Source organism: Acinetobacter higginsii (genome assembly GCF_000369845.1).
GTDB lineage: Bacteria > Pseudomonadota > Gammaproteobacteria > Pseudomonadales > Moraxellaceae > Acinetobacter > Acinetobacter higginsii.
In genome coordinates this window covers 480,010-537,680 of the sequence record NZ_KB850223.1, presented here as the reverse complement: position 1 = coordinate 537,680, position 57,671 = coordinate 480,010, and the positions used below count along the sequence as shown (strand labels likewise).

The window sequence follows — 57,671 nt, the reverse complement described above, 5'->3', positions numbered from 1 at the left end:
AATTTGCGCTTTCAGTAATTCTAGATAAGACTTCTGCGAAATCACACCACTACGCAATAAAATCAAATCATCGTAATAAGACGTAAAACCTTCAAAAATCCAAAGTAAGCTGGTATAGGCTTCTTTATGCAAATCATAATTGGCAAAATTTTCAGGACGAATAAATTTCACTAACCATGAATGAAAATACTCATGGCTGCAAAGACCTAAGAAGCGTTGATAATCTTTAGAAGGTTCTTCTGTTTCATCTTCCTTCGGTAAATCATCACGTGGTGTAATTAAGCTGGTACTGTTGCAGTGCTCCAAACCACCATAACTATTGCCTGTGGCCATGGTCATAAAGGTATAGTTTTGGAATGGTGCTGAACCAAACATGTTGATTTCAGTCTGGCAGATCTTTTGAATGTCTGCCTCTAAACGCGACAAATTGGTCGTGTGCTTCCCTGAGATTACAAACTCATGTGGAATACCGTTGGCTTCAAAACTAAAACGGCTTTGATCTGCCAACTCAAATGGGCTATCAATCAGTTGATCATAATTTTCCGCTTTTAAGGTGAAACGCCCCTTTACCAAGCTTTTTGATGGCAAACCTGTTGCGATTTGAAAATGTTTTAATTCATCAGGTAAGAATAGTTCAAGCTCACATGCTGCTTGTTCTTGATCTATCAGCCCTAAACAAACACATGCAGGATTAACATATAATCGTGTTTGATCGACATAGGCGCCACGTACAGACAAATCATAGGCATAGACATCGTATTCAACCGTAATCAGTTCGTGATCGGTATTGAATAAACGCCAACGATTTTTTTCTGTTTTTTTAATGCTTAACAAACGCCCTGCTTCATCAGACGCTTTAACCGATTCAATATGTTTTGAGAATTCTCGAATCAAATAACTACCAGGAATCCAAGTCGGTAGCCAAAGTTCTTGATTGGGATTTGCAAGAAAACGAAGTGTGACATGAATCAGGTGCTGGCGATAATCGTCGAACTCAATTTGGTAGTGCAACATAATTTTTAATCATGAAAATAGGAACAATTTCACACAGCTTAGCATTTTTTTACAAAGTCATGCGTAGATGTCGTAATTGTCAGCAAAAGTTTAGGGGCTATTGTCACTTTATCTATGGTTGCGACAGTGGAGATTTTTTAGGCGATACAAGGCATGTCTTGTGAAATTTAGTCATTCTAAATGAACAAGGCATAACGTAGTAGCGACAAAAAATGTTCCTGTCCCAAAGGGTTGTGGCTAAAATATCCTCATACTTCGTTATGAAACTTGGCAAGGGAATAGCCATTCCCTGCGTTTCATGCCTTGCCTGATGATTTTTTAGCCTACAACGCAATTCATATATAAATTGTCAATAGCCCCTAGATTCTTCAACAAAAAAGTCATAGCATTCTTGTCTCGCATTCTGGGCCATCGGATCGGCAATACAAGGTATTCACGTGAAATTTCTCCTCTCCCTCTTTACGTTGTTTAGTCTCGTCTGTGCAAACCTTGCACATGCAAATTTACTGAACATCGCCCCTGAAACAGTTGAAGCACAAGCATGGTCGGTGATTGATGCTCAATCAGGGCAAATCATCGCTGAACATAATAGCCACGTTCAACGTGCGCCAGCGTCTTTAACCAAAATGATGGTTGCCTATATCGCATTAAAAGAGATCGAAGCGGGTAAATTACGTAAAGAAGAAGTGCTGACGGCTACACCTGTGGTCAGTACAGTGATGTGGGATGAGTCACAGATGTACCTGAAAGCTGGCGAACAGATTTCGGTGGATCAGCTTTTGGCAGGTTTAATTGTGATGTCTGCCAATGATGCAGCAGTCACCCTTGCTGAAAAAATTTCAGGCAGTGTGCCGCAGTTCGTTGCTCGTATGAATCAAGAAGCACAAGCATTGGGCATGAAAGATACACATTTCAGCAATCCTGCTGGGATTACCATGACCGATCATTATTCAACAGCGGCGGATTTAAGCCTACTTGCAAAAGCGATTGTGAAACAAACACCTGAATATTTATATTATTCAAAAATGCCAAGTTTTAGTTATAACCAACGCTTCCATCATGCAACCAATCTTGCTTTGAAAATGGATCCAACTGCAGATGGCTTAAAAACAGGTTTTACCAAAGCGGCGGGTTACAACTTAGCCCTCACTGCTGAGCGTCCGACCTTTAATCCACAAGTTGAAAAACGTCGTTTGATTGTTGTGGTATTAGGTACACCTAGCGCAGTAAAACGTGCTGAAGTGGCACATAAGTTAATGAACTTGGCCTATACCTATACCCGCGATGAAGAAATAATTCCAAAGCAAAGGTTGATTGCCGAATTGCCTGTGATTAAATCAACTTTGAAGATATTTAAAGTTGAAACACAGCAACCGACCATTGTGACCACTTCTTTATATGGTCAAACCGCACCCATTGATTTAAACACTTTTGACTTACTCACCCAACGTATTCATTTGACAGATGCCAACCAGCAAGTCACGACCGTTGAACCGCTTCAAACCACCAATACACATATCAATATTGAGCTCAATGAACAGCATTTAACTGCCCCTTTGACTCAAGTCATGAACTTGGCAACGGTATCGATTTATCAAAACAATCAATTGATACGTAGCTTACAAATTGAGAATGATGTACAGATTGAAGAAGCCAATATTTTTCAGAAAATTATGATCTGGTTTTCGAATTTGTTCAGTTTTTTCTCAACAAATGACACTAAAAACCCAAAACTTTACCCTTTAAACCAAGGTTAAAAAAAACCTACTATTTCTATCAAGATTACCAATACAATATAAAAAAAAGGATGGCATAATCCTGCCATCCTTTCACAAAAAAAATTAGGTTAATCATGAGTAAAACCTTACATCATATCGTGATTGTAGGCGGTGGCGCAGGTGGTTTAGAGCTTGCGACACAACTAGGAGAACGTTTTGGTCGACGCAAGAAAGCCCGAATTACCCTAGTTGACCAAAACCTCACTCACATATGGAAACCTCTCCTTCACGAAATCGCAGCAGGTTCACTTAATCCTCACGAAGAACAAACCAATTATTTTGCTCACGCAGAAAAACATCATTTTGAGTTCGTGCTTGGAACCTTAATCGATGTCAATAAAGATCAAAAACAAATTACACTTTCTCCCCCACAGCTTTCTAAAGAACATACTCCCCTGACTCAAAGTCTCAGTTACGATACGCTGATACTTGCAGTTGGTTCTGTATCCAATGACTTCGGTACCGAAGGTGTGCGTGAACATTGCCACTTCTTAGATAGTCGAAAACAGGCTGATATCTTCCAACAAGATTTGTTTCATCTATATATCGAAGCACAAAACCAACCAACTGAACGTGCTTTAAATATTGGCATTGTTGGTGCAGGTGCAACGGGGGTTGAACTTGCAGCGGAACTAATTGAAACCACGAAAAACTTTTATCGATATGGTTTAAAGAAAATTGATCCAAAGCAGGTTAAGATTACCCTAATTGAAGCCTCTGATCGCATTCTCCCTGCACTGACTGAAAAAACGGCTGCACACAGTGCCAAGCAACTGAAAAAAATGGGTATTGAAATTCTGACCCAACATAAAGTGCAAAAAGTCGATGAATCAAATGTCTATTTTAGTAATGGCAGTGTCTTGCACTCCGATATTACGGTTTGGGCAGCAGGCGTCAAAGCACCGAAAGTTCTAGAATCATTTACTGATTTTAAACGTGACAAGATTAATCGTTTAATGGTGTATGCAACACTACAGACTTATTCTGACCCAAATGTATTTGCCTTTGGTGATTGCGCCAACTGTCAATTAGATGCGCGTCAACCGCCATTAGGCCCACGTGCGCAAGTGGCAAGTCAGCAAGCAACATTCTTGGTCGATGCAATGGCCGCACGTTTGTCGGGTTCTCCGCAACCAATGTTTAGCTTTAATGAGAAAGGATCTCTGGTGTCATTAAGCCATAATCAAGCTGTAGGCGAGTTGTTAGGCGATGTCAGCGTACAGGGCTTTATTGCAAAAACCATGTATGTATCGTTATACCGATTGCATCAAGCCAATATTCATGGCTATACCCAAGCAGGTATGCTGACCATGAAGGATTTTCTAACGCGTCGTGTACGTCCAAAAATTAAGCTGTATTGAGTTGAAATTTGATATTTCGTCTCAATATTTAACTAAATCGTTTCAAAAAGTGGAAAATAGTCAACAAAATCTATTTTTCACTTTATGATATACAGCTAAAACTATTGATGACATGGATTCAAAACATGACTGCTATTGCACTTAACCACGTGGTTTCATTCCACTACACTTTAACAAACGCTGAGGGTGAAACACTTGATCAATCTCAAGGTGAACCACTTGCATATTTGCACGGCGCAGGCAACATCATTCCTGGTTTAGAAAATGCACTTACAGGTAAAACTGTAGGCGAAAAATTCACTGTAAACGTTCCAGCTGCTGAAGGTTATGGCGAATATAACCCAGACCTCGTTCAAGAAGTTCCAGCTCAAATGTTCCAAGGTGTGGACAACATCCAACCTGGTATGCAATTCCAAGCTCAAACTGATGATGGCGTTCAAATCGTAACTGTTAAAGCGATTGAAGGCGACAACATCATCGTTGATGCGAACTTCCCACTTGCTGGCCAAGATCTTACTTTTGAAGTAGAAATCGTTGAAATCCGTGATGCTTCTCAAGAAGAATTAGATCATGGTCACGTTCACGGTGCAGGTGGTCACCACCACTAATTCATTTTTGAATTAGATGGAAAAAGCAAAGCTTCGGCTTTGCTTTTTTATTGCCAAGCACTTTTCCAAAATCGAAAAATCGCTTAACGTTATTCAACTTTCGATTACAATCCACAGCTATGTCTCAGACCTATCAACTGATTTGGTTTCGCCAAGATTTAAGAATCCATGATCATGCAGCACTTTGGCATGCGACTCAGGCAGGCCCTACAATTGCACTTATCATTTTGTCCCCTGCGCAGTGGCAGCAACATGACGATGCAGCGATTAAAATCGAATTTTATCTACGTCAATTACAACAACTCAAACAGCAACTTGCAGACCTGAATATTCCCCTGCTGGTTCAAACAATTCCATTTTGGAAAGATATCCCTGATTTTTTCTCACGTTTAATGCAAAAACTTAATATTGAAAATATATATGCCAATATCGAACTTGGGATCAATGAACTCAAACGAGATCAGACTGTACAGCATCAAATCAATCAATATAAAAAAGAATTGATCCTTTTCCATGATCGAACTCTATTTCCAGTGGCCTCTATCCGCAATCAATCTAACTCACCCTATCAGGTTTTTGGTGCATTTAAGAAAACCTGCTATCAACGTTTACAGCACGGTTTACCCCAATGTTATCCCTCCCCAACGGAGCAGCAACCGCTGTCTCTGGATATATCCGCCTTTCAACAAGATGACATCCAAACATTACAACGCGACTATATAAAACAAATCCAAGATACCAACTTTAGCAAATGGCAAGTTGGAGAAGCACATACACTCATACTCTTAGATCAATTTATTGATGAGCACTTAGCAGCTTATAAAACTGCACGTGATTTACCGGCTGTTTCAGGCACCAGTCAGTTATCAGCCTATTTAAATATTGGGATTATTTCGATTCGGCAATGCCTGCAAGCCCTGTTTAGACAGCAACACGGTCATTTTGAGATTCAATCTGAAGGCCAACAAACATGGTTAGATGAATTACTTTGGCGTGAGTTCTACCAACATATCTTGTTTGATTTTCCCAATGTCTCCAAACATCAGCCCTTTCAATCCCAGACCCAAAAGATCAACTGGCGAGATGATCCTATTGCTTTAGAAAAATGGCAACAAGGACAAACAGGGATTCCAATTATTGATGCAGGTATGCGGCAAATGTTAGCCACGGGTTGGATGCATAATCGAGTCCGTATGATCTGCGCCATGTTCTTAAGCAAAAACCTCCTCATCGACTGGCGTAAAGGTGAACAATGGTTTATGCAGCACCTGATTGATGGTGACTTGGCTGCCAATAATGGGGGATGGCAATGGTGTGCTTCGACAGGCACGGATGCTGTTCCTTATTTCCGTGTGTTTAATCCAACGACGCAATCACAAAAGTTTGATCCTGAAGGCGAATATATCCGTCAATGGATTCCAGAACTTGCCCATCTTGATAACAAAATGATTCATGAACCTTATGCAAAAAATCAGGCTTTAATACTGGATTATCCTAAGCCGATAGTGGATTTAAAGGCCAGTCGACTACGTGCAATCGATGCATTCAAATCACATTAACAGAGCTTACATAAGTTAAATAAACTTCTAAAATAGGATACTTTTTATTATTTTGAAATACAGACTATACTGTATGTTACTGTTTATAAAATTATTTTACAAAGCTAACAACAGAAAAACTGTCGTCAGAACTGTAAAATAATGCTAACTTCTTCACAAAAGACATTTATTAAAACTAAAATTATTATGCAAAAAAATCCGGCTCCAGCACTCGTCTTGTGGATTATCTCAGCTCAAATTTTTATGGGCATCGTTGCGTACGAGTGGCTGCCAGCAAGTTATCGCGGAAGCTGGGTGTTTTTACTTATTTTGTTAATTTCAGGGGCTTTTTTAAATGTTGGTATGGCCTTAGTTCTCGGGCTCGTCACATTTGTTGGTGTTGCTGTCTATTTTTTCCTTGACCTCGCCAATCAAACTTATGTCGAACGTCAACTGCTATTATTGTTTGTGCTACCAATTACACCGATCTTTTTAAGTGCGATACGTCATAATATTCAAAATGCGCTAAAGAGCTTCCGCGACATTCAGAGTTATGATCGAAATTATCAACACGATATTTTGCCGCTCACTGCATTGAAACATTTCCAAGGCGAATTAAAAAAGCTATTGCAGCTCACGCATAAAGATCACTATAAAATTATTACCACTCATATCAATAATACCGTACTAATTCGTGAAATGCTGGGCGAAGACATCTGGAAAGAAACCCAGAATAAAATTATGGCGATTCTTTCAAATGAAAGAGAGAGTGTGATTTACCATTTCATTAATGAAGAACTCAGTGAAATTAAAAGTATTGTCATTCACGAGCCGAGCATTGATGAACATCACATCTATCCACACTTCATTCAAGACCTTCAGGAACTGACTGTACTCAAACTGCATATTGAGCAACATACTGAATACTTAGCACCTTCCAGTCGAGAGGTGCGCTGATGTCAGTATTACTCAATATCTGTGGTGTACTGGTTGCAACCAGCCATTTCCCAGATACAACCTTGCAGCAATTTTATCAGCAGTACTATCACTGTCAGATCGAAGCAGCAAAAACGGATCTAAGTACTCAAATTCAAACACCGCAAACGGTTGCTGAATTCTTTCCTCAGCCTGCGACATGGTGGCCTGTGTTCACATCTGATCAGTTGGACTCCGAAAGCTTTAAACAATTGGTTGAACAAGGCGTTAAACCAGGTGTGATTTTACCCAATGAATATTTTAGCGCGGTTAAATATTATAAAATTAAAAAAGCCGTCAATGAAGGTGCTATTCCTGTTGCCTTCTATCAAATGGCTCATGCAAAGTATTTTGCAGCTAAAGCAACTTTCTCAACTGCCATTGGCCTACGTCCCTTAGCGGCATTGATTGAAACGGGTTGGGATGAAAACCTGATTGCTCAACCCGCTGGTAGTTATATTATTCAATCAGACCTCCCTGATGAATTACGTATTCCAGCGCGAAAAATTCAACATCATCAGCACTATTTTTATCAAGCGATTACCGATCCTGCACAAAGCTCAGGTTATCAAGTGGTAATTAATCCACCACTTGGAATGCCCGTAAATACTATTGAGTATCCAAAACTGGGGATCTCATGGGATCTGAATCGCACACAATTTAGCAGCAGTACGGATGGAGTTGAAACCAGTTTATTTGGCTATATTTTGATTGGGCTAAGTACAGTGGTTATTCCACTGGATTATATCTATTCGGCACATTATCCGAGTTTACTCAGCACATTTGGGAGTTCTATCTCCTGGATTTCTTTATTACTTGGCGGCGGATTACTCCTGATCTTGATTATTTCTATCATTCGTAGGAGAAGAATAAATGCCCGCAATTGATATTCTTTTCTTATTTGGCTTTTTAGGCATTTGGATTCCACAAGCCTTTTGGGCATGGTTGAGCTTTCAGGCATGGAAATATTCTAAAAATGCAGCAAAAGAACTGGAAAATCTGCCTATTCCTGAACGATGGCCCGTATTAAGTGTCTTGATTCCAGCCTATAACGAAGGTGTGGTCATCGAAGACACTTTACATGCGATTGCACAACAGGATTATCCTGCACATGCCTATGAAGTACTACTGATTAATGATGGTTCAAAAGACAATACGCTAGAAATTGCGGAAAGAATGGCGGCCATTTATCCTTGCATTAAAATTGTTAATGTACCGAAAGGGATGGGAGGAAAAGGCAAATCACGCACGTTGAACAATGGTTTACCCCATGCTACCGGTGAGCTCATTGTGGTCTATGATGCCGATAGTACGCCTGAACCTGACTGTGTGCGCCTATTAGCCCAGACCTTACTGGCCGATAAAAAATTAGTGGCGGTAAACGGTAAAGTCCGTACCCGTAATTGGCGTGACAGTATTTTGACCCGTTTTATTGCGATTGAATTTATTTTCTTCCAATGGATTTTCCAAGGTGGCCGTTGGCAGCGTTTTGAACTGTCGACCTTAATGGGCACCAATTACGTAATCTGGCGCGATGCTCTAGAAACGCTAGGTGGTTTTGATGAAAAATCTTTGGTCGATGATACCGAGATGAGCTTTAGAATTTTCCTCGGGCAAAGACGGATTAAATGGGTACCCTACGCGGTTGGTTGGCAACAAGACCCTCCTTCTCTAAGTGTATTTGTAAAACAACGCTCACGCTGGACGCAAGGGAATTTCTACGTTACCAGTAAATATTTACCGATCGCACTTCGAAAACCATTCCCTATCGGCATCGAAATTTTTAACAACATCATGTGCTATGTGCTATTTGTACCTGCGCTGATCTGGAGTCACATCACTTTAACGTTAGGCTTATTGGGTATTGCAGGGATTACCGTTCCTGGTCCATTTACGTTACTTTGGGGCCTATCCTTCTGTTTATATGTCGCACAAATGTGGTTCACCCTATCTTTAGAAAGAGCCAAACCTCAACTATATTTCTTCGCGGTTTTATCTTATGTCACGTATTCACAAGTATTCTTATTTATCGTGTTTAAAGCGGCTTATGACATGCTTAAAAATAAGATTCAGGGAAACTCGTTACAGTGGTATAAAACTGAGCGTAGCAAGGAGAAAAAATAAATGAAAAATAAAACCTTACATCATCCATTTTTAAAAGCTATGCTTGCAAGTGTAGTCCTCTCCTTGCCCGTATTCACATCTGCGGATACATTAAATACATGGACCTTTGACAACATCAACACGTCCAATAAATATACCATTGAACCGCACTTCTTTTATGTGGGCAAAGGCTCTGAATGGCAGAACATCCGTTTTACTAGCGATTACTCCACAGAGCATTTCACCACTTTACTCGTCAAATTTGATGACAAGCTGATCTACAACAACACCTTAAATGGCGACGGTACATTAAGCTTCGACATTCCTGCAACTCAAAACGGTTTTCATCGTTTAGATTTTATTTTACAGCAGTATTCACCAAATACCTCGCCTGCTGCTGACCGGACTACCTTCTGTAGTGAGGATGTCGATCAGGTAACTTATTTAAGTAATTCTAAAATTGAATATACACGCCACCGCCCCGTTTATCGCTTAAAAGATTTGCCTGATGCTTTATTTAACCCACAGGTTGTCCGTCCAACGCCATTTGTTGGAGTCTTGAAATATAATCCCGCAAATGTCAATGAAGCTTCAATGCTAGGACGTTTGATCAGTGCATGGGGTTCAGTCACGCCTATCCAATGGTATGAACAAAACGCACCAACGGAGCAGACACCCAACTTTTATATTGAAATTGTAAAATCAGCCAGTCCGTTACCTAAAGGGACTTTAGTGCAAATTAGCACTGCCAATGATATTCCAACCTTACAAATTCAATATGACCAACCAGAAAAACTGACCTCTGCAATTAACGGCTTACTCAATTCAGAATATTTACAACAACTGAATACCTCAGCAACCTTTCTTCCCAATAAGCTTGCAGCACCAAACTGGGCTAAAATCAAACAAATTCACACCCTTGCCGATTTAGGTATTAGTGATTTCCGCTTGAACCAAGCTGAAAAAAATCTCTTCCTCAACTTCCCCGCAGTTTGGCAGCCAACGGATATTTTACAAGGTCAAATTGCATTGCGTGTGCAGAGTGGTTTATTGGAAGGCTCTAACATTACCACTTGGATTGATGGCGGTTTTGCGGGGAGTTTGAAAACAGCCAATTTAGATTCGGACCCAGTAAATCGACAATTTAACTATTTTGCCAAAACTATTTCGAACAATACGACCTTTAACTTAAAGCTTGAAAATTCGGTGATTGTAAATTCACAATGTTTACCAACCGCAAAAGGTTCTCTCTGGATTGATACACAAAAATCGACGGTAAAACTCCCGCATAAACTCAAAAATGGGGTTGCATCCTTATCAATGACTTTTGCAACCCATCCAACCATTGCGATTGATAGCAATGCGGGAAGCTTGGAAATCGCGATGATCGTCAGCCAAGTGGCTAAAAAAATGCTGATGACCAATGATCCAATCCCACTCAATCTAGTCAAACTTGATCCAGCAAAACCCGAACTTCTCAACGTACAGGTCAACCCCAATATCTATCGCCAACAGGTATTAATGCATCAAAGCACACTTTACCCTCCTGCAACTGTGAATGGCTTCTTGGTCAGTTTCCATGATCAACGCTTTGATATTATTACTGACTCGATGCAAGGCGCTCAAAACTTCACCAAGCTTTGGGAAAAGGTTCAACAAAATATCCCCAATAATGCCAGCAAGATATTGGTGACTGAAAGTGGTCAGGTCTTCATTTTACAAAAGATTATGGTCGGTAACCAGAAAGCCCCTCTTGTTAAGCAATCATCATTCTTTATCTTGGTCGTTATAATCTCTGCTATCATGGTTCTTGCAATTTTGCTCTGGTACTGGCGAAAAAGACCAAATGCTAAAAATAAGGCTGACTAAATCCACAACGTTAATCACGCTTGCTTTATCAGCCCTGTTATTCTTAGGAGGTTGTATTCATCATCTCAAAACAGATGTACAACCTCCACAAATTGAAGGTATGTTCTGGCAACCTGACTTGGCTACAACGCCACCGTCAGGCAATTGGGACTTACTGGGTGTTTCTACTTTCGTGCCACAATGGTCGGTGGTGCAATCTAAATCATGGTTTGATCATGACATGGGTTTAGAAAAATGGGATAAAAATATTAATCTGAAACAGCTCCAGCAAAAAGCATGGGCTCAGCATATTTTACTTGGATTAGCAGGAGAATATGATGAGAAGCTAGCTCGCTCCAATGTATTACAACTTGCTGAAAATTCTAAAAAAATAATAGAGAATACCAAGTTCATTCCTCTTAAAGGTTATTACTTTCCTGTAGAAGCAGACCCAACTTGGATTTGTGTAGATGATCTTGCCAAAGCCATTCGAACTTTGCCCAAACCACTTTGGATCAGTATCTATAGTGGCGAACAAGCACCTGAACATTTAGATTCCTGGTTAAAAAGCTGGTTACCAAGCCATACAGGTGTATTCTTCCAAGATGGTGTTGGCGTTGGAACGCGTTCACCTCAACAAGCCCGAGTCGTGCTAGAAGACCTTCAAAAAGAATTTGGTAAGGATAATATTGTGATTGTATTAGAAGCTTTTCGTCCCGTGAAAGGCGGAAAGTTTCGCTCCGCCTACCCATGGGAAATCATGCAACAACTGAAAGCCTACGAAGGACAAAAAGTGTATATTTTTGACGGTCCACATTATATGAACCGTATGACAGTTTATGCAGTCGCATTGTGGTATAGGCTAAAGTATCGAGCTCGTAGCACAGAGATCAATCCTTAAAAACTCTTATAAAAAACCAGTTCAGTACGTGTGTTGTTATAGTTTTCAGTGCCATCAGCTAAAGCATCTTTAAAGTAATGTCCATACAGTCGTTCAACTCTTAGTTTTACTGGAACATAGTTAAACGGCTGCCAAGCAACGCCTGCACCATATTCAAATAAATTATTGTAATTTTCGCCTTTAGAATCTGCCAAAGTATGCAGTTTGCCATAGGCTTGTACGGTACCTACTTCACCGCGATATACATTGAAGCCTGAACGCAAGCGTAAATCAGCAATTACATTATAGTCCTCGCGAGAGTAACTCGCGACATTGCCATACAGATCCGTAAAATAATCATTCCAAATCGTACGCTGCTCAATCGCTGGGTTTGCATACCACTCTTGATAGCCAGTGACCCCACCCACCACACTTTCCCGGAATTTATCCCGATTACGGTCAATCAGATCATAGCTGCCACCCACTTCTAAATAAGCACGGATCGGAATTGATTGCCACGGTTGATAGTTCGCTCCTACACCAATCGTCACTGCATTCTCATCAATAATTTCTGGACGTACGCCGCCTTTAGATTTGGTGTCACGGTTTAGATTCACAAAGCCATACACTTGCGCCCGTCCATTATCAAGATTCTTCCCATAACGCATTTTTAAGGGAAAAATGAAATCGTCATAACGTGACTCATAAGACGGGGCAAAATACACATCTTTAAACGTCGAGGGAACAGATGCCCCGCTCAGGTTTTGCACTGCTTGCTGCGCTTTTGCAGCAATTTCAGCGTCGGATGAGGTCGATAAATTCTTAAAAATCACTAAGGCTTCTTTGTTCCTTTTTTGCTGATTCAACAAATACGCTTCTTGTAATTTCAGTTGATCATCTTCGGGTGCAAGCTGTTCAGCCTTACGCACACTTTGAATAGCATCATTTTGTTTATTTAAGCGAATCTGCAAATAAGTCAGACTTTTCCAAACCTTGATATCTTGTGGCGTGATTTGTCCTAATTCAAGCAAGATTTTCTCAGCTTCTACTGGCTGGCTTTGTTCAATTTTATAAAACTTGTCCCAACGATCATAAATTGGGTTACCTGGTTTATATGCTGCATCCCCTTCTTTGACAAAATCAGAATCAGCACTGAATGCATATTGAACTGGTAAGATAAGACCTAAAATTAATAGTGTATGACTCAGCAGCTTATTTTTGGAATTGTTCATCGCAGATCTCAACTAAAAATACTCAGAATATAGACAATAAAAAGTCAATGTAATCTAAAGTTAAAGTGTTAAATTATTCACATATTATAACCAAATCATGGTTATGCTATCGTTAAAATAAGTTATTTTATAATAGATTAAGTTTATGAATCATCAATAGAATTTTACAAATATTCGCTACATTCACTTTTATAAATAATGAAATTCACTCAATCTAAAAGAGCAAGATTATGTCCTATTCCCAACATGCAGAACCGCATGTGATACAACGTTCTGGCTGGCTGAGAGCCGCTGTTTTAGGTGCCAATGATGGCATTATTTCCGTCACCAGTTTAATTATGGGTATGGCTGCGAGCGGCGCAAGTTCTCATACCTTATTGATTACCTGTATCGCAGGACTGATTTCTGGTGCTACCTCAATGGCAGCTGGCGAATACATTTCGGTCAAATCTCAAGAAGACATTGAAAAATCTGATCTGCGATTTGAGGCTAGAGAACTAGAAAAAAACCCACATGCTGAATTAAAAGAACTGACTCAGATTTATATTTCACGGGGTTTGAATCCTGAGCTTGCCCACGAGGTTGCCAAGCAACTGACTGAACACGATGCTCTCGGTGCACATGCACGAGATGAAATTGGGATTCATGAAAATACTGCTGCCAACCCAGTTCAAGCGGCTTTGTCCTCAGCAGCGTCTTTCTCTTGTGGTGCGGCCCTCCCCATGCTCGCGATTTTACTCAGTCCAAGCACGTGGGTCGCACGCTCAGTCCTCATCACAGGTGTTATTTCATTGGCCTTATTAGGTGCTTTATCCAGTTACTTCGCCCGTACCTCTATGTTAAAAGGCAGTATACGTATTACGTTATGGGGCATCTTGGCAATGGCATTTTCTAGTTGGGTCGGCTCTCTGTTTAATGTCACACCTATATAGAAAGCTAATTTTTTAATATAAAAATAACCTCTATATTCAACAAGTAAATAGCGATTATTATTTGCAAGCCTTTTTGTTTTTACGTTAAGGTGGTTAAAAATGGAATGAGTAAAGCATCATGTCAATTTTACAATTATTAGAAATAAAACATCCGATTTTACTAGCACCGATGGCAGGTGTTTCGACTCCAGAACTTGCCGCAGAAGTTTCTAATCAAGGTGCATTAGGTTCCTTAGGTCTTGGTGCAAATACGCCAGAAGCAGCTAAAGCCCAGATTTTAAAAACTCAAGCGTTAACAGATCAGCCCTTTCAGGTGAATTTCTTTTGTCATCAATCAGAACCTTTGAATCCTGAAACTGCACAACATTGGATTGATTATCTTCGTCCTCAATTTGAGAAGTTTAAAGCAGAACCACCCACACACCTGAATTGTATTTATCCCAGCTTTTTAGACAATGATGACTATCTACATGTAGTACTTGAAACTAGCCCCAAAGCGGTGAGTTTTCATTTTGGGATTCCACACCCCCATCAAATTCAAGCACTAAAAGATGCCGGGATTATCACGATGGTCTCTGCAACCAATTTGCTTGAAGCCCAAGCGATTGAGGCTGCTGGCATCGATATCATTATCGCACAAGGAATTGAGGCAGGAGGTCATCGTGGTATTTTCAATCAACAGTTTGATGCAGCCATCAAGACGTCTGATTTAGTATCCTTGATCACTCAACATTGTACGATCCCCGTGATTGCCGCAGGTGGGATTATGAATGGCGAACAAGCTAGAACTATGCTGAAACTAGGAGCTGCTGCGGTGCAATTAGGTACAGCATTTGTACAATGTAAAAGTTCAAGCGCAAATGCAGCCTATCGTAAAGCTCTATTTAGCCAGAACATTACTCAAATCAGTGCCAGTCTGTCTGGCCGACCTGCACGGGGCTTACTCGGGACTTGGCATACACAGATTGATTCACCCAATCGCCCCAAAGTCCCTGCTTATCCATATACCTATGATTTAGCTAAACAGTTAATGAGTGTTGCTGGCGGACAGCATGATTTTAGTTATGGTGCCTTTTGGGCAGGCAGCAATGTTGGACAAATCAGAGAATTGGAAGCAGCTGATCTGATCAATCAACTGGTCTTAGAAATGAAAACCAACTAAGCCTGTAAATAGAGAAAACCCACTCAAAATGAATGGGTTTTCCTTTAAGACTGCTTAAATTATTTTACCAACCAAAGCCAACACCGACACCTCCAGAGCTCTCTTCTTTGGTGAATGCACCGCCGATAGTAAGTGAGGTGTTTTCGTTAATTATGCGTTGATAACCAATCGAAACGGCCTGTTCCTGTCCCTGAAAACCAGCCCCAACACCCACTCGATTTAGCCCTTTCACACTGGAAGCACTGCTTGCCATATTCATCATTGCAGCAGTCATAGCACCTTGACGATTGAAACGTTCATCCACTTTTTGGAAACGTTGTTCCGTCTCTACTCTATAATCTTGGAATGCACTATTTAGGGCATTGACCCGTTCATTGGTATAGCTATTGGCTGATTTTTCTGATGCTTTTAATTGTTGGTAATTTACAGCATCTGTGTCTTCTGTTGCATTTGCAACATGAATTACCTGACGTTCTTTACCTTTAGCTCCCACTGAAACCGTATTGTCACGATTTGACTCCGAATCATTACCTAATACAACGGCATTTTTTGCCTCAGTATTCACATTATTACCTAACACAAAGGTTTTATCGCCTTTAATGGTATTGTCATTACCAACAGCATAACTCGCATTCCCAGATACAGTATTAGGGTCACCAAAAGCCCCAGAACCATTGCCTGAAACTTGATTGCCAACACCTACAGCAGTTGAACGATTACCTGTTACGACAGTATTGGCTCCTATTGCAACCGAGTTGTCGCCTGTCGCCGAAGCAGCTTGAGCATCCTTCATGCCATTCACTTGAATATACTGATTACTGGCTGTTAATTGAGTTTGTACATCTGCAATTTTACTATCGGTATATCCATTTGCTGTCTGAACCGCGGCTGTTGTTTGCTGGTCGGTATAGTCTTTCGCTCCATGCAAAGATGCAGCTGCTTTTTGATCTGTATAGCTTTTTGCATCATTCAGTACAGATGTAGTTTGCTGATCTGTATAGGCTTTACCATCAGCTGCTTTTTGGTCAGCATAGGTTTTGGCACTATTTAGAGCCGATACTGTTTGCTGATCTGTATAAGCTTTACCATCAGCCACTTTTTGATCAGCATAGATTTTTGCATCATTTAAGGTTGTAGTGGTCTGCTGATCGGTATAATTTTTTGCATTATTCAATGCTGTGGTAGTTTGTTGGTCTGTATAATTTTTTGCATCATTTAAGTTAGATACAGCTTGTTGCTCTGTATGTGTTTTTAAATCTGATACCGAGGTTTTAATTGTACCTAACTGTTGATCAACGGCGACAAAGGCATCACTCACGGTATTTTTCACTTGCCCTTGAATGCTAAAAGTTGGCGCTGTGAATACACCATTACTCCATAATGCACTGCCTCCCAATGTCTGGATAAATGCAGTATTGGTTGTGTCAACACGCGTATTTAAACTTGTCACTTCATTGCCAATTCGCGTATTTAAAGTGCTAACCTCATTTGTTATACGACCATCTACTGTATGTAGTTGTCTACCTGTCACAGCATCCGTTGATGTAGCTGATAAAGTTGCATCTTTCAGATTGGTAATTTTCGTCCCAGATGTGCCTTGCAAAGTAACTGTATCTTTAGCAGCACTGTCATAAATCACTGCGCTTGCAGAAACATTACCTAAGCCATTTTGTAAGGCTGCGATATCATTGGTATTGGTTGTGACTCGACCATCAATACTAGCAACTGTTGTATCTACACCATCAATACGCGTATTTAGAGTACCAACTTCAGTTGTAACTCGACTATCCAATGTACTGACTGCTGTAGCATTTTTTCCAATCACCGTCGTATTTTGACCAATCTTACTATCTAGAGCCGCGACTTCTGTACCAATTCGAGTATCCACACCATCAATACGGGTATTTATCGTATTGGTATTGGTAATTATTTTGCCATCTAAACCCGAAACCTCATAACCAATCCGAGTGTTTAATGTATCAACTTCATTTGTTATACGACCATCTACTGTATGTAATTGCTTACCTGTAACAGCATCCGTTGATGTAGCTGATAAAGTTGCATCTTTCAGATTGGTAATTTTCGTCCCAGATGTGCCTTGCAAAGTAACCGTATCTTTAGCGGTACTGTCATAAATCACTGCACTTGCAGAAACATTGCCTAAACCATTTTGTAATGCTGCGATATCATTGGTATTGATTGTGACTCGACCATCTAGAGCACTAATGGCTGAGGCATTTTGACCAATGGCTGTTGTATTGGCTGTGATTTTACCATCTAAAGTCGCAACTTCCGTACCAATGCGAGTATCTACTCCATCAATACGTGTGTTGATGGTATTCGCACTGGTTGTAATCTTTCCATCCAGAATCACGGCTTGTTGATCTGTATAACCTTTCGACGTGGTTAAGGTCGTCGTTGCTTGTTGATCAGCATAAGATTTGGCATCGGTTAATGTATTGGACAAACCCGCGGTTAATGCTGTATTTAGATTCCCCACTTCTGTTGTCACGCGCCCATCTAAAGTGCTAATAGATGTTGTATTGGCTATGATTTTACTGTCTAAAGCCGCAACTTCCGTACCAATGCGAGTATCTACTCCATCAATACGAGTGTTGATGGTATTCGCACTGGTTGTAATCTTTCCGTCTAGAATCACAGCTTGTTGGTCTGTATAACCTTTCGATGTTATTAAGGTCGTCGTCGCTTGCTGATCAGCATAAGATTTAGCATCGGTTAACGTATTGGACAAACCTGTGGTTAATGCTGCATTTAGATTCCCTGCTTCCGTTGTAACTCTTCCATCCAATGCTGTAATGCTATTATTAGTTGCATGTAACTGTTTCCCCGTCACAGCCTCTTTAGAATTTGCATCTAAAGTTGCATCTTTCAGATTGGTAATTTTCGTCCCAGATGTGCCTTGCAAAGTAACAGTATCTTTAGCTGCACTGTCATAAATCACTGCACTTGCAGAAACATGACCTAAACCATTTTGTAAGGCAGCGATATCATTAGTATTGACTGTTACACGTCCATCAATCCCTGCAATTGTGGTATCCACGCCATCAATACGGGTATTTAAAGTTCCCACTTCATTGGTCACACGAGTATTTAATGTACTGACTTCATTGGTTACTCGGGTATTTAATGTACCAACTTCCGTTGTGACACGACCATCAAGTGTCGCAATATCATTAGTATTGGTGCTAACACGTCCGTCAATCCCTGCAATTGTGGTATCTACTCCATCAATACGAGTATTTAAAGTTCCCACGTCATTGCCAATACGCGTATTTAATGTACCTACTTCGGTTGTAACTCTTCCATCCAATGCTGTAATGCTATTATTAGTTGCATGCAATTGTTTACCCGTCACAGCATCTTTAGAGTTTGCGTCTAAAGTTGCATCTTTCAGATTGGTAATTTTCGTCCCAGATGCACCTTGCAAAGTAACAGTATCTTTAGCTGCACTGTCATAAATCACTGCACTTGCAGCAACATTACCTAAACCATTTTGTAAGGCAGCGATATCATTGGTATTGACGGTTACTCGCCCATCAATACCCGCAACAGTCATGTCAATGCCATCAATTCGGGTATTCAGTGTTCCAACTTCATTAGTCACGCGAGTATTTAAAGTACCTACTTCGGTGGTCAATCGACTATCAACACCTGCAATCGTGGTATCCACTCCATCAATACGGGTATTCAGCGTTCCAACTTCATTGGTCACTCGAGTATTTAATGTACCTACTTCGGTTGTGACACGACCATCAAGTGTCGCGATATCATTAGTATTTGTGCTAACGCGTCCATCTATTCCTGCAATCGTTGTATCCACCCCATCAATACGGGTATTCAGTGTTCCAACTTCATTACCTATTCGAGTATTTAACGTCCCGACTTCGGTTGTCACACGACTATCGAGTGTCGCGATATCATTGCTATTGATGCTAACACGTCCATCTATTCCTGCAATTGTGGTATCCACTCCATCAATACGAGTATTCAGCGTTCCGACTTCATTGATCACTCGAGTATTTAATGCACCTACTTCGGTTGTGACACGCCCATCGAGTGTCACGATATCATTACTATTGCTGGTAACACGTCCGTCAATCCCTGCAATTGTGGTATCCACTCCATCAATACGAGTATTCAGCGTTCCGACTTCATTGGTCATTCGGGTATTTAAAGTACCGACTTCGGTTGTCACACGACCATCAAGTGTCGCGATATCATTAGTATTGGCTGTTACTCGTCCATCTATTCCTGCAATCGTTGTATCCACTCCATCAATACGAGTATTCAGCGTTCCGACTTCATTGGTCATTCGAGTATTTAAAGTACCGACTTCGGTTGTCACACGGCCACCAAGTGTCGCAATATCATTAGTATTGACTGTTACTCGTCCATCAATCCCTGCAATTGTGGTATCCACTCCATCAATTCGGGTATTCAGTGTCCCCACTTCATTGGTATTGGTGCTAACGCGTCCATCAATCCCTGCAATTGTGGTATCCACTCCATCAATACGAGTATTCAGTGTTCCCACTTCATTGGTCATTCGGGTATTTAAAGTACCGACTTCGGTGGTGACACGATCGTCTAGGTTTGTCACATTATTATTTGTCGCATGTAGCTGTTTTCCAGTCACTGCATCCGTTGAACTACTATCTAAAGTCGCATCCTTTAGGTTCGTAATTTGGGTACCTGTTGCACCAGCGAGCGTAATTTTTTCTTTGTTGCTGCCCGTATCATAAAAAACAGCATCTGCGACCGTAGCTGTAAGAAGTTGCTTATTGACCGCATCATAATCATTTTGCGCATCTGCTACATTGGTGATACGTTTTTCTGCCCCAGCTTTACCTACAGAGATGGTATTGGCTTCATCAGCAATTGAGCCAGCGCCTAGAGCAACACTATTATCTGCATAAGCTTTACTTTCAGCACCAATTGCTGCCGCTTTATCTCCAAATGCAGTAGATCGAGATCCCGCTGCCAATGCTTGTTCACCAACTGCGATTGCACCACCTTTTTCAACCGCCTGCATCAAGGCATTCATTTCCTCTATCGTGAATGCTCTACCACCTAAAGTCACTGGATGTGTAGGATTACTAGGGTCAAAGGCAAAATCTAAACCATCAATTTTACCTGTCATCGTGGATGAATCCATCTCAATCACTCGACCACTCAAAACAGTTAAAGCTTGAGTAGGATCAAAACTTGATTGATCTTCCAAGGCACCACCCATCACCGAGCTACCATTACCTAAAGCTGCTCCGCCAACACCTGTTGCGCTACTACTTTTGCCAGTCACGCTGTTGTAACTACCAACAGCACTACTTGATTGACCTTTTACCAAGTTATTAGAACCTATGGCGCTGCTCTTAAATCCTAAAGCTTGGTTTGCATTCCCGACCGCATTACTCCCTATTCCGCTTGCTAGGTTATCCGTACCTAAGGCAGCACTCTCCATTGCTTGTGCTTTATTTTCATGACCTAAAGCACTGCTATCCAAACCAGATGCTTCATTTTTATAGCCCAGAGCGCTACTTCGTACCCCCATTGCCGAGTTTTGCAAACCAATAGCTGAACTGTCTACACCTTGCGCGATATTAAAATATCCGACCGCATTACTATTGATACCCAGTGCCTTATTACTTGTACCCACTGCAGTACTATTTTGGTGTGCTGCCTGATTATCAAAGCCTAAGGCATTTGAAAAAATACCCGTTGACTCATTGTCATATCCAATACTGGTACTGTTTACGCCTGATGCCTTATTTGCCTGACCGATTGCCGTACTGGCAATTCCTGTTGCTGTGTTGTTATGCCCCACCGCTGTAGCAATATCTCCAGCAATGTTTCTGACACCTACAGCGGTACTGTGTGTTCCTACCGCAATATTCTGATTACCAACAGCAGTACTGTTTGTACCAAAGGCAACGGACCCGCCCTGATCAATCGAATTAAGGAAGTTTTGTACTTCTTGCTGACTCACCGCTAAGCCATTAATATGCGTAATTGATGCGGTTGAAAAATCCGATGCAGTGACTGGAATACCATTAATCGCTGTAAGCTTAGTTCCATCATTGCTATAGAACGCATAGGTGAAACCTGTTGCGGCACCAATTGCAGTTGATCCTGTTTGTTGGCTTAAGTTATTGCTACCAACAGCAACACTACGCACACCATTTGCAGTATTTTGATATCCAAGCGCATTACTGCCAAAACCCGTTGCAGTATTTTGACGACCCAATGCATTACTGCTTGATGCTGATGCAACATTATAAGAACCGAAAGCATTACTATCCACGCCAGAGGAAGTATTGGCATGCCCAACGGCACTACTATAGCCACCAGAGGCAATATTGGTTCGACCTAATGCATTACTGGTAGAACCTATTGCCTTATTATTGGAACCTATAGCATTACTGTTCACATCCAAAGCAATATTTTCATTACCGATTGCATTACTTGCCGCACCAATTGCAGCATTACTACCATAACGCAGCGAATTTACATAAGCTGATTTCTGTTCTTCACTCAATACCATCCCATTAACAGAAGTCAGTTTTGTTGGGTTATCTCGTAAATCAGCCCAACTTGTTGCTGTACTGACCACAGTTATGCCATCAATAGCATCCACAGTTCCTGCTGTTACAACAACACCAGGAGGAGTTCGGCCTGCTGGACTCGTTGCGCTGCCAATTGCTGTTGAGGATTGCCCCACACTGGTATTCAAATAACCAAGCGCACTACTGTTTGCTCCCCTCGCCGTATTACCATAACCAACAGCGGTCGAGTTAGTACCTAAAGTTATCCCACCAACACCAAGGACACTGCTATTCTCTGCTAATGCTAAATTTCCTCCCCATTGCAATCGCTCTAAAAAGGCTTGTCGTTGCGTATCATTAACAACAGTACCATTCACATGCGTAATCGTTGCTGTTGTATTACCTGTCGCCGTCACAGGAATTCCATTGATTCCTGTAATTATGCCAAGCCCATTTGTTGTTATCTGTGTAGGTCGTAATGAAGAAATATTCGAACCAACGGCAACACTTGATTTATTCTGACTATAATTATTAACCCCAATCGAAGTTCCATAATCATTGACCGCAACATTATCATGACCTATTGCACTACCGCCATGCATCAATGCGGTATTGTTATAACCAATTGCGACACTCGCATTCCCTCTCGCTTCGTTTGAATAACCTATCGCTGTACTCGAAGCACTCGTGACGATATTGGCAACACCAAGCGCACTACTATTTGTACCTACAGCAATATTACCTCCATTTTTCACTGCCTTAATAAAAGCAGCCACTTTATCAGGTGCAGCAGCTTTGGTCGTGGTTATACCGTTTATGGTAAATGAATCAATATCATCGAGGTTGGTACTGGTCGAAGTGACTGAAATCCCTGCAACTTTGGTTAAGGTCGTACCATTATTCTCCGTTGCGTGTGTAATACCAGATGTCGATCCTAATGCTGTATCACTGCTGTTATGGGCATAGTTATCCGATACTCCAATAGCCGAAAACAGGCTTTGCACCTGCCCTAGATTAACAGCATCAGTTCCTTTACTTGCTGCAGCGACATTAGTAATTCGCTTTTCTGCACCACTACGCCCCACTGATACTGTATTGGCTTCATTAGCTAGAGAATTATTACCGATAGCAGTTGCACCATCAGCTATAGCTTGGCTATTGGTACCAAAAACACTACTATTCAATTTGGTCGCATTATTATTAAAGCCTACTGCTGCACTAGACTCTCCCAGAGTGAAGTTTTTTACACCTACTGCACTGCTAAATCGACCTGCAGCTATATTTCCACCAATTTCCAAATTTATAAAAAAACGATCCCTTTCAGCAGCACTAACAGCCTGACCGTTAATATGTGTGATCGTCGATCTAGATGCCCCTGTAGCTGTTACAGCAATATCATTTACACTCACCAATACACCATTTTGTATATTATCTACGAGTGATCGAAAATGTTGAGGATTTAAACCATTCGTTGCTGTTCCAATTGCAGTAGAACCTGGTCCAACACTTGAGTTTAAAAATCCTACTGAGACAGCTCCCTCAGATGAAGAAACAGTATTGTTGCTCCCCAGAGCAGAATTATAGCCTGCGCCACTTACAAAGTTTTCCAATCCAATAGCGTTGGAAGCCACAGATGAGCTCGATATCGTATTATTTATACCACACGCAAAGGCACCAGAACCTGTCGCCGTACTACCTCCTGTTGCACCACTGCCATTTACATCACAGACCTCGGCCCAAACATTACTTCCTGTCACCATAGCAATGCTTAAAACTAGCGTTTGCAGACCAAATCCCCGAGATATCATCGTATCCGTTGTAACAGTATCCGAAATGCTTACCGCCCCAATGGTATTATCTGTCTTACCAGCACTTCTGGCATTTTCAGATACAACAACCATGCTCCCCAGTGATTTATTCCAAATTTTTTTAAAAATGTGATTCATATCCGTACCTATATTTTTTAATCAATCGGTACAATTACAAAACATTACACTAAAGCCTGTATATCACTGAAAACTGGTATTTCGATGAAATCATCACAGTTTTAAAATAAGTAAGCTATTAATTTAAATCATCTTAATAATATTTTTATAATTCTAAAATGCAAAAAATGCCCACATCTGTGAGCATTTTAAAAACTATCAAATTAAGCTAGCTCAACAAGCTCTACAAAGTTTTCTTCTTTTTCTATTAATTTCTCAACATTCCCCAAATTAACGAGATCAGTAATATCCGAAATAATAATTTTAAAATCGAATTGCTGAGAATTATCCATCATTCCTTTATCTTCGATACCACGTACGGTAAACCTTTCACTATCATTTCCAGCTAATTTTTTTGCATTAATTTGTTGAAAGGCATGTCCAATAGAAGAGATCCAATGATAATGGTTATCCACCCGACTTTCGAACCAAGTCCCTGTTGTACCCTTAAAAGCAATTAAAGCAGTGAATGGTATTAATAATCGCTGTTTAGTACAAACCAAAGAAGCTCTGTAGATCTTTCCTGCGGGTACAATGCATTTAATTGTTTGCTTGATGGTTTGAGAGCTGGATTCCGTTGTAGACTCTGTTTTTGAAGTCGCATACTGGTATTCAAAATTCACTTTTATCGTCTCTTCTACATCTACAAAAACAATTCCAGCTTTTGCTTTTACTTCATACCCAAGACCAAACTTGATTGTATGGCTCTTTGTTGTCGTATGGGTTTTTGCCAAAGTACAAGTATCCGATAACTCGGTTGAAAACTCAGTGCCAATATTACTTTTAGAATTGTCAAAATCGCTATGGATAATCGTAACCTGACTTTTTTCAAGTTTTGCCTGATCTTGATGAAAAATAATTTCAACATCATCCGCATCACTCACATCCCCATATAATCCACCATCATTTTGTGCCCCCTTTTCATACCACTTACCATTGGCTGGATCTTTATTGGTATTTAATTCTTTTTTCCAAAAATCTGTTAATATCGAACGTAAATATAATTTATCTAGATGTTTAACTGACATGGTTTTTCTCCATTTATTCAAATAAGTTTTATTGAAACCATATAAGATCACATTAGAATAAATTCAAATATCACTGAAAACTGGTATTTTAAAAACAACTCTTGATTAGATTTATTTAATAGTCATATAAAATTCAAATAATAGTTAAAATAAAATATATGATCTAAAAATAAGTAATAGAAAAGAAAGAGGCCTGAAAAAAATATTGTAGACATAGACCTTACAATACCTAATTTCAGTGATAGTCAAAAAATCAAATCCCCCCTATGATGACAACTGAAAAAAATAATGGTTAAGGATGATTTTTGTGTCTCAGAATGAACTCACTTTACCCGTGCCCGTATTTATTCTGGAAGATGATGCAATCATGCAACAGCGGCTAAAAAGAATCTTACTGGACATTGGTTATACACAAGAGGCTCTCATTTTTGCGCAAAGCCTCTATCAAGCGAAAGAGATACTTAAACAAAGCCCAATTTCATTTGCACTGGTTGATCTCGGATTACCCGATGGCAATGGCATTGATTTTATCGAAAGCCTAAGACAGCTCGATGAAAGCTCGCCCGTTCTGGTTATTTCGGCTTGGAGCACTCAGGAAACAATTTTAAAAGCAATCCAAATGGGTGCAACAGGCTATCTGTTAAAAGAACGAGATGATTTTGAAATTACCTTATCAATTCGGAGTATATTAAGAGGTGGTGCGCCAATAGACCCGTTTATAGCCCAACAGATTCTGTCAAAAATTTCATTTGAACCGACAACAAAAGATATTGTAGCCGTAGAACAAAATCATTTACTTTCAGCGCGAGAATTTGAAATTTTAAAACTGGTTTCTCAAGGAATGAGTAATCGAGAAATCGCTGATTTTCTTCATTTATCAAAATATACAATCGAATGTCATATCAAACATATTTATCGAAAGCTTTCAGTAGGCAGTCGCTCCAAAGCCATCAATACAGCACGTTCATTAGGTCTTTTATAAAGTACCTCATACTGTGCTGGTCGCTTTGCTTAGCACAAGTAGTGCTGGCGAGCTCATTGCCATCTATTGCAAATAGCCACTCAAGCTGTACAGCTCAAATCACCTCAATACAGATTGCAAAAGTAAACCAAGAAAGTCAGACACAACGTCCTCAAGCTGGCTGGCAAACGATAACTTTGCCTGATCATTGGCATCAACGCTGGCCTGACTATACTGGCAGTGCGTGGTATAAAATTGCTTGGGACTATCATTGTCCACCGCATCAATACGAACCGATTACCTTAGTGATTAATAGTATTAACATGGCAGGAGAGATTTATCTAAATGATGAGCGCCTATGGCAAGATAAATCGCTAGTGGAACCACTTTCTCGTAGTTGGAATATGCCACGCTATTGGGATTTACTGCCCTCTACATTAAAACAAGGCTCAAATACTTTATGGATTCGGGTCGTTGGGGTTGCAACCCAAGATCCAGGCTTGGGACATGTCATTTTAGCAACACCAGAAATCGCAATTCCTCAATATGAAACCTTCATATATGAACAACGCGTTTTAAACTTTTTTAATCTTTCCTTCTCACTGATCTTGGGCCTGATTGCTTTTCTGGTCTGGCTCTTTCGTCGACAGGAAAAAGCTTTTGGTTGGTTTGCTCTAACCTCCTTCTGCTGGGTGATCATTATGAGCAACATTGCCATCATCAATCCCCCTTTTGGCTTAAATACCTTACAAATTGCACGCATCAATATCGTCATGATTTTTATGCATGCAATTTGTGGTTGTTTATATGCATGGCGTTTTGCGCATCAACGTTTTCCCCATATCGAAAGAACCTTTTTGATTGGCTTTATTGTTGTAGCTCTATCCGCCATTTTACTCCCAGATACAGCCTTAACATGGTTTTTACTACTCACCTTTATTTGCGCTGTTGTTATTAATATCGCCAACTGTATTTCGTTCCCTTTTATTGCTTATAAAGTAAGACAAATCGAAGCCTATTTATTGGCGAGTGTTTTTATTTTCTTCTTATTTATTGTACTACATGACGCGTATCTGATTCTTAGCAAGTCTTCAACCAGAGCTGCTGCTGTTGCTTATACAGCGCCTTTAATGACCTTATTTATTGCGATTATTCTTGCTTTAAGGCTTGCCAAAAATGTGAAGAAAATTGAAAAATTTAATCAAACCTTGGCACAGAATATTATTGAAGCAAGGGATGAATTGGCTGTTTCACTGAACACCCAACATCAACTTGAATTAGAAAATGCAAAGCTACAAGAACGTTTACAACTTGCACATGATTTACATGATGGCTTAGGCGGTTCTCTGGTTCGTTCCATGGTGACTGTCGATCAAAGCCATGTAAATCTGAGCAATCAACAATTTTTATCCATGTTAAAGTTATTACGAGATGACTTGCGTCAGGTGATTGATAGTGGCTCAAGTACTGGGGCGAAAGTACCAGATACGCCTTTGCTCTGGGGAGCTCCATTGCGTTATCGCTTTAGTCAGTTATTTGATGAACTTGATATTGCATCAAAGTGGTCTTTTCCCGAGTCTTGGCAGGTCCAGCCGAGTCCGCTCATTTGTTTGACCTTACTGCGAGTCGCAGAAGAAGCTTTAACCAATATTTTAAAACATAGCCAAGCAAATTCAGTGCACTTTAGCTTATCTTTTTCAAATGATGCAAAATTAATTTTAGAAATTGAGGACAACGGAATTGGATTTAATGTTGAAGCGGTCCAAACTGCGGGAATGAGTGTCGGCCTGAGAAGTATGCAAACGCGTTTAGAACGTTTGGGAGGAACTTTAGTTATTTACTCCAAGGTTGGGAAAACCACAATAAAAGCGTCTCTCCCGATTTAATTTAAATATGTTCCAACAAGTACTATGCCTTGTTGGAACACTCAGGCATTTATTTAATTGCGTCCAATAAAGTATGCTGTGCATTGTGTGGCTCTTCACCTTCCACAGGTCGTGCACGATCCCATACACCATCACCCTGTAACAACCATGCTTGCTGATTATCTTTGAGATAATTCAATAAACCGAGTTGATAGATACGCTTCTTCAAGGCTGGATCTTCAATCGGGAAACAAGCTTCAACACGGTTGAACAAGTTACGATCCATCCAGTCTGCACTTGAACCATAAATACGTGGGTTACCATTATTGCTGAAATAGTAAACACGGGTATGTTCCAAGAAACGACCTACAATCGAACGAACACGAATGTTTTCAGATAGATTTGGCAGGCCTGGACGTAAGCAGCAAATTGAGCGAATGATCAGGTCAACCTGTACACCTGCTTGCGATGCTTCATACAATTTATTAATCAATTGAACTTCAGTTAAAGCATTCACTTTAATAATAATTTGCGCTGGTTTTCCTTCTTTGGCATTGGCAATTTCATCATCAATATAATTAATGAGTTGCGCATGTAAAGTAAATGGCGCATGCAGTAGCTTTTTCGGCTTCGCCATTTTACCCATACCGGTTAATTCTTGGAAAATACGGTGCACGTCTTCACACAAGTCTTTGTCAGTGGTCATCAAACCATAGTCGGTATAGATACGTGCATTGGTAGCATGGTAGTTACCCGTTCCCAAATGTACATAACGCACTAATTTATTATTTTCACGACGCACGACCAGAATCATTTTGGCATGGGTTTTATAACCTACGATGCCATATACCACCACAGCACCCGCTTCTTGCAGGACGTTGGCCACTTCAATATTGGATTCTTCATCAAAACGGGCACGCAGTTCGATCACCGCTGTGACTTCTTTACCATTTCGCGCTGCTTCGGCAAGCACTTGCACGATTTCTGAATCAGCACCACTACGATAGAGCGTTTGTTTAATTGCCAGCACTTGTGGATCGCGCGCAGCTTCACGCAATAATTGAATCACAGGCGCAAATGATTCAAACGGATGGTGCAATAAAATGTCCTGCTTCTGCATGGCAGCAAAAATACTTTCCGACTTTTTAAATGCTTTTGGAATGACTGGTGTATGTGAGTCATAACGTAAATGCGGGCGCTTAAAGTTCGACAATAAACGCGCCAAATTCACTGGTCCATCAACACGATAGAGCTGTTCTTCGTTTAGATCAAACTCATCCAGTAAATATTCATAAATATGCTTTGGACAGTTATGTGTCACTTCCAAACGAACTGCTCGACCAAAACGGCGTGAACTTAATTCACCTTTGAGCGCTTTGGCTAGATCTTCTACATCTTCATTCAAGGCTAAATCGGCATTCCGCGTGACACGGAATTGATAACAACCGGTTGCCGTCATGCCTGGGAATAAATCAGACACGTGCTCGTGAATGATTGCAGACAACATCACATGATGTTCTTTGCCGTCGGTGAGTTCATCTGGTAAACGTACCACACGCGGCAAGGAACGTGGTGCGGGTACAACGGCAAGATCGATCTGACGGCCAAACGCATCTTTCCCTTCCAAAGTCACAATGAAGTTTAAGCTTTTGTTGACTAAGCGTGGGAATGGATGCGCAGGATCAAGACTAATTGGAGTCAGTACAGGGGCAACTTGCTCTTGGAAATACTTTTTAATCCATGCTGATTGGGCTGGCGTTAATTCACCACGGCGTAAGAAGCAAATATCTTCTTCACGCAGTTTCGGCAAAATTTGTTCGTTTAGAATACGGTATTGACGCTCAATCGCAGCATGCGTGGTTTTTGAAATTTGATCTAAAACTTGTTTAGGTGTCAAGCCATCTGGCGTGCGACTTTCATTGCCTAAAGTCAGTTGCTCCATCACTCCCGCAACGCGAATTTCAAAAAATTCGTCTAAATTGCGTGAAAAAATCAGCAGGAAGTTCATCCGTTCTAAAAGGGGGTGAAGTGGGTCGACAGCCTGTTCAAGTACACGAAGGTGAAAATCGAGAATCGAAATTTCACGATTAATATAACGATCGTTGTAACTGTATTCTATGGGTGCTGTTGTCGTCACTGCAGTATTCATACCGAACCTTGTCGCATTATCATTCATCAAGTGATGTTTTAAGTATGCTGCAAAATTATGTCAATTTGGTAAAAAAGCCCAAAAATATTGGGCTTTTTTAAATTTTTTTTGGATTATTGCGGAATTTGTATCGCATTCATATATTTTAAAATAACACGTTTGCGATATTGCAGCTTACGGTCATTGCGGTTGTCTTGATAGTACTTTGGATTAGGCAATAATGCCGCCAAGAAAGCCGCTTGTTCTCGGCTTAAACTTTTTGAACTTTTGCCATAATAGAATTGAGCCGCTGCCTCAACCCCATAGATGTTCTGACCAAACTCGACTGAGTTCATATACACTTCTAAAATGCGGCGTTTTGACCACATCCGCTCCATCATCCATGTGGCAATGGCTTCTTGCCCTTTACGGATGAATGAGCGCTGATTATAAAGAAATAAATTTTTAGCCAGCTGTTGCGAAACCGTTGATCCACCCGCAACTAACTCACCTTTTTCACTATTTCGTTCTAATGCAAATTGAATTCCAGCCCAGTCAAAACCATGATGATGGATAAACTTGGCATCTTCACCCGCTAATATTGCACGTTTGAAATTATCACTAATTTCATCGTAATCGCGCCATTCCTGTTTAATCGGTTTGAAGTCAGTCAAATAGTCTGCACGCATAAACATCGTCGTTTCGACCGGATGGGTACGCCACCAGACCAAACTACCAAAGATCCATAACTGAATCAGTAGAATGATGCCGATAATCAACATTACTGCGCGTGCTAAAAAGGCTTTCATTAAAGTGCATCACTCCATCGTGCAACAAATTCATGCTAAGCTATTTTTTATATCAATAACTAGCGTAAACACATGACTGAAACGACTCCACCACAAATCAATCAAAAATTGCAAATACAAACATGGTGGTTTACTGCGCTACTGATTGCAGTCAATGTCGGATTATTTGGCTGGCAGATTCTTTCAGGTGTGAATATTACCGACCCTGCCCCAGTAGATGCAATCGCTTGGGGTGCAGATTTTACCCCACTCACCTTCACAGGTGAACCTGAACGTTTATTCAGCAGCATGTTTTTCCACTTTGGCATGATTCATTTAATGCTGAATATGTGGGCACTTTATATTTTTGGTAGTGTTGCCGAACAACTCTTTGGACGAAGCTACTATATTGGTCTGTATTTTCTTGCGGGCTTAATGGGAAGTGTACTGTCAAGCTATTTAAGCATTCGTGATGGTTATGAACTATTACAGCAGTTTGATCCTAAACTGCTTCCTCACATCAGTGCTGGGGCCTCAGGCGCAGTGATGGGCATTGGTGCCGCGTTGACCGTGGTCTCATTATTTCCGCCTTTGCCACAACAGCGTTTTTGGCTCGATAAAAAGTCATTACTGATGATTATGGGAATTAACCTTGTCTTTGGTTTTACCGTTTCAGGCATTAATAATGCCGCTCATATCGGCGGTATGATCATGGGAGCTTTATTAGCTGCGACATGGTATTTCAGTCAAAAAACGCAAAACAAAGGCTTATTCGAAGTCATTGCTTTAAGTCTTGGATTACTATTACTTGCTGCATTTTATTGGTATTGCACAGTGTTAAGCACAGGACTCAACCCTTTATGGCATGAAATCCTGCGCCAGAATCAGTCAACATTTTAAGACTGATTCATTTCTCTTAGACTTTGTAATGGTGGAATATCACATAAATAGCTCAGACGATAACGACCAATCAAAGTACAAATGAGCATCATGCTCAACGGTAGGATCAACCAAATTTCAGGATGCCATTGCACAGCCATTTGCATCCTGTGACTGGCGATTGCACTAATCACTTCGGCAAACAAACACGCCACCACACCTGACAATAATCCAATAAAACCAATCTCAAGACTGAGCATACGTTTTAACTTATTCTTGGCAACACCAAATGAACGTAATAAAGCGACTTCTTTACGACGCTCATCCATCAGCACATTCAAACAGGCAATCAATACCAATACACCGGAGAAGCCGACCAAGGCGGCCAGTACCGTGACAATCTGTACCAGCACATTCACCAAACGTTTAATTTCATCTAGAATTCGTCCGACATCAATAAAGACGGTATTGGAAAACTGCTGAATCAATTGCACCATTTTCGGCTGATCAGCAGGTGGCAGATAGAAGCTGCCTAAATAACTGCCCGCGTTTTCATCCATGGTTTCGGGTGAGAAGATGAAGAAAAAATTCGGACTAAAACTTTCCCATTCGACGCTACGTAAGTTCACTACCGTGGCTTCCAATGCCCCTTCAGGCAAACTAAAACTGAGTTGATCACCAATTTGAATGCCAAGCTCATGCGCTGTTTTTTCCTCTACAGAGACTTGTCCCACTTTGCTAAATTTTGCAACCCCTTGGGTAATCACATTGTCTTTAGGATAAAGACTGGCTTGAGTCAGATTGAGCTCACGACGTAATGAGTTGTTTTGCTTGACCAATTCAGGCGCGAATGCATGTCCATTTTTAGCCAGTAAACGTCCGCGAATATTGGGATACAGTGGCGTTGATTGCCAACCATTTTGCTCAATTTGCTGTTTGAACTGTGGCATATCAAATGGTGGTAAACCATAGACAAATTGGTTCGGCGTACCCACAGGCAATTGCTGTTGCCAACGTTGCAACAGATCCGTTCTCAATACACTTAATACCGTTATCAAACTCAGGCCTAAAGCCAGTGCGGTGATCTGTAAAGCGGTTTGATGTGGAATCCGTACATAAGCCGCTAGAGGATGTTTCAGTTGTTTAATTGCTTTGAGGAGCAGCCAAATCAAGGCATACATCATTGTGCAAAGTAGTAAGATTGCGCTGAGTACCAACAAACTCAACTGTAGGTTATCACTCAGCACCAAACTAAACAGAATCAAGCTGACAATACCAATCGCAAACATTGCCACATAAGACTTCCGTGAACGCTCCTGTTGGCGAATCACCCGAATCGGTGGTGTGTTTAATAATTCCCAAATGCTTGGCAAAATAAAGCCAATCAGCACCATCACACTGGTAAAAATCGCAATGGGTAAGGCATAAAGCAGATCGACGACTGCGAAGCTCAATTGCAGTTGCGGAATCAGTTGCAGCATCAATTGCAGTAAACCATAACCCAAAGCAATCCCAATCAAACTGCCTAACACAATCGACAAAGCACTGACGATTCCAAGCAAGGCAATATAGGCCAATAAAATTTGTCGCTTACTTGCCCCCAAACAACGCATCAATGCAATATGATCTTGATTCTGCTGTACATAACGCTGACTGGTTAAAGCAATCGCGATACCACAGAGTAAAATGGTCAATAGATTAGCTAGCTGTAAGAAGGTATCCAGATTTTCAATCGGCTTCATTAAGCGGGTATTAGATTGACTGGCATCTCTGAGTTTCAGTGAACTTTGCTCGCCTTCAAATTGTTGATCTGCCTGCTGTTCAGTGTCTTGTTCATTTTTTTGAGATTGTTTAAAAATCTTTTTATAGGCCTTAATTGGCTCAGGCTCACCCGCAAGCAGCAGTCGATATTCAATTCGGCTTCCGACTTGAACGGCATTAGTTTTAGCAATATCGGCTTGGTGAATAATCACCGTCGGAGAGAACCCTGAAAATCCAGTCTCTTGATTAGAATCTCGTTCAATAATGCCCGTGACTTTAAACTGAGCATCGGCAATTGCCAATGGCTCCCCCATTTTTGCATGTAATAAATCCATCGCCCGCTGACTTAACCAGACTTCTCCTGGTTGTATCGCCTGTGCTTTGGGTTGAATCACCAACTGACCACGTAAGGGAAAATTTGCATCTACCGCTTTGACATTCACCATCACAAATTGATCTTGGGTATGTGCCATTGAGCTAAATACGGTCACTGGAGCATGTTTTAACTTCAGTTCATCTGCCTGTTGCAGCCAATTCAGGTGAATGGGGTCCTTGTCTGATAGGACTAAATCCCCACCCAGCATTTCAGCCGCTTGTAGCGCCACCGCATTTTGGACTTGAGTATTACTAAACTTGAGCGCCGTAGTGGCACTGATTGCCAAAGACAAGGCAATAATCAACAGATATAAGCCCCCAGTACGAAAACTTTGTAACAGTAAGGGTTTCAGGACTGAACTCATACCCCCTCCTGCAACTTAACGATTTCCTGAATTTGACCATCGGCGAGTTTGACATGGCGTTGGCAAAGTGCAGCCAAGTTTTGATCATGAGTAACTAGCACTAAGGTTGTACCGAGTTCTTTATTTAAATCAAATAACAGTTGTTCAACCTCTTCCGCAGTTTGTCCATCCAAATTCCCTGTGGGCTCATCTGCAAAAATGATTTTCGGCTCTGCAATTAACGCCCGTGCAATTGCAACACGCTGCTGCTCTCCCCCTGAAAGCACTTTCGGTGTTTGCTGTGCTTGTCGAATCAATCCGACCCTTTCCAACCATGCCAATGCTTTTTGTTCTGCCTGCTTGAAATTAAAATCGGGTTGCAAACGTAACGGCAACATCACATTTTCCAATGCACTTAACTGCGGCAACAACTGAAAAGATTGAAAGACAAAGCCAATATTTTCTAAACGAACACGGGCACGTTGTTCTTCAGTAAGCGTATGAACTGCTTCTCCACAGACCCATAACTCACCCAGACTCGGTCGATCCAATGTCGCGAGGATACCTAATAAGGTTGATTTTCCTGAGCCTGAACGTCCTGTAATGGCAATTTGTTCACCTTGATAGATATCTAAATTAATATCTTTTAAGATGCTGAGACTTTGCTGATTGATTTGAATATTTTGTGTAACTTTTTGGGCAGAGATAATCGGTTGTGGCATGATGTCACGTATCCTTTAGGACAAATTTGAAATACGATGCAAAAATCTAAAGTTATCTGGTCACTATCAAAAGCAGTTGGAATCATCGCCATTGGCTTGATCCCAACACTGGTTTCAGCAAAGACTATTTTAATTTTGGGTGATAGCCTGAGCGCAGGTTATGGCATCGATGTAAAACAAGGCTGGGTGCAATTATTACAACAACGCCTAGATCAACAGTATCCGAAACAGCACAAAGTGGTCAATGCAAGTGTCAGCGGTGAAACCACCAGCGGTGCATTGGCAAGACTTCCGAAGTTATTAAATACTTACAAGCCTGAAATTGTGGTCATTGAGCTTGGCGGCAATGATGGCTTACGTGGTCAACCGCCACAAATGATTCAAAAGAATCTCGCTCAATTGGTACAACTGAGCCAAAAACAGAAAGCCAATGTTTTACTGTTTGGTATGAAAATACCACCGAATTATGGGACAGCCTATAGCACGGCTTTTGAAAATAATTACAAAATTGTAAGTCAGCAATATAAAGTGAAACTGTTGCCGTTCTTCCTTGAAGGTGTGGCTGGGCAGAAACATTTAATCCAGAATGATCAAATCCATCCCAATGCCAAAGCACAACCAATTATGCTGAATGTGGCTTATCCCTATATCAAAGGCGCTTTATAAGCACCAGTTGAGTCGCAAAAGTCGCTTAGCCGATATTTTTCTTAAAATACACCACACGTTCAGTTTCATGAAAACCGAGTGCTCGATGCATTGCATGGCTAATATGATTGTCCAGCGCTGCATCTGAAGCGAACTCAGTACATGCAAATTGTTTCGCCCATTCCTCTACGAACTGAACCAACTGAGTCGCGATACCTGAACGTCGATATTCAGGTAATACATAAATCCCTTCAAGAAAAGCCACGGGTGAGGTTTGTGTACCATTCACATATTCATATCGAATCGAAGCTTCCAACATGCCAATTGCTTGTTGGGTGTCGGTATAAGCCAATAATTGTAAAGTATCAGTTTGTTTAAGTAGCTGACGCATTTCCAATAAATGCGCATCGTCATGATCAGGCCAGAGCAAACTTCTTAATGCTAGCCAATCTGATAATTGTGATTCAGATATCGGCATAATATTCATAGTGGAGTTGCTCTTTGAGTGAAACATCCAAATTTTATTAATGAAGGATAAAACATGAATGATAAAATAATGGCGAGTCTCTCAACTCGCCATCTGCTTTAAAAATCGAAGAAACTGACTTCACCTGTTTCCAGTGAATATTCAGCGCCAACCACAATCATTTTGCCTTTCTCGATCAGACTTTCCAACACGGCTGAACCATGACGTAATTGATTCACTGAAGCAAATACATTGGAACGAACCGCATGAGCTGACAGTTTTTTCAAATCGTTTTTTAAATCTGTTTGCATCAAAATTTCAACCGAAGGGCGTACACGATTGACAATCGACATCAAATTTGACGATGGCGGTTGCTGTGGGTTCATCAAGGTATCAATCGTCGCTTGAATCGCGCCACAGTGACTATGGCCTAACACCACCACAACAGCACAGTCATAACGTTCTGCCGCAAACTCAACACTCCCCACCTGTGACGGTGCAACAATATTACCGGCTACACGAATCACGAACAGGTCACCTAAACCTTGGTCAAATACCATTTCCGCAGGTACTCGGGAATCAGAACAGCCTAAAACAATCGCAAAAGGATTTTGTTCACTTGCCATTTCGGCACGTTCTTGGTGAGACAATAATTTTTGTTGAACTGCCTCTCCCTTTACAAAACGGGCATTACCAGCTTTTAAACGTTCTAGGGCTTCTTGAGCAGTGAGCATGCTTAAATCCATCTATGGTTGACATGAGCAAATAGTGTAATGTGCACCTGTTTGAAAGTCACTGACAAAAATAAAAACTCTCAGTATGTCTGCTAATGTTTTAATCAGGAAAATAATGGAAAATTGATGATTTCATTGGCAAGAATTTCCATACAGCTGTAGATTATGCAAATGACTCCTTTAGCGCTTTCCCCAATAATCAATGGGCGTAAAAATAGATCAAGGACAGAACAATGAATACAAAAAACCAATTTGCAATGCCCTTTCGTAGAACACTCACTGCGGCGTTACTGGCATGCAGTTTAACCACAGTTGCAATCAGCACCACACAGGCTGCGGAAATTGAAATGAGTTTCCAGAACCTACTGCAACAAGAACGTGCTTGGGCAGGCTTGCAAAGTAAAACTTTAAAAGTAGGTGACATTACGTGGTCATATAGTGAAGGTGGCCAAGCAGGTAAACCGATTGTGATTTTGATCCATGGCTTGGCTGGCAGTCGCGATAACTGGAACCGCGTCGCACGTGCCTTAACTGCTAATTATCATGTGGTCATCCCTGACTTGCCTGCCAGTGGTGAAACTCAGGTGCCAAAAGATTTTGATTATTCTGTACCCAACGTGACTGAAAAACTACGTCGTTTTGTTGAAGCAGCCAACCTCACCGGCCCAGCACATGTGGCAGGTCATTCACTTGGCGGTTCAATTGCGATGCTATATGCAGGTCAATATCCATTTGAAACCAAAAGCTTATTCCTGATTGATGCGGCTGGGGTATATAAATCTGCCACCACACCTTATCTTAAAGATCCAACTCAAGTCAGAAACATGATTGTGAGCAAAAAAGGAGACTTTAACTTCTTGATGCAACAAGCCATGCATACACCACCATTCATTCCTAAAGAAATTGCCCAAGCGCAAGAGAAAATGATGATTGGTCAGGTTGAACAAACTCAAAAGATGGTTGATCAAATCATTGCCTTGAATAAGCTCTACACACCAGACTCATTTGCCTTATTGGCGCGCTCAATTGATGCACCCACCCTGATTTTATGGGGTAAACAAGATAAAATTATTAATGTTGAAGTTGCACCTGAGTTAAAATCACTGCTGAAAAATGCACAAGCACCTGTAATCTTAGACAATGTTGGACATATGCCAATCTTGGAGGCAGATCAATTGGTGGTTCAGCAATATCTACCTTTCCTCAGTAAGATTCAGGCACAAAAGCCTGCAGCAATACCTTCACCCTAAATTTAATGAGCGATTTGAGATTTTATGTCTAAACAACCCATGATAGAACAACTGATTGATGCTCAACTTGATTTTCTTGACGCTGAGTTTGCACAAGCAGAAACCATTCAACTTGAGTTTAAACAGTTCTATCATTGGTTGCGTTTACAACAGCTACAGCATATTTGGTCATTTGAACAAATCTTTGAGCTGATCGAAAAACAAATTTTAGCCACGCCTGCCAGTGAATTCTTAGTCGAACAAATTGCGGAACACATTCGCTTTGCCTTGATTCACCCCATCAATGATCAAAACACCATTGAAGATGTTATCCCTGTACTGACCATCGACTCAATCGCCCAGTATGTAGCAAGCAAAAGTGGGCATCGCCAACGCTTGATCAAAACAGTGGTGAATAACCCCGCCTTTTCGGCATTGATTACCCAACTGATTCAGCATTCTATTCAAGATTATTTAGATAACTCTATGATGTCTAAACGTGTTCCAGGCGTTGGACATTTTATGAAAATGGGGAAATCGGTTTTAGAATCAGTGACTGATTCCAATCTAAATGAAACAATTGGACATTACCTGCAAAAAAATATTTTAAAAATCAGTCAAATGAGTGAAAAAGTGTTAAATCAACACTTTAATGATGACAAGCTCTACCATTTTCAGGCCAACCTCTGGCATAAAATTAAAGTCATGCCTTTATCGGTCTTGCGTAATTATGTCGAAGTTCAGGACCTACCTAAAACAGTGGGTATGGGACATGAAATTTGGGAACATATCCGTCAAACCCCTTATCTAAAACAGCAAGTACATGATGGCGTCTATGCTTGGTATGCCCGTAATCAGGAACGTACTTTTGATCTTTTACTGCGTGACCTGAATATTGATGAAGAGTTGATTCAAAATCAGTTGACCGACCTGCTCTCACCAGTTTTACAGCAAGTCATCCAAACAGGTTATTTAAGACAACGCGCACGCGTGTATTTAGAGAATTTTTATTATTCTGAAGCAGTCAATCAGATCTTAAATAAACAAGGATAAGGCATTTACTGCCCTATCCTTTCCTTACTATTATTTAGAAGCTATAGGTCACGCCAAGATTGTAACGGCGACCATCTAATACATAATTATAGGTTGCTGTATCAATCTCTTTATCAAACAAGTTATAAATCCCCGCAGCCACTGCGATATTTTGTGTAGGCTTATAATTGACCCCAACATCCACCATGGTATATGCAGGTTTACCTTTCGCCATTGCAGTACGGCTCAAGTAATCAGAGGTTTTACTACGATAGTTAACACGTCCCCAACTTGAGAACTGATCATTAATTTCCCAGTCCGCAGTGGTGTTAAACATGTGTTTTGGCATTTCATTTAAAGGCTTGCCTTTATTCACACCACTCTTTTGTTCGGTGTCGGTGAAGGTATAGTTCGCACTCAAATTCACATTAGGGAGGACTTTCCAACCAAAGGTTGCCTCTGCACCACGCATACTAGCCTTATCAACGTTCTCACGTAAGCTGACAAAATCGAACTTCTCGCCCAACCAATCACACTCTAAGGCGCCAACATTTTTACCCTGACAGGTTCTCACTTCTGTAATTTTATCCTTAAACTCACTATTAAATAGCGTTAATCCTGCGGTCAAATTATCCAAATTATCCCAGTTGAAAGAAACTTCATAGTTAACACTTTTCTCGGGTTTTAGATCAGGATTCCCTACAATCACCCCTTTACTCTGCCCACCACCTGTTGCTTGCCCCCACTCTGCAACTGTGGCACGAAGTGCTGGTGTTTTATAACCTGTAGAAACACCGCCTTTAATCACCCAATTATCATTGAGTCCCCAAACACCATAGACTTTTGGACTCCAGTGATCACCAAATTTTTCATCTTTATCTAAACGCAGCGATGTAGTTAGAGTGAAATCATCCACAATGTTCCAAGCATTTTCGGCAAATAAAGCCCAACTATAACGATCAAGGTTTGAAACAGGTTTCGCCCCACCCACACTTAACTGGTTACCTTTGTCATCTAATTCTTCTTTTAAATACATACCACCAAAGCTCAAGCTATGACGATCAAAATTAATTTTATTGATGGTATTAAAGGTGGTATTGGTTGCTTCCATATTACGTGATGGATTTTCATTTTCCTCACGTTGAATATATGAGTGCGTTTCGACTGCACCAATCTTACCACGATGGGTTAAGCTATATTCAGTACGATAATAATCAGTAAGCGAATTAGCAGGTTTGTTTCGTCCGGTTTGTACAGGAGAAATGCTCTTTCCAACCGTTGCATCTCGATTTTGAATTGAACGTTGATATTCTAAATCGATGGTGTGATCATCGTTCGGTGTTAGGCTAAATGCAGCCCCACCCGCACGAATTTTTTGCTTGCTATAACCACCATAAATTTCATCTTCATCACGCTGCGAATACAGGCCATTGGCTTTAAAAGACAAGAGATTGGCGATCAAAGGGCCTGCAATATAGGCATTGGTTTGGTATTGATTACCTGAGTCAGAATTTTCTTGCAATGTGGTATCAAGCTTGATTGATCCAGTCCACTCAGTAACGTTTTTCTTGGTAATGATATTAATCACACCACCCATTGCGTCTGAGCCATATAAACCAGACATTGGACCACGAATCACTTCAATACGTTCAATCGCACCAATATTTGGCAACCAACCCTGCTCAATCCCCGAGTTATCACTATTTGGTCGTACAGAGCGGGTATTTACTTTTTTACCATCAACCATAATCACGGTATAAGCACTGCCCATACCACGTATACTAATATCGCTTGAACTGCCCCCACCTGTGACCACCACCCCTGGCACGTCTTTAAGTGCATCCGTCACATCACGATAAGCTTTTTTATTGATTTGCTCTTGTGTCAGTACCGAAATCGAGGCTGCCGCTTTTTTAATATCTTGTTCAAAGCCGCTTGCAGTCACAACAATCTTGTCTAATTGCACTGTATCTTTATTGGTTTGAGTTTCTGCTGCATGTGCAACTGCCATCATACTACTCAACACAGAAATTGTGAGGAGCGATTGACGTACGATTGTATTAGACATATTTTCACCCGATTCAGAAAAAATCTTAAGATTTGCTTAAAAATTCATGAGAATTCTAACAAAAAACAAATAAAACTAAATAAAAATGATAATTATTATTATTTATAAATTCACTTTGTTTTGCATACATCTATTTATAGAATAAGGAAAAATCACCTCAGTTTTGATTAAACAATAAAAAAAGCCCTCGAAAGGGCTTTTAAAAATACAGTAAATTTCCAGCGATTATTTAAAATAAGCGCCTTCCGCTTGTGTATGATCGGTTTGATCCACTACACGCTGTAATTCAGGCACATGCTGTCTTAAAGTCGTTTCTACACCTTGCTTCAAGGTAACATCAATCGCAGAACAACCTTGGCAACCACCACCAAATTTCAATACAGCAGTCAGACCATGTTCTGGATCATTATTCACTTCGACCAAACTACAATTACCGCCATGCCCTTCTAAACCTGGATTAATTTCAGATTGCAGTACATAGGTAATACGCTCTTCAATTGAAGCATCTGGGCCGACACGCGGTACTTTCGAGTTTGGTGCACGGAATGTTAATTGACCACCAAAACGATCTTTGTTGTAGTCAATTACGGCGTCAACCAAATACGGAATTGATGGTGCATCAACATAAGCAGGAAAATTAGGATAATCCTGTTTATAGTCTGTCGGCACCACTTCTTCAGGTGCGCTATATGCCATACAACATTCAGCACGTGGAGTACCTGGATGCTCTACAAAAACACGAACGCCAATTCCTGGGGTATTTTGCTTTGCTAATAAATCACCTAAATACTCTTGTGCAGATGGAGTAATTAAAAGGTTTGGAATTTCTTCTGCGACAGCAGTGTTGGTGTTCTCAGTCGACATAACAATAATCCTCAAGCTGATGTCGTTATATTAACCGAAGATGGAGGGTAATAAAAAAAAATCAACCATTTTTGTAGGAATTCTATGCAAGAACATTGTTTATTAAGTTTTTAATGGCATTATTGCTTAGACACTGATCAATTTAAAACCTATATGTTACATCTACCCTTTGGTCACACTGTGACTCTCATCATTATTACTGTTGCAATCTCCTTATTGGCCTTCTCCAATCAGGCGGTGATGAACCGTTTGATCTTTTGGCCTCCTGCAATGCAACGTGGACAATATGACCGTTTTATCACACATGGTTTCATTCATGCCGATGGCACGCATCTATTGTTTAATATGATCACGCTGTTTTTCTTCGGCAATATTATCGAAAGCTTCTATCGTCAGTTTTTCTATGACATGGGCTTTGTTTTGTTCTATTTGGGCGGACTCATTGTTGCCATTTTACCGAGCTATCTGAAACATCGTCATGATGCACGATGGGCGAGCTTAGGTGCTTCTGGTGCAGTCTCGGCGGTACTGTTTGCCTATATCCTGTTCCAGCCTTGGAACTTGATTTTTGTGTTCTTCATTCCCGTTCCTGCGATTATTTTTGCCATTTTATATGTGGCTTATAGCATCTGGTCAGGTAAACGCGGCAATAGCAATATCAATCATAGTGCGCATCTCTGGGGTGCTGCCTATGGTGTGGTGGTGACTATCATTTTAGAGCCACGGGTCATTCCACATTTCTTGAATCAACTCACCAAAATCCCATTTTAAATCATCTTAGAGAAAAGCCCCAGCATTGAGGCTTTTCTTTTTTTAAGATTAATAATCAAATTTTAATTATTTTTATCATAAAAATCATCTCTCTAAACTCGCCATAATTCTTCTATAAAATTAAGTCGATTCTAATGTCTCGTAATAGCCTTCTTAGCACACTTTCTATCGCATTATTTAGCCTTTCAATTTCAGCTTGCAGCAATAATGATTCTGATGACTCCAATACCGTGGTTGAAACCAAGAAACAGCCCAACATTTTATTCATCATGGCAGATGACTTAGGCTATTCCGACTTAGGTGCTTTTGGTGGGGAAATTCATACCCCGAATATCGATGAACTGACCCGAGCAGGTCGTATTTTAACGGATTATCATACCGCTCCAACCTGTTCTCCAACACGCTCACAATTGATTTCGGGGACTGACCACCATTTAGCAGGCATTGGTGCAATGGCTGAGCTCACACCTGAGCATCTAAAAGGTCAACCTGGTTATGAGGGCTATTTAAATGAGCGTTCACTCTCCATTGCCGAAGTCCTGAAAGACAATGGCTACCGAACCTATATCAGTGGTAAATGGCACTTGGGTTTAACCAATGCAACCAACGCACATGCCAAAGGTTTTGATCATTCATTTACGTTATTGCAAGGCTTAGATCTACATTTTAAACAAGCACCAAGTGCCTATAAGCGTAATGCCACGTATACCGAAGACGGCAAACAAGTTCCGATTTCATCCTTACCTGATGATTTCTTCTCTACCAACTACTTCACCGACAAACTGATCAGCTATCTAGAATCAGGTAAAAACTCAGGTAAACCGTTCTTTGCCTATGCTGCTTACACCGCACCACATTGGCCTTTACAAGCACCTGCTGAATATCGTGATCGTTATCGTGGTGTTTATGATGCTGGCTATGATGTGATCCGCGATGCACGCATAGCCCGTCAAAAACAACTCGGATTAATTCCAGCAAATTTTAAAGCAGCTGAACCAATCGCCACGCAAAATGCACCACAAAAATATGGTAAGTGGAATGAGCTTTCAACCGAGCAAAAAGCGCTTGAAGCACGCAGAATGGAAATCTACGCAGGTATGGTGGAAAATCTGGATGCCAATATTGGTCGGGTGATTCAATATTTAAAACGTAATAACTTATATGACAACACTTTAATTTTCTTTGTTTCCGATAATGGCGCAGAAGGTTTTATTCGTGGCAATTATGGAGCCGAGTCAGGTTTTGATAACAGTGTCAATAACGTCGGGACTTCAAGCTCTTATCACTATGTTGGACCACGTTGGGCCGAAGTCAGTGCTGCGCCATTCCATCTCTGGAAAGATACTGCCGGTGAAGGTGCAACCACCGCACCTGCCATTGTAAAACTGCCATACCAAACCAAGGCTCAAGCCACGCATCATGGTTTTGCCTCGGTCTTGGATGTGTTCCCAACCGTGCTCGACTACGCAAATATTGCCGTCCCACAAGGTCAATACAAAGGTCGTCAAATCAATACACCAAGCGGCTATTCATGGAAACCCGTACTCGACAATAAAGCCCAAGCCATTCGCCCAGTCAACTTTAGCTTTGCCGATGAATTACATGGCAGTCAATATGCCCGTCAAGGGGACTGGAAAATTGCATTACAAGGTAAATCAGAACTAGGAACAGGAACCTGGGAACTATACAACTTGAAAAATGATCGAGGTGAAACGCAAAACCTTGCTCAAGATAATCCTGCCAAGTTACAAGAGCTAGTGGATGTCTATAACAAATACACCCAACAAAATGGTGTTAAGGAATATTTCCTTAAATGAAGTGGATTATCTTTTTAGTTTCACTTAGCAGCCTGTCCCTTGTGACAGGCTGTAGCAAAGTTAAGCCTACTACCACTCATTCACATACTCAAAACAGCACCGAGGCTCAACTAGGTTCATTACAGCAATGCCAACAGTATTCTGGTTTACCCGAAGCATGGCAAAACAGTAAAACCGCTGGGATGGTATGGGTTCCTAAAGGTTCATTTCAATTGGGTTCAAACTTAGCCTACCCTGATGAGCTGAATTTTGGCAAACCACAACGTCAGGTGGCAGGTTTTTGGATCGATCAAACCGAAGTGACAGTTGCCCAGTTTTCCAGTTTTGTTAAAGCAACAGGCTATGTCACTGATGCGGAAAAACAGAAACAAGCTGCAGTATTTTCTCCTGATGTGAATAACCCAAATCAATGGTGGCAACTAAAAACAGATTACACATGGAAAACACCCAATGGTGCTCAAGGTCAGCCCCCATTGCCGTCTGAGCCAGTTCGCTATGTCACTAAAAATGATGCTGAACACTATGCCGTTTGGTTGGGTCGGGATTTACCTACAGAGCAAGAATGGGAATATGCAGCCAAGGCTGGTTCGAAAACAGATACCCCTTTACACCAAGCACCACAGGATGCCCATCAACATCCACAAGCCAATTATTGGCAAGGTGAATTTCCTTTCAATAATACAGTTGAAGATCATTTTCAAAGTGTCGCACCCGTCGGCTGCTACCCTGCCAATGCCTTTAAGCTGTTCGATATGATTGGCAATGTCTGGGAGTGGACCTCCTCTGTTTATCACGGCGCACATGATCAGCACATGGGCAATTATGCAGAACTACGTCAACAAAACAGCACCGCAACGCAATATGTACTTAAAGGCGGTTCTTTTCTATGTGCCTCCAACTTTTGCGCCCGTTATCGAAATAGCAGCCGCTATCCACAAGAATTTGACTTGGCGGCAACGCATGTCGGATTTAGAACGGTTTTACGTACAGCAGAATGATACAAATCTATGTTAAAAACCTGCATCCTTCTGCTAGCTGAAACCGACTGATCGATTTACAGTAGAAGGGAAAGCAATAACAATAGGATGCAAGGATGAAAATAATACTGCTCTGCTTCAGCACTTTACTTACATTCGGCTTATCGGCCTGTGCCGTACATACCCCACATGGCAGCGTAATTGTTGATCCAGACAACCATCATGATGGTCGTGGTGATTTCTGCCCTCCAGGACAAGCCAAAAAAGGACGCTGCTAAACCCCAATATGCCTAAACCTGCTAATGCGTTTAGGCATATTTCGTTCAAAACTGATTTAACTTTAAATACTCATTTCATCTGATAATTGCATAAGAAGTCACATTTTTTTAATTTAATAATTTCATTTAGTTAAAATCCATATAAACTATATGGAATATATTCTATTTTCGATGGGATTTTAGATGACTCTAAGCCAACACAGCCCAGTCGTGGACATCTTGAATAAAGTTCAACATGCTGATGATTGGATGATTTTCTTAGAGCAACTGAATCACTATTTTGATGTGCAAGCTTCGCAACTGTTGGCTGTTGACCTTGAAGTCCAAGCACTCTCCTTTAGCGTCCATCACGGTGTGAATTTTGACTCCAATCAACTTGAACAAGCCGCACTGACCCAAATCCGCTTGGCCATAGATGATGACCCACGTTTAAAGAAAATGCTTTTGGGACCGATGACGGGATGGATGCATTGTTTTCAACATTTTCAAGAGCATGAAATTATTCAAACCCAAGTATACCAACGTGTTTTACAACCCTTAGATCTACGTTTCTGTTCAGCCATCCAAATCATTTATGATCATAAAGTCTGTGTATTACTCGCTTTTCTCACCAGCCCTGAGCGTGGTGCATTAAGCTGTACTGAACTTCAGCCGATTTATGAAATTTTGCCGATCGTACAGCAGAAAATTCAACAATATCGCCATCATTTTGAATATTCCACCATGACCCTACTTGGGTCACAGTTAATTCAAAAAATGAACCAACCGATTGCGATTATTAATCTCAATGGAGATATCTTAGAAATTAATGCTGAAGCTGAGCAATTACTGAAAAATAATCCTCATATCCACATCCAACAACGTCGCTTTATTTTCAGTGAGGACCGACAAATTCAGTTTGATCAAAACCTGATTGAGCTCGAACGCCATTATAAAAACAATCCAGAACAGACACATCATGAACGGTCTAAAATCATGTTGCTAGATCAACATTTATTCTTAACGCTGGATTTGCTTAGTCCTGATAAAACTCATAAGATTTTTGGCCTTCGTCCAGTCTTACTTGCCACCTTCTCTGGATTAAAACAGAAGCCAAAATATCAAAAAGACATTTGTACCCAGCTGTTTATGTTTACGCCTGTTGAACATAAAATATGTGAGCAACTTCTAGAAGGTAAAACCACCAAAGAAATTGCCCTTTCACATGAAATTCAAGCCGATACAGTGAAGAAGCATCTGCAATCAATTTTTAAAAAAACCCGAACACATCGCCAAAGTGAGTTGATGCAGCTATTAATGCAACTTCTATAAGGATTGAAAATAAAAGTCCTAGGCAATCTCAGCAGGAAATGCAATTACTTGGTCAATTTTGACTTGATTCATGGCAACCATGAGTAAGCGGTCGATACCCAAAGCAATACCAGAACATTCAGGCATATGGGGTAAAGCTGCCAATAAATGCTGATCCGTTGGAATCACCACCAAACCCTGCTTTGCACGCTCTGCATTATCTGCCTCAAAACGAGATGCTAGAACCTCAGCATCTAATAACTCATCGTAGGCATTGGCCAGCTCTAAACCTTCAATATACACCTCAAAACGTGCGGCAACGGATTCACCATCCTCATCCTGTTTTACTTTTGCCAGTGATGCCATTTCAGGTGGAAAATCAGTCAAAAATACAGGTGCATCGAAGCCTAGACTAGGTTCGACAAAGTGCGAGAATAACAGGTCCATATAAGCTAGACGATCATCACCCAAATCAAGATTAAGCCCAACTCGATTGGCTGTATCTTTGAGTTGTTTCAAGCTCGCTTGCAAAGGATTAATATCCAAACGATCCTGAAAAGCATGCTTATAACTGAGAACAACTGGACGAATATCGCCAAAACGATGTGCCAAACAGCTTTCTAACAGATCCGCAGTTTCATGCATCAAGCCCTTTAAGTCTAATCCCGGTCGATACCATTCCAACATGGTAAATTCACTGTTGTGCTTACGCCCATGTTCATCATCACGAAATACTTTGCAAATTTGATAGATTGCCCCACTGCCACTGGCCAATAAACGTTTCATTGGAAATTCAGGCGAGGTCTGTAAATACTGGGTATTTAATTTACCGTGAATATGACGCTGTACTTGAACAGAAGCCAAATGGACATCCGTCACACCTGCCTGCGACAGAACTGGTGTTTCCACTTCCAGCACTTGCCGATGCGCAAAGAATTGACGAATCTTGCTGTACATCTCAGCACGCGCTTTTAAGGCCTCAAGTGAACAGGTCGGTTGGTAGCTTTTCATATCTTGACTCATGCTTTTGGCCCACCATGTGCAGCCCATTCACGGCGCAAAGGATAATTTTTTCGAAGTAAATCAAATGCGGTTTGCTCAACCTTGCCACCCTGAACACAAGCACGAAGTTGCTGATCATCAGCAGCAATATCATAAATCTGAGTCAGATGTTGTTTAAGCACAACTTTTAAATCCTGCTGCCCGAAATATTGTTCCACCTGGGGCAATTGACTCTCAAAATGCTTCGAGGCTTCATAAGAGAATTTATCGCAAAAAGCTTGATAGATCATCTGTGTGCCTCTGGCCTTCCCTTCAAGACTATAGCCCGCAATATGTGGCGTTGCTAAGGCCAATAAATCCAACAGTTGCTCAGAAATTTCTGGTTCAAACTCAAATACATCGAGAACGACTTGACGCTGCGTGGTGATAATATCTGCCATTAATGCAGCCTGTTCAATTACTGGTCCACGCGCACTATTGATTAAAACAGCAGAGGGTTTCATTGCAGCCAAAGCAGCTGTATCAAATAAATGCTGTGTCGGGAAATCACCCGATAAGGTTAAAGGCACATGAATTGAAATTGCATCGGCACGTTTTAACAGCTCAGTAAAAGAGACATTTTCAATACCGCCTAATTGCACATAAGGATCATAGCCAATTACATTCCAACCCAGCAGTTGAGCCATCACAGCAAGGCGGCTGCCAACATTCCCTAAACCAACAATGGCTAAAGTGAAGGCTTTATTTTTTTCCAAAAGATTGATATCTAAGTGTAGTAACGCAGTAATCACATATTCTGCAACAGCTTGTGCATTACAACCTGCGGCATTACTCCACGCAATATGTTGTTGTTCGAGTGCCTGAATGTCAAGGTGGTCGGTTCCAATGGTGGCACTACCTACAAACTTAATTTTCGTTTGATCAATTAAGGCATGGTTCACTTTGGTCACTGAGCGAACTAAAAGTGCATCGGCATCTTGTACATCCGCATGAGTCAGGGTACGTCCTGCTCGGTGCTGTATTTCTGCAAATTCCGCAAAGAAATAATCGGTAAATGCCAAATTTTCATCTGCGATAATTTTCATGCAGCGCTTTCCTTCAATAATTCTGTGCTTATTATCCTTAGCACAGCACAAATTGACAATTTATAAATGCAAGCTTCGTAGAGATTAATGGCAGAAAGATGTGGCTTATGCTACACGCATGCGACATATTGCCAATTTACTGCAACATCTTTGCTCTTATAATAAGCCTTTCTCTCATTCCTCTATCGTAATGACGCAATACTCTCCCTATAAAGGCAAAAGTGGCATTAAGCGGATTTTAAATGCCACAGGCTATTCAATCGCAGGATTTAAAGCCGCTTTTAGCCATGAAGCTGCCTTCCGACAAATCCTATTACTGAATGTGATCTTGATCCCGATAAGCTTCTTGGTACATGTATCAGCCGTTGAACAAGCGCTGATGGTTGCGGTCTGTTTATTGGCGATTATTGTAGAGCTGTTTAATTCGGCCATTGAAGCCGTTGTTGATCGTGTATCCTTAGAAAAAAATCCATTGTCTAAGAATGCAAAAGATATGGGCAGTGCTGCGCAATTTGTTTCTTTAGCGATTATTTTCTTTACTTGGATGATTATTTTATTCCGTTAAATCTCAAAAATGATCCATAAAAAAATCCCTGCAAATGCAGGGATTTTTCTGATCTAGACGTAGATGAATTACATCATGCCAATTAACAATCTAACCTTCTCTAAATACAAATCACATTACAACCTATCCAATTGATTCAACGATATTTTTATTCTAACCTTCCATAACAATGTAATACATGCAATTACCAATTTTTGTGAGTAAGATTGTGAGTAAGCCCTTTCAAAAATAGCGTTACTCACAACATATGCTGAACGATTTAAAAATCAAAAGATTAAAACCACGTGAAGAATTATACCGCATGGCTGATCATTCAGGGCTCTGTATAGAAGTCCGCCCATCTGGTAGCAAATTCTGGCGTTATCGTTACCGCTTTCTTACTAAAGCAAAAATGCTCACAATCGGTAAATATCCTGAAATTACTTTAGCATATGCTCGATTAAAAACTATTGAATATCGAGAGCAACTTGCCAAAGGAGTAGACCCAATAGGTCACCAGAAAAATGAACGCCTTGAAGCAATTAAAGCAAATAATGGTACATTTCGGTTAGTCGCAAGTGAATTTATAAATTCCCGAAAAGCTCAACAATCCAAGGAATGGGAACAACGCCGAAGCAGTTATTTTGAGAAAGATGTTTACCCTCTTATTGGTAACAAACCTATTCATGAGATTGACTCTATTGATATTAAAACTGTGCTTGATAGTACTATGGCAAGAATCAAAAAATCAGGAAGAGGCACAGGAGAAGTTAAAGGGATTTTTGTAAGACAAATCATTGGTGAGGTTATGGAATATGCAATTATCACAAAACATATTTCTATAGATCCTACTTATGTTCTTAGAGGTTACATTAAACAGCCAGATGTAACCCATGCCAGACCATTAACTGAGTCTGAAAAAAAAGTACTTATGCTTAAGCTCAATGCATACGGTGGCTCAATTAGCACACGAAATGCTATTAAAGCCGCAATATACACATGGCTTAGAAGCATTGAGATACGTCGAGGTAAAAAGGAATATATTGACTTTGAAGATAAGACATGGACGATTCCAGCAGTATCAAGGGCTGATATTTTGGCTGGCAAGCGCAATATGAAAAAGAACAGAATGCATGTTGTACCATTGTCTGACCAAGCCATTGAAATCATAAAAGAGCAATTTGCACTTTATCCAGATAGTGAATATATATTTGCAGGAGAAGACGGGGAAATGATGGGTAAAACCACATTGAATACAGCCCTGAGTAATATGAAATTAGAGTTCAGGATGCATACTCTAAGAGCAACTGCATCCACTGTGGCTAATGAGAATGGTTTTAATAAGGATTGGGTTGAAATACAACTTGCCCACGTTTCAGATAATAAAACAAGGGCATCGTACAATCATGCTCAATGGTTAAATGATCGTAAAACGATGATGCAATGGTGGGCTGAACATGTAGATAGTTGGGATAAAAATAATAATCTATAGTATAGGTATAAATTCTTTATTTTTTCCCAAAAAATATGTTTAAAAAGTTAGATACATAAGTTGAAAACAACTCTATGTATCTAAACTTAATTCTACTACATTCTCACTTCCAAATAGATTATTCACTGTTACAAGTGCTGTATTAGATAATGTCTGAGTAGCTAACACAGCCAGTCTCGTCATTGGTCGAGAAATAGATACATAGAAAAGATTACGAGCTCTATAAAAACCTTTTGTGTTTGCATTAGTCAACTTTTTAGTCTCAAGCAACTCGAGAAGCTGTGGCCATTTATAATTATTCCATCCACCACCTAAAACTACTAATACATTCTCAAACTCTGCCCCCTTAACACTGTGCTGAGTTGCAAATGGAGTTTGCTTTTCAATAAACTTTGTAACTTCGATTACTTCTTTATATGGAATTTCTCTTAATTTATTATAACGAAGTAGTGTTGAAGACATTTCCGTGTCAGGTGAATTTCTTAGAGAAATAAGCTCATCGTCTCGTCTAAGCACTCTATCTGGGGGGGAGGGACGTTTTGTCTGCTTAAGATGATCTATCACTTGCCCTATAGTCCCCTCTTGTCTTAGTTTTAATAATTGATCCATATCCCGTCGCCAACAAGATTTATCTTCATGCTTCGTTATTGCAGGCCGTGAGCCAAAGATTTTAAACATCTCACCATAATTTGATAAGCTATAGCTAACACTCATTGGTTCAACTATTTCTGCAAAAAATTTTATTACAGGGTCTTCTTTTTTAGCAAATTGATCATTACGTCCATCAAATACTTTAATTAATTGAGGGTATCCTTGTTCAGATGCTAAAACATTATGGCTTAACATCAGTATCTTAGTTTTTTCAATATCCCACCCCTCATTTTGTAGCCTCTGTATCAAACTTGTACGAGTAGATCGAGCTATATCTATTGGTAAATCATCTTTAGAACTTCTCTCATCTGTTCGTGTCCCCTTATAAGAATTAGTATGAAAAAATCTAGCTTCACCTTTTGCATCTGGCGAACTGACAGCTTGTGGTAAGTCTGGTCTTAAATTATTTAATATATCTACAATTGCTGGAACTGATCGAAAATTTGATCCCTTTGCAATCTCTTCGATTGGATACTCTGCCAATTCATATTCACTACCATAAATAGTCTGCCAATGGTCTCCAAAAAGACCAAAAAGTGGTCCCACCTTTGGTTTTAAGAAATACTCTGTAATAGCATCCATAAATTGGCGATTGGTATCTTGATATTCATCAATAAAAACTACCGGAAACTGATTGCTAAATATTTTCCGAAACTTTTCTTTACTTAGTAATTTAGCCATCATCGTTGGGATATCATCATGACTCAGTGTAATTTTCTGATCATTAACACCAAAAAAGCCCAACTCGTATTCCACTGATTTAGACCCAATGCCACCACCTTGTTCAACTTTTTCTTTTCTTGAATTATCTTCAATAAGAATCTCTCTTATGGCTTTTTGAAATTGGCGCATAAAAGCCCATGAGAATCCATGTATAGTATCGACTAAAATTGCTGGATGGTCTTCAATTTCTTGGGCAATCTCATTTCTTGCAACTTCCGTATAAGTAATACAAGCTACTTTTTTACCTGTTTGCGTTAATGATCTACCACGCTCTTTAATAATGGATTTTAGAGCATGAACTAAAGAAAATGTTTTTCCCGCACCTGCGCCAGCTTCTAGCCGGAAACTTCGTCCTGCTTTTATAGCTGCATTAATTTTTGCTTCAGCTAGTTGAGCTGCAATTATTGCTGGATTGTCTAAAATCTCACTCATGCTACTTATTCGCCTGTAGTTAATTCATAGTTTGATTTTTTTATAGTGTCCATTTCAGATAACCAAATTAGACCTTCCTTGATATATCTTGGTGCCGACCAATCTTCTATTAGAATTGCATATTCTAAGGCGAAATCAGATTTAATAAGCCCTTGTGCTTTTTCCCAAGCAGCAACAGCAATATCTTGTCCTTCAGGTAATTCAAATTTAGAAAGATTAGCTAATATGAAAGCATCCTCATAACTTCTAGCGCATATATTAGTTTCTGGATCTTCTGGTATTTGATATGCAATTCTACGGAACTTAATTTGTTTCTCTTGAGCAGTTTTAGCAATCAAGACTGACGGGGAAATTTGACTATCCTCATTTTTAGCTTTTTTCTTAACTTTACCAGTATCATCGACTTCTTTAGGATAAAACCAGTTTTTAATGGCAGCATTAGATGTATTCTGACCATCAACTACTGGGCATTTCACCCATGCATCTTCCTGTTTTCCATTCTTAGTTATTTTGCCTTTTTTTGTTGAATCTAGATCAGTGATTACTAACGTTTTCAACTCCAGAAAGTCAAGAAGTGGGTAAAAAATATGCGCATGTGCTCCACCAACCTCAACACAAGTCACATATTGTCTGGCTAGTTTTTGTGGTTCATCAAGAGACTCATCAACTAATTGACATAACTTTGGCATTAATAAACGTTCTGTTGTCCCTTCAACTAAGATAGCTTTATCAGCAAAGTAAAGATCACATTTCGTTAAGGTCATATATTGATGTAAAAATTTTTGATCTTTAACAGAAATACTACTCAACCCCTTCTTAAAATCTTTAACCTTTGTATGACGTACGTTTTCTGTCTTATGAATTTCATTATAAAAATATCTAACAGCATCAAATTTTGCAGCATTCGCAACATGTGGGGAGTGTGTTGTGATAACAAACTGGATATTCCATTTATCTTTGTTAGAATAATTTTCCGATAATTTTTGAACAGCCACATTTAATTGATTGATAAAAACCTCCTGCATTTGAGGATGTAAATGAGCTTCTGGCTCTTCAATAAATATTAAATGAGTAGCAGGGCTAATTGATTTTGATCTATAGATTTTGTGATAGCTTGCTAACTGTAGCAACATGTAAATCAAATTACGGGTTCCTAGACCATTATACCCTTCTGGTAAATGTACTCCATCAACTCCGCTATAAACGACCTTAGTATGCCCTGATAATAATGATTCCACGTTTAATGATGTCTCTGGTCTTATCTCAGTATCATTAAGACTTGGGAATCCCATTACGTTCATAACTGGCAATAATTCTTTAAGCATGCCATCAAAGTCGAGTTGGACATTATGCTCAATACTTTCAACAGATTGCTTTAATCTTATAGCTAAATTTTGATCTGCCTCAGCAGCAGATGGTGCTGTAGCTGTCTTAAATAGCTCACTAAGCAATTTACCTATTACATCAGCATCCCCTAGTTTTGTTTTATCAAGATTTCTTTGAGCTAATACAAAGTTACATTGTAATAATGCTATTAAAGCAGATGTGCCTTCAAAATCTCTCGTATTTGTACTATCAGTAGGATCAATTGCACTTACATGAACCCCATAAGCTTTAGACAAATTACCCTTCAAATTTTTATAAAAATGTGTACGAGGTTCAACCACTGCGGAAGATGAGGTAAGGTCAAAAAGCAAATGCATATTTTTCAAAATAGGCCGATACTCAACTCGCGCAATAGCCGTTGTAGAGTCTTCATCTAAATCAATAACAAAAGGGGATAGAGAACCTAAATCAGGAGAAAGTTTATTATATTGAAATGTAAGTGTATGAGAGATTCGAGGAAGTGCTTCGAATATTACTTCTGAACTTTCCCCCGCCTCTCTTAATTCTTTAGCTTTTAAAAATTTCTCTCGTGATAAAACTGAAAAATCCTCTAGCCGAAATCTTGTTCCAGATTCACCACAAAAACAATCAAAAATACTGGTAAAAGATGTCTTTCCACTATTATTACGTCCAACAATTACAGTTGAATTCTCTTCCAATCCGAATTCGACACTCTCAAGAAGCCTAAAACCTTCTACTTTAATTTTTTCAATGCGCATTATTATCCCCAATTATTTATTTTAAGCTTTTAAAAATTCGACTATGAATATAGCTTAATAACTAAGATATTATTATTTCTAAAAATAATAATATACAACTTAAGCATAAACTTTTTAAAGCTATCTAACATAATCTTCAAAATAGAAATTGCCATCTCTACAAGCTAACTACGACTGAGCCTTTTTTCAGCACAATAGATCAGTAACGTAAACACATCGAATAGTTTTCAACTTTAATTCTACTTCAATCAAAGCTTATCTGCCGCCCGTCTTAATATTTATCCTGATATAAGAAATCATTTCTTAATATTTGTACCACAGTAAAAATAAAAGTAATATACTAAACAAATAAGTTGAGTATATTACATGAAAATATCCTTACTCATATCATCACTTCCCACACAGAACACAACCACTCGCATGAGAGTTTGGCGATCCCTCAAAGCAAGTGGTGCAGCAATTCTAAGAGATGGGGTCTATTTGCTCCCTATTTCTCATAGTGAGAAATTTAATCCTATTGCTGATGATGTTATTTCAGAACAAGGGGCTGCTTATATATTTCATGCAGACCAACCTATAAATCTTGAACTAGCCCCTTTCTTCAGTCGAAAAGAAGAATACGATGCTCTCTATAAACAACTGTCCGAATTAAGAGATCGGCAGACCAAAGACGAAAAGAAAGAACTGCTCAAACAAGTTCGTAAATTACGAAAAAATATCGATGCGCTTGTAGAAATTGACTACTACCCCGATGAGACTCAAGCACAGGTTTTAAATGAGCTATCTTCATTAGAACTTTCAATTGCACGTCATGGTGAAGTGAATGAGCCTCAAGCAATACAAGCTCACATTCAACTTCTAGATAAAGCTAGTTATCAGAATAGAATTTGGGCAACACGTAAAAGACCTTGGATTGATCGTCTAGCCTCTGCATGGCTAATAAAGACATTTATTGATACCTCACCAACATTCATTTGGTTAGAAACACCAAGTGACTGCCCAAAAGAAGCATTTGGATTCGATTTTGATGGCGCAACTTTCAGTCATATCAATCATTGGGTGACCTTCGAAGTTCTTTTACATAGTTTTGATCTAGAAACACCCGCATTAAAGAAAATCGCTGAAATTGTTCATTACCTTGATGTAGGTGGGATTGAACCTCCCGAAGCAATTGGTATTGAAAAAGTTATTCAAGGAATTCGAAGTCAGATAAGTGACGATGACCAATTATTTGCATTATCGAATCACATTTTCGATGGCTTATATGCCAACCTATCAAGAGAATAATCATGGAACAAGAACAAGCCGCTGCACCCGATGAGCCAGCACAGCCAGTTCATTTTTGGCAAGCCTTCTTATTTTGGCTTAAATTGGGATTTATTAGTTTTGGTGGGCCAGCGGGGCAAATTGCTGTCATGCACCAAGAACTTGTTGAACAAAAACGTTGGATTTCTGAAAAACGTTTCTTACATGCTCTCAACTACTGCATGTTATTACCCGGACCTGAAGCTCAACAATTAGCAACCTACATAGGTTGGTTAATGCATAGGACTATAGGTGGTATTGTTGCAGGTGTCTTATTCGTTTTACCTTCTTTATTTATCCTGATCGCCCTTTCATGGGTCTATGTAAAGTTTGGTGATGTTCCTATCATTGCTGGCCTCTTTTATGGAATTAAACCAGCTGTTGTTGCTATCGTCTTTCATGCAACTTACCGGATTGGCAGCCGATCTTTAAAGAATAAATTTTTATGGGCAATTGCTGCACTTGCTTTCGTTGTTATCTTTTTCTTTAACCTACCATTCCCCTTAATTGTTCTAAGCGCTGCAATCATTGGATACTTGGCAAGTAAAAAATATCCAAGTTTTTTTACGGGTGGAGGTTCACATCAGCAAGGCAAAAAAGATTATGGTCCTGCATTAATTGATGATGATACACCAACCCCAAAACATGCCATATTTAGTTGGAAGCACTTAGGAAAAATATTGTTCATTGGTGCGATCTTATGGTTTACACCAATTATAGCTTTGACCCTAAGCCTAGGGTGGGATCATGCCTATACACAAATGGCTTGGTTCTTCACAAAGGCTGCGCTGTTAACGTTTGGTGGGGCTTATGCCGTATTACCTTACGTATATCAAGGTGCTGTAAATTTTTATGGCTGGTTGAGTCCAACCCAAATGATTGATGGCCTAGCACTTGGCGAAAGCACCCCAGGTCCTCTGATTATGGTTGTTGCATTTGTAGGGTTCTTAGGTGGATTTAATCATGCACTATTAGGAAGTGATCATGTATTTTTAGCAGGTGCTTTAGGTGCTGTCATTGTTACTTGGTTTACTTTTCTATTTTCTTTCATTTTTATTCTAGCTGGTGCCCCGATTATCGAATCGACTCATAATGAATTAAAATTTACCGCCCCTTTAACAGCAATCACTGCCGCTGTTGTTGGCGTAATTTTAAATCTTGCACTTTTCTTTAGTTACCACGTTTTATGGCCGAATGGTTTTGATCATCCATTCAACTATGAAGCTTTGTTTATTGCAGTTGCAGCATTCATCGCCTTGTTCTATTTTGAAGTCAAAGTCATGTATGTGATTTTTGCTTCCGCATTCTGTGGCTTGATTTTATATATTGGTGCA

General features: G+C 40.2%; 42 protein-coding genes (1 of these 42 running past the window's edge). 26 read left to right on the top strand and 16 right to left on the bottom strand.

Annotated elements, in window-relative coordinates:
• Positions 1-1,014: the 5' portion of a M61 family metallopeptidase gene (locus F885_RS00355; RefSeq protein ID WP_005322984.1), read on the bottom strand. Its footprint begins 690 nt before the window's first position; the window shows 1,014 of its 1,704 coding nt (coding positions 1-1,014); its start codon is at positions 1,012-1,014; its stop codon lies beyond the left edge, outside the window.
• Positions 1,015-1,451: 437 nt separating this feature from the next.
• Here F885_RS00355 and F885_RS00360 point away from each other — a divergent pair, with 437 nt between their 5' ends.
• The 9 genes from F885_RS00360 (at position 1,452) to F885_RS00400 (ending at position 12,126) form a co-directional block, all read left to right on the top strand.
• Positions 1,452-2,771 carry a D-alanyl-D-alanine carboxypeptidase PBP6B gene (locus F885_RS00360; protein ID WP_004801383.1) on the top strand — a complete coding sequence of 440 codons (1,320 nt, stop codon included), beginning with the start codon at positions 1,452-1,454 and terminating at the stop codon, positions 2,769-2,771.
• Between the two features lie 95 nt (positions 2,772-2,866).
• Positions 2,867-4,153, top strand: coding sequence for an NAD(P)/FAD-dependent oxidoreductase (locus tag F885_RS00365; RefSeq protein WP_005322983.1), 1,287 nt, complete (start codon positions 2,867-2,869; stop codon positions 4,151-4,153).
• Between the two features lie 125 nt (positions 4,154-4,278).
• The gene (locus tag F885_RS00370) at positions 4,279-4,761 is read left to right on the top strand and encodes an FKBP-type peptidyl-prolyl cis-trans isomerase (RefSeq protein WP_004801387.1); all 483 of its coding nucleotides are present in this window, start codon (positions 4,279-4,281) and stop codon (positions 4,759-4,761) included.
• A 119-nt stretch (positions 4,762-4,880) separates the two neighbouring features.
• Entirely contained in the window at positions 4,881-6,320 is a 1,440-nt protein-coding gene (locus F885_RS00375; protein WP_005322982.1) for a cryptochrome/photolyase family protein, read from the top strand.
• 186 nt (positions 6,321-6,506) lie between these two features.
• The gene (locus F885_RS00380) at positions 6,507-7,256 is read left to right on the top strand and encodes a hypothetical protein (RefSeq protein ID WP_032859887.1); all 750 of its coding nucleotides are present in this window, start codon (positions 6,507-6,509) and stop codon (positions 7,254-7,256) included.
• Positions 7,256-8,161 (top strand): hypothetical protein, encoded by a 906-nt coding sequence (locus F885_RS00385; RefSeq protein ID WP_005202266.1) that lies wholly within the window; start codon positions 7,256-7,258, stop codon positions 8,159-8,161. The genes F885_RS00380 and F885_RS00385 overlap by 1 nt, the downstream gene beginning before the upstream one ends.
• Entirely contained in the window at positions 8,148-9,398 is a 1,251-nt protein-coding gene (locus F885_RS00390) for a glycosyltransferase family 2 protein (RefSeq protein WP_004801394.1), read from the top strand. Before F885_RS00385 ends, F885_RS00390 begins: the two co-directional genes overlap by 14 nt.
• Entirely contained in the window at positions 9,399-11,246 is a 1,848-nt protein-coding gene (locus F885_RS00395) for a hypothetical protein (RefSeq protein WP_005322980.1), read from the top strand.
• Positions 11,224-12,126: an alpha-amylase family protein gene (locus F885_RS00400; RefSeq protein ID WP_005322979.1), complete on the top strand. Its 903-nt coding sequence runs from the start codon at positions 11,224-11,226 to the stop codon at positions 12,124-12,126. The genes F885_RS00395 and F885_RS00400 overlap by 23 nt, the downstream gene beginning before the upstream one ends.
• Here the strand turns inward: F885_RS00400 and F885_RS00405 are convergent.
• Positions 12,123-13,337, bottom strand: coding sequence for a tetratricopeptide repeat protein (locus F885_RS00405; protein WP_005322977.1), 1,215 nt, complete (start codon positions 13,335-13,337; stop codon positions 12,123-12,125). The genes F885_RS00400 and F885_RS00405 overlap by 4 nt on opposite strands.
• Positions 13,338-13,567: 230 nt before the next feature.
• Here F885_RS00405 and F885_RS00410 point away from each other — a divergent pair, with 230 nt between their 5' ends.
• Both F885_RS00410 and F885_RS00415 read left to right on the top strand, forming a co-directional pair.
• Positions 13,568-14,269: a VIT1/CCC1 transporter family protein gene (locus F885_RS00410; RefSeq protein WP_005322975.1), complete on the top strand. Its 702-nt coding sequence runs from the start codon at positions 13,568-13,570 to the stop codon at positions 14,267-14,269.
• Positions 14,270-14,387: 118 nt separating this feature from the next.
• Complete coding sequence (locus F885_RS00415) at positions 14,388-15,431, top strand: NAD(P)H-dependent flavin oxidoreductase (RefSeq protein ID WP_005322973.1); 1,044 nt, start codon at positions 14,388-14,390, stop codon at positions 15,429-15,431.
• Between the two features lie 64 nt (positions 15,432-15,495).
• Here F885_RS00415 and F885_RS20375 read toward each other — a convergent pair whose 3' ends face one another.
• Both F885_RS20375 and F885_RS00420 read right to left on the bottom strand, forming a co-directional pair.
• Positions 15,496-23,937 (bottom strand): ESPR-type extended signal peptide-containing protein, encoded by an 8,442-nt coding sequence (locus F885_RS20375; protein WP_005322971.1) that lies wholly within the window; start codon positions 23,935-23,937, stop codon positions 15,496-15,498.
• Between the two features lie 203 nt (positions 23,938-24,140).
• A complete protein-coding gene (locus tag F885_RS00420) occupies positions 24,141-25,004 on the bottom strand; it encodes an ETX/MTX2 family pore-forming toxin (RefSeq protein WP_005322969.1) in 864 nt (287 codons plus the stop codon).
• 298 nt (positions 25,005-25,302) lie between these two features.
• On the opposite strand from F885_RS00420, the gene F885_RS00425 reads away from it, so the two are divergent.
• Both F885_RS00425 and F885_RS00430 read left to right on the top strand, forming a co-directional pair.
• Complete coding sequence (locus F885_RS00425; RefSeq protein WP_017402398.1) at positions 25,303-25,986, top strand: response regulator transcription factor; 684 nt, start codon at positions 25,303-25,305, stop codon at positions 25,984-25,986.
• A 113-nt stretch (positions 25,987-26,099) separates the two neighbouring features.
• Complete coding sequence (locus F885_RS00430) at positions 26,100-27,851, top strand: sensor histidine kinase (protein ID WP_032859881.1); 1,752 nt, start codon at positions 26,100-26,102, stop codon at positions 27,849-27,851.
• A gap of 49 nt (positions 27,852-27,900) precedes the next feature.
• Here F885_RS00430 and ppk1 read toward each other — a convergent pair whose 3' ends face one another.
• Both ppk1 and mtgA read right to left on the bottom strand, forming a co-directional pair.
• On the bottom strand, positions 27,901-29,979 hold the full coding sequence (gene ppk1, locus F885_RS00435) for a polyphosphate kinase 1 (RefSeq protein WP_005202248.1): 2,079 nt from the start codon (positions 29,977-29,979) through the stop codon (positions 27,901-27,903).
• Positions 29,980-30,092: 113 nt separating this feature from the next.
• Positions 30,093-30,767 (bottom strand): monofunctional biosynthetic peptidoglycan transglycosylase, encoded by a 675-nt coding sequence (mtgA, locus tag F885_RS00440; RefSeq protein ID WP_005202246.1) that lies wholly within the window; start codon positions 30,765-30,767, stop codon positions 30,093-30,095.
• Between the two features lie 72 nt (positions 30,768-30,839).
• Here mtgA and F885_RS00445 point away from each other — a divergent pair, with 72 nt between their 5' ends.
• Positions 30,840-31,646 (top strand): rhomboid family intramembrane serine protease, encoded by an 807-nt coding sequence (locus F885_RS00445; protein WP_005322964.1) that lies wholly within the window; start codon positions 30,840-30,842, stop codon positions 31,644-31,646.
• On the opposite strand, the gene F885_RS00450 is transcribed toward F885_RS00445, so the two are convergent.
• Both F885_RS00450 and F885_RS00455 read right to left on the bottom strand, forming a co-directional pair.
• On the bottom strand, positions 31,643-34,126 hold the full coding sequence (locus F885_RS00450) for an ABC transporter permease (protein ID WP_005322957.1): 2,484 nt from the start codon (positions 34,124-34,126) through the stop codon (positions 31,643-31,645). The two genes, F885_RS00445 and F885_RS00450, sit on opposite strands and share 4 nt — an antisense overlap.
• The gene (locus tag F885_RS00455) at positions 34,123-34,827 is read right to left on the bottom strand and encodes an ABC transporter ATP-binding protein (RefSeq protein ID WP_004801429.1); all 705 of its coding nucleotides are present in this window, start codon (positions 34,825-34,827) and stop codon (positions 34,123-34,125) included. The genes F885_RS00450 and F885_RS00455 overlap by 4 nt, the downstream gene beginning before the upstream one ends.
• Before the next feature lie 36 nt (positions 34,828-34,863).
• Here F885_RS00455 and F885_RS00460 point away from each other — a divergent pair, with 36 nt between their 5' ends.
• Positions 34,864-35,493 (top strand): arylesterase, encoded by a 630-nt coding sequence (locus tag F885_RS00460; protein ID WP_005322955.1) that lies wholly within the window; start codon positions 34,864-34,866, stop codon positions 35,491-35,493.
• A gap of 25 nt (positions 35,494-35,518) precedes the next feature.
• Here the strand turns inward: F885_RS00460 and aac(6')-I are convergent, their stop codons facing one another.
• A complete protein-coding gene (aac(6')-I, locus tag F885_RS00465; protein ID WP_005202238.1) occupies positions 35,519-35,959 on the bottom strand; it encodes an AAC(6')-Ighjkrstuvwx family aminoglycoside N-acetyltransferase in 441 nt (146 codons plus the stop codon).
• A 98-nt stretch (positions 35,960-36,057) separates the two neighbouring features.
• Positions 36,058-36,672 (bottom strand): carbonic anhydrase, encoded by a 615-nt coding sequence (locus F885_RS00470; RefSeq protein ID WP_004652048.1) that lies wholly within the window; start codon positions 36,670-36,672, stop codon positions 36,058-36,060.
• A gap of 233 nt (positions 36,673-36,905) precedes the next feature.
• Between F885_RS00470 and F885_RS00475 the strand changes: the two genes are divergently transcribed.
• Positions 36,906-37,922 (top strand): alpha/beta fold hydrolase, encoded by a 1,017-nt coding sequence (locus tag F885_RS00475; RefSeq protein ID WP_005322946.1) that lies wholly within the window; start codon positions 36,906-36,908, stop codon positions 37,920-37,922.
• Between the two features lie 24 nt (positions 37,923-37,946).
• Positions 37,947-38,954: a hypothetical protein gene (locus F885_RS00480; protein ID WP_005322945.1), complete on the top strand. Its 1,008-nt coding sequence runs from the start codon at positions 37,947-37,949 to the stop codon at positions 38,952-38,954.
• Between the two features lie 34 nt (positions 38,955-38,988).
• Here F885_RS00480 and F885_RS00485 read toward each other — a convergent pair whose 3' ends face one another.
• The gene (locus F885_RS00485; RefSeq protein WP_005322944.1) at positions 38,989-41,001 is read right to left on the bottom strand and encodes a ligand-gated channel protein; all 2,013 of its coding nucleotides are present in this window, start codon (positions 40,999-41,001) and stop codon (positions 38,989-38,991) included.
• A 225-nt stretch (positions 41,002-41,226) separates the two neighbouring features.
• On the bottom strand, positions 41,227-41,865 hold the full coding sequence (gene nfuA / locus F885_RS00490; RefSeq protein WP_004652044.1) for a Fe-S biogenesis protein NfuA: 639 nt from the start codon (positions 41,863-41,865) through the stop codon (positions 41,227-41,229).
• Positions 41,866-42,018: 153 nt separating this feature from the next.
• Between nfuA and F885_RS00495 the strand changes: the two genes are divergently transcribed.
• The 5 genes from F885_RS00495 to F885_RS00515 all read left to right on the top strand — a co-directional run bounded on the left by F885_RS00495 (position 42,019) and on the right by F885_RS00515 (position 47,019).
• Positions 42,019-42,636, top strand: coding sequence for a rhomboid family intramembrane serine protease (locus F885_RS00495; protein ID WP_004652042.1), 618 nt, complete (start codon positions 42,019-42,021; stop codon positions 42,634-42,636).
• Between the two features lie 134 nt (positions 42,637-42,770).
• The gene (locus F885_RS00500) at positions 42,771-44,453 is read left to right on the top strand and encodes an arylsulfatase (protein ID WP_005322943.1); all 1,683 of its coding nucleotides are present in this window, start codon (positions 42,771-42,773) and stop codon (positions 44,451-44,453) included.
• The gene (locus tag F885_RS00505; RefSeq protein ID WP_005322942.1) at positions 44,450-45,451 is read left to right on the top strand and encodes an SUMF1/EgtB/PvdO family nonheme iron enzyme; all 1,002 of its coding nucleotides are present in this window, start codon (positions 44,450-44,452) and stop codon (positions 45,449-45,451) included. The genes F885_RS00500 and F885_RS00505 overlap by 4 nt, the downstream gene beginning before the upstream one ends.
• Before the next feature lie 95 nt (positions 45,452-45,546).
• Positions 45,547-45,708, top strand: a complete 162-nt coding sequence (locus F885_RS21090; RefSeq protein WP_005184220.1) for a hypothetical protein — start codon at positions 45,547-45,549, stop codon at positions 45,706-45,708.
• A gap of 183 nt (positions 45,709-45,891) precedes the next feature.
• Positions 45,892-47,019, top strand: a complete 1,128-nt coding sequence (locus F885_RS00515; protein ID WP_005322941.1) for a helix-turn-helix transcriptional regulator — start codon at positions 45,892-45,894, stop codon at positions 47,017-47,019.
• An 18-nt stretch (positions 47,020-47,037) separates the two neighbouring features.
• Here F885_RS00515 and epmA read toward each other — a convergent pair whose 3' ends face one another.
• Positions 47,038-48,021 (bottom strand): EF-P lysine aminoacylase EpmA, encoded by a 984-nt coding sequence (epmA, locus tag F885_RS00520; protein ID WP_032859842.1) that lies wholly within the window; start codon positions 48,019-48,021, stop codon positions 47,038-47,040.
• On the bottom strand, positions 48,018-49,085 hold the full coding sequence (locus F885_RS00525) for a 4-phosphoerythronate dehydrogenase (RefSeq protein ID WP_005322938.1): 1,068 nt from the start codon (positions 49,083-49,085) through the stop codon (positions 48,018-48,020). The genes epmA and F885_RS00525 overlap by 4 nt, the downstream gene beginning before the upstream one ends.
• A 190-nt stretch (positions 49,086-49,275) precedes the next feature.
• Between F885_RS00525 and F885_RS00530 the strand changes: the two genes are divergently transcribed.
• Together F885_RS00530 and F885_RS00535 are read left to right on the top strand one after the other, a co-directional pair.
• The gene (locus F885_RS00530) at positions 49,276-49,650 is read left to right on the top strand and encodes a diacylglycerol kinase (RefSeq protein ID WP_005322937.1); all 375 of its coding nucleotides are present in this window, start codon (positions 49,276-49,278) and stop codon (positions 49,648-49,650) included.
• A gap of 247 nt (positions 49,651-49,897) precedes the next feature.
• Positions 49,898-51,121, top strand: a complete 1,224-nt coding sequence (locus F885_RS00535) for a tyrosine-type recombinase/integrase (protein ID WP_005322936.1) — start codon at positions 49,898-49,900, stop codon at positions 51,119-51,121.
• Positions 51,122-51,193: 72 nt separating this feature from the next.
• On the opposite strand, the gene F885_RS00540 is transcribed toward F885_RS00535, so the two are convergent.
• Both F885_RS00540 and F885_RS00545 read right to left on the bottom strand, forming a co-directional pair.
• Entirely contained in the window at positions 51,194-52,927 is a 1,734-nt protein-coding gene (locus tag F885_RS00540; RefSeq protein ID WP_005322935.1) for a UvrD-helicase domain-containing protein, read from the bottom strand.
• Positions 52,928-52,932: 5 nt separating this feature from the next.
• Positions 52,933-55,032 (bottom strand): ATP-dependent nuclease, encoded by a 2,100-nt coding sequence (locus tag F885_RS00545; RefSeq protein ID WP_005322934.1) that lies wholly within the window; start codon positions 55,030-55,032, stop codon positions 52,933-52,935.
• Between the two features lie 366 nt (positions 55,033-55,398).
• On the opposite strand from F885_RS00545, the gene F885_RS00550 reads away from it, so the two are divergent.
• Together F885_RS00550 and chrA are read left to right on the top strand one after the other, a co-directional pair.
• The gene (locus tag F885_RS00550; RefSeq protein ID WP_005322933.1) at positions 55,399-56,319 is read left to right on the top strand and encodes a chromate resistance protein ChrB domain-containing protein; all 921 of its coding nucleotides are present in this window, start codon (positions 55,399-55,401) and stop codon (positions 56,317-56,319) included.
• A 2-nt stretch (positions 56,320-56,321) separates the two neighbouring features.
• Positions 56,322-57,671, top strand: a 1,350-nt coding sequence (gene chrA, locus F885_RS00555) for a chromate efflux transporter (protein ID WP_005322932.1), incomplete at its 3' end; no start/stop codon positions are given.

Bases quoted from the DNA above. Each gene is read 5' to 3' on its own strand.
- F885_RS00405 (WP_005322977.1), bottom strand. From the start codon at position 13,337: ATGAACAATTCCAAAAATAAGCTGCTGAGTCATACACTATTAATTTTA.
- F885_RS00530 (WP_005322937.1), top strand. From the start codon at position 49,276: ATGACGCAATACTCTCCCTATAAAGGCAAAAGTGGCATTAAGCGGATT.
- F885_RS00390 (WP_004801394.1), top strand. From the start codon at position 8,148: ATGCCCGCAATTGATATTCTTTTCTTATTTGGCTTTTTAGGCATTTGG.
- F885_RS00395 (WP_005322980.1), top strand. From the start codon at position 9,399: ATGAAAAATAAAACCTTACATCATCCATTTTTAAAAGCTATGCTTGCA.
- F885_RS00500 (WP_005322943.1), top strand. From the start codon at position 42,771: ATGTCTCGTAATAGCCTTCTTAGCACACTTTCTATCGCATTATTTAGC.
- F885_RS21090 (WP_005184220.1), top strand. From the start codon at position 45,547: ATGAAAATAATACTGCTCTGCTTCAGCACTTTACTTACATTCGGCTTA.
- F885_RS00380 (WP_032859887.1), top strand. From the start codon at position 6,507: ATGCAAAAAAATCCGGCTCCAGCACTCGTCTTGTGGATTATCTCAGCT.
- F885_RS20375 (WP_005322971.1), bottom strand. From the start codon at position 23,937: ATGAATCACATTTTTAAAAAAATTTGGAATAAATCACTGGGGAGCATG.
- F885_RS00485 (WP_005322944.1), bottom strand. From the start codon at position 41,001: ATGTCTAATACAATCGTACGTCAATCGCTCCTCACAATTTCTGTGTTG.
- F885_RS00540 (WP_005322935.1), bottom strand. From the start codon at position 52,927: ATGAGTGAGATTTTAGACAATCCAGCAATAATTGCAGCTCAACTAGCT.
- F885_RS00460 (WP_005322955.1), top strand. From the start codon at position 34,864: ATGCAAAAATCTAAAGTTATCTGGTCACTATCAAAAGCAGTTGGAATC.
- F885_RS00525 (WP_005322938.1), bottom strand. From the start codon at position 49,085: ATGAAAATTATCGCAGATGAAAATTTGGCATTTACCGATTATTTCTTT.
- F885_RS00470 (WP_004652048.1), bottom strand. From the start codon at position 36,672: ATGCTCACTGCTCAAGAAGCCCTAGAACGTTTAAAAGCTGGTAATGCC.
- epmA (WP_032859842.1), bottom strand. From the start codon at position 48,021: ATGAGTCAAGATATGAAAAGCTACCAACCGACCTGTTCACTTGAGGCC.
- F885_RS00515 (WP_005322941.1), top strand. From the start codon at position 45,892: ATGACTCTAAGCCAACACAGCCCAGTCGTGGACATCTTGAATAAAGTT.
- F885_RS00535 (WP_005322936.1), top strand. From the start codon at position 49,898: ATGCTGAACGATTTAAAAATCAAAAGATTAAAACCACGTGAAGAATTA.
- F885_RS00400 (WP_005322979.1), top strand. From the start codon at position 11,224: ATGCTAAAAATAAGGCTGACTAAATCCACAACGTTAATCACGCTTGCT.
- F885_RS00450 (WP_005322957.1), bottom strand. From the start codon at position 34,126: ATGAGTTCAGTCCTGAAACCCTTACTGTTACAAAGTTTTCGTACTGGG.
- F885_RS00385 (WP_005202266.1), top strand. From the start codon at position 7,256: ATGTCAGTATTACTCAATATCTGTGGTGTACTGGTTGCAACCAGCCAT.
- F885_RS00365 (WP_005322983.1), top strand. From the start codon at position 2,867: ATGAGTAAAACCTTACATCATATCGTGATTGTAGGCGGTGGCGCAGGT.
- F885_RS00410 (WP_005322975.1), top strand. From the start codon at position 13,568: ATGTCCTATTCCCAACATGCAGAACCGCATGTGATACAACGTTCTGGC.
- F885_RS00420 (WP_005322969.1), bottom strand. From the start codon at position 25,004: ATGTCAGTTAAACATCTAGATAAATTATATTTACGTTCGATATTAACA.
- F885_RS00445 (WP_005322964.1), top strand. From the start codon at position 30,840: ATGACTGAAACGACTCCACCACAAATCAATCAAAAATTGCAAATACAA.
- F885_RS00505 (WP_005322942.1), top strand. From the start codon at position 44,450: ATGAAGTGGATTATCTTTTTAGTTTCACTTAGCAGCCTGTCCCTTGTG.
- F885_RS00375 (WP_005322982.1), top strand. From the start codon at position 4,881: ATGTCTCAGACCTATCAACTGATTTGGTTTCGCCAAGATTTAAGAATC.
- F885_RS00455 (WP_004801429.1), bottom strand. From the start codon at position 34,827: ATGCCACAACCGATTATCTCTGCCCAAAAAGTTACACAAAATATTCAA.
- F885_RS00425 (WP_017402398.1), top strand. From the start codon at position 25,303: ATGATTTTTGTGTCTCAGAATGAACTCACTTTACCCGTGCCCGTATTT.
- F885_RS00415 (WP_005322973.1), top strand. From the start codon at position 14,388: ATGTCAATTTTACAATTATTAGAAATAAAACATCCGATTTTACTAGCA.
- F885_RS00550 (WP_005322933.1), top strand. From the start codon at position 55,399: ATGAAAATATCCTTACTCATATCATCACTTCCCACACAGAACACAACC.
- F885_RS00495 (WP_004652042.1), top strand. From the start codon at position 42,019: ATGTTACATCTACCCTTTGGTCACACTGTGACTCTCATCATTATTACT.
- nfuA (WP_004652044.1), bottom strand. From the start codon at position 41,865: ATGTCGACTGAGAACACCAACACTGCTGTCGCAGAAGAAATTCCAAAC.
- ppk1 (WP_005202248.1), bottom strand. From the start codon at position 29,979: ATGAATACTGCAGTGACGACAACAGCACCCATAGAATACAGTTACAAC.
- mtgA (WP_005202246.1), bottom strand. From the start codon at position 30,767: ATGAAAGCCTTTTTAGCACGCGCAGTAATGTTGATTATCGGCATCATT.
- F885_RS00480 (WP_005322945.1), top strand. From the start codon at position 37,947: ATGTCTAAACAACCCATGATAGAACAACTGATTGATGCTCAACTTGAT.
- F885_RS00475 (WP_005322946.1), top strand. From the start codon at position 36,906: ATGAATACAAAAAACCAATTTGCAATGCCCTTTCGTAGAACACTCACT.
- F885_RS00545 (WP_005322934.1), bottom strand. From the start codon at position 55,032: ATGCGCATTGAAAAAATTAAAGTAGAAGGTTTTAGGCTTCTTGAGAGT.
- F885_RS00370 (WP_004801387.1), top strand. From the start codon at position 4,279: ATGACTGCTATTGCACTTAACCACGTGGTTTCATTCCACTACACTTTA.